The following is a 57,671-nucleotide window of genomic DNA, read 5'->3' as shown; positions in this document are numbered from 1 at the left end:
AATGAACCGGACAAGAAGGTGGAGCAGATCGCCGGCCTCGTGTCCCGGCACCAGGCCAACGTGGTGCTGCTCCAAGAGGTTTGCGGCATTGCCTCCGACAGCCACCTGGAGCTGTTGAAGGCGGCCCTCGGCCCCGACTGGTCCTTCGCCCGAGCCGACGGCGCACGCCCCGACGGCCGCGTCGACTGCCGTGGCTCGCTGTCGGGCAACCTCGGCCTCGGCATCGCGGTCAAGTCGCGGATCACCGGGACCACGGTCACGCAGACGCTGCCTTCCGACACCACGGGAAAGAGCAAGCAGACCCTGCCGACGCTGTGCGTACGCACGGCGAACTGGGCCGGCACCCGCATCTGCACCACCCACGTGCTCGCCGACCCCGCGGACCCACGCCGCCCTCAGCAGATCAGGAACATCAAGACCGCGGTGTCCGCAGGCGGCCTCGACGTGGTGCTCGGCGGCGACTTCAACCTGTTCCCCGGCTCGACGGACCTGCGGCCGCTGTCCGGCGCGTACGAGGAGTGCGACTCCAGCGGCGCGAAGCCCAACGAGGCCACCCACCACGCCTGGAGCAACGGGAAGCACGTCTACCGCAAGCGCGACCACATCTTCGCCACCAAGGCCGGCACGGGCAGGCGTTTCACCGCCTGTGACGCCGACCAGTCGCTCATGGACCGCACCGCGAACGAGCCGGACAGCGGCCCGCCGAACGGGTACTCCGACCATGCGCCGCTGATCGGCTACCTGCCAGGCGCGTGACACGGGAGCACGACGCAAGCGGCGCTGGCCCTCATTTCAGCAGAGTGAGCGCCTTGGCCAGGGCGGGATCACGGCCTGCGGCCAGATCGGCGGGGGTCATCGGGGCCTGGTGGCCGGCGGGGACGCCGATGGTGTTGATCAATTCCCGATTGGGGCCGAAGTGGTGGAGTGACGGCAGCTGCAGCGCGCTGCCGTCGTTCAGCGGGTACATGATTCCCGCGCCGGCCACCCAGCCCGCAGTCCGGGTGCCAACCAGCGGGGCGATGTCATGCCACTTGGCGGCGGCGCTGAAGTCGTCGCAGGCAGAGACACAGGCGCGGTCGACCAGCACGACGAGGGGGAGACCGAGCAGGGGAACGCTGTCGTCGGTGCGCGTGGGGACGCACTCGTCGTGGACGTCGCAGTGGTAGTTGATGATCCTGTCGTGGGCGAATGCGCCGAGCAGCCGGGCGACCTCCTCGGGCGATCCGCCGGTGTTCCCTCGCAGGTCCAGGACCAGTCCGCGGAGTTCTTCGTCCTCACGCAGCTGTTGCACCGCCGCCAGCGTGTCGTCGGCCGAGCCCTGGTAGAACCCGGGGAGTTCGACGTAGCCGATGTCGCCGTCCAACCGCTTGGCCGACGCCTCCAGCGAAGGCGGATCGAAAGGCCCAGGCTCGATCGACACCGTACGCTCGCGTCCGCTCGTCGGCTCCTTCAGCTTGAGCCGTACCGGCTCGCCGTCGGTAGCGTTCAGCCGGTTGATGACGCCCGTGGAAAGCAGCCCGCCGAGGAAGGGCGGCGCGCCGTCGACAGAGACGATCACGTCGCCGGGACGCACGCCCTCCTTGGCAGCCGGGCTGTTCTCGACCACGTCGGTCACGAACAGCGGCTCGGTGGCGGCCGGGTCGAGGTTCTCCCTGCGCGCTCCCGACACCGTGATGCCGAGTCCGCCTGCCTTCTCGCCCGGCTCAGGGCGCACCCACTTCGTGTGGTTGCTGTCGAGGCTCGTGACCATGCCGTTCATCACCGCCGCGGCGAGCCCCTGCTGTGTGTCAGCGTCCGCCTCTATCTGCTCGTAGACGTCGATGAACGCCTGCCAGTCGCGGTCGCGGTCGCCGCTCATGGGTGGCGTGGTGGCGTCCGATTGGTCCATGCCGCGCCGGTGGAGCTCCTGGGTGAAAGCGGCGAAGGCGGCGGCCACCAGGTCCCGGTGGTCCATTGCCGGGCCCGCGTAGAAGCGGGTGAGGATGCAGTCGTAGGCCTGCTTCAGCGTCTCAGGCGTAGTGGGCTTGAGCTCCTGCGACGGGCGCCCGGGGGTACAGGCCTCCGCCCGGACGGCGGCTGCCTGGGCCGGTTGGCTCGCGGGAGGCCCGACGCCGGCACGGCCCAGCCCGAGAGCAGCAGAGCGCTCGCCACCCCGGCCGACGCCACGGCGCCGCGCCGCGTCCCGGATATCCCCCGGATGCGTTGTGTGATCTTCATGGCCGGTATCATCACGGCAGGCGTGTTTCCGGGACGTTTCCGTTTCTGGCGCACACCTGACTGGGGCACCGCTATCGTGCGCGCCCCGCAAGGAGGCTCTCCCATGGTCGTTTGGCTTCGGCGACCCGGACCCACGGGCTTTCGGTGACGCGATCGCCCATCGCCGACTTCACCGTCCGGCGAATGTGAGCCAGGCCGCCCGCCGCGCACAGTTCGTACACCGTTGGTACGCACTCGCAGATGTGGCGCGGGCTCGTGCCAAGGGGCGGTCCGCACAGGCCTACGTGCTGGGCCTGCTGGTGGCGAACGCGCGCCGTTCCCGCAACGTCGACCTCATCGCGCAGTTCGAGGGGCGTGACGACGGCATGCGCAGCGATGCGGGGCAGACCGCGGAGTTCGTACGCCAGGCACGAAGCGAGCGGTAAGGGCAGAGCGGCATGGCCGGACCCGCGGCAGGTCAATGACGGGAGCCAGAGCGCGTCATAGCGGGGTGGTCCACCACTCGGACGCGATCGAGAGGCCGGCCAGGCGAAGCGCGTCGCGTTTCGCCTCGTCCGCGTGGCCGCACACCACCACGACCTGGGCCGCGCCTTGCCGGCGGGCCTCCTCCGTGACGGCGCGTAGCAGATCGACGCCGATCGTGGTCCAGTCACGGTCGTCCACGACCGCGTAGTCGTCGAGTGTGCACGTCGGCCCGCCGGGGTCGTACACCGGGGGCGAGGGCACGAGGGAACCGATCGCGAACCCGGCGAAACGGTCTTCTCGTTCGGCCACCCGGCAGATGGCGCTCGGCTCGCTCACCAGTGTGGCGAGGAAGGCGGCGTGGCGGGCCTCGGCGTCGGCCGTCCGGCGCCAGAAGACCGGCTGGTGAACTTCGTACCTTTCACGGCGCCGGGACATCAGCGCGGCTATCGCCGCCACGTCCCCGGACGAGGCGGCCCGGATGGCGGGCATGATCCGTACACTAGGCCGACCGCCCGACGTCGTCTATGGGGGGTGCGGACACGCGCCCCCTGCCGCGAAAGCAGGGCGGCATCAGAGCCTCCCGACCGCGAAGGCGAGGCGGCCTCGGAGCCCCGGCTGTCGCCACCGACTGCGAGAGCGGCCTTGGCCCGGCGCTGCGCGCCGCGCGGAATCCGGAGCGCCAGGTCACCGGCGGGCCGATCCCCATACGGCTGACGTTCTCCCGCGCAGGGGCCGCCGTTCAGCTCTCTCGGAAAAGATCGTTCCGCTGGCCACGACGGCCGCGCCGAACGACTCATGGAGAACATACTTGATGTTGAGTTCCCCCCGAGCACGCGCAAAAGTCCGCCTCGCCCTCGCCTTGACCGCCCTGGCCGCCGGCTCCGCCGCGGCGATCGTCCCCGCCACCGCCGCCGTGGCGAGCCCCTCGTCGGACGCCTGGAACGAGACCGCCTACCGCGGCCAGGTCGAGGTCGTCCGCACCACGGACGGCCCGGCCGACCCCTCAGTCCTGACCGGTACCGTCTTCGTCGACCGCGACCGTGACAGCGTCAACGACAGGAACGAGCGCGGCCTGCGCGGCGTCGTCGTGTCCAACGGGCGTGACGTGGTGACCACCGACTCCCGCGGGCGCTACCGGCTTCCCGTCTACGACAACATGACGGTGTTCATCACCCAGCCGTCCGGCTACCAGGTGCCGGTGGACGCGTCCAACATCGCGCAGTTCCACTACAACCACCTCCCCGAGGGCTCACCCGAGCTGCGCTACGGCGGCATCGAGCCCACCGGGCCCCTCCCGGACGCGGTGAACTTCCCCCTGGTGCAGAGCAACCCCGCCAAGTCTCAGGAGCAGCACTGCGTGATCGCGGGCGACCTGCAGCCCTACAACAAGACGGAGGTCGGGTACGCCCGCGAAGGCGCGATCAACGACCTCGCGCAACGCCACGACTACCAGGGCTGCGGCACCCTCTTCATCGGTGACGTCGTCGGTGACGACCTGTCGCTCTACCCCGACGTGAAGGAGCTCACGGGCCTGACCAACGGGCCGGCCCGGTTCCTGCCCGGCAACCACGATCTCGACTACGACGCCGAGACCGCCGAGCACTCGTTCGACACCTTCCGCGCCCAGCTCGCACCCGCGTACTACTCCTACGACGTCGGCGACGTGCACGTCCTGGCGCTGAACACGGTGCGCTACCCGTGCACCCCCGACGTCGACAACGCGGACGGCCGCCGGCCGCAGTGCGACGACCCGGCGGAGAAGCCGGCGTACAACGGCAGGCTCGGCGACGACCAGCTCGCGTGGCTGGAGCGGGACCTGGCCAAGGTCGGCCGCGACAAGCTCATCGTGGTCGCCAGCCACATCTCCCTGCTGAACTGGGCCGACGAGGGCAGCCCGATCCACAACGTCGACCAGGTCCGCGAGGTGCACGACCTGCTGAACGGCCGCAAGGCCGTCGCCGTCTCCGGGCACAGCCACTCGATCGAGAACATGAAGACCGGCGACCTCGCCCAGGGCTGGCGCGACCTCTTCGGCGTCGAAGGGCTGCCGTTCCCGCACATCACGGCGGGCGCGATCTCCGGCGACTGGTACTCGGGCGAGCTGACCGAGGACGGCTACCCCGTCGCGGTCGGACGCGACGGCGGCATGCCCGGCCTGCTCACCCTCGACGTCAAGGGCAACTCGTTCAAAGAGCGGTACACGGTGACCGGCAAGGATGACGAGGTGCAGACGCAGCTCGGCATCAACAGCCCGGCCTACCGCGAGTGGTACGCCGCTCGGCAGGCCTGGAACGAGGACCAGCAGGGCGAGGCGCCGGAACCGGGCGACCCGAACGTCGTGGACCGCGAAGATCTGACCGGGCGCACCTGGCTCACCACCAACTTCTGGATGGGCTCCACCGGCTCCACGGTCAAGGTCAAGATCGACGGCGACCCGGAGCGCGAGGCCACCCGCACCCAGGAGCTCCGGGGTGAGGACCAGCTGGTCGGGCCCGAGTGGTCCGACCCGCACGCCGCCGCACAGCAGTTGCTCAGCGACGCCAGCCTCGCGGACCGGTCGATGCACCTCTGGCGGTTCGAGCTGCCCGCCGACCTCGCCGCGGGCGAGCACAGCGCCGAGGTCACCGCGACCGACTCCTACGGCCGCAGGTTCACCGACGAGCTGCGCTTCCAGGTCGTCGAACAGCGGTAACGAATTTCCCACCGTTTTGGCCGTTGAGGCCTTTGGGGCCGCCACCGCATCGGGTGGCGGCCCCAGCGCGTCCTGACGCCCCGATCGATCATGGTTCGGTCCTTCTCAGGTACGACTGACTGATATCGAAGTACTTCGAATCTTCGATGACGACCTATGCTCTGGTCCATGGCGGAACCTGCACGCATGACCGATTCCGACCTCACTGAGGCGTTGCGTGCGCTGGCGAACCCGACGCGGTTGCGGCTGCTGTCGTGGTTACGCGAGCCCGAGCGCCACTTCTCGCTGGAGGGGGCGATGGCCGACCCGGTGGAGGTCGGGGTGTGCGTGAGCCACATCCAGGCCAAGGTGGGGCTCGCGCAGTCGACGGTGTCGGCGTACATGGCCGAGCTGCAGCGGGCGGGTTTGGTACGCGCCACACGTGTGGGCAAGTGGACCCACTACAGACGCGATGAGCAGCGCATCGCCCAGCTCGTCGCCACGCTCGGGCAGACGTTGTAGAGCGCCGAGGCGATGTCCTCCCTGCGCGAGATGGCCGATGTGCGTGCCATATCGTAAATCTGCGAGATGGACGCGGTGGAGACGGTCAATCCCGCGCCGAAGGGCGCGTTGCGCCGCATCCCGGCCGCGTACGGGCCCAAGATGCTCGAACTGGCTCGCGACCGGGCCGCCGGCGCGCAGACCTACCACGTCAACGTGGCGCACACCGCGCAGGCGCGGGACATCCTCGGTCTCGACGCGTTCCTGGCCGTCGAACATCCGGTGCTGTTCGAGTCCGATCCCGGCAAGGCCCGGGCCATCGCGCGGGCCGGGAGGCGTTCGAGAGACGCTTCCCCCTGGCCGGGAGGCGCTGCCGTGTCATCGCGCCTTTCACACCCATGGCGGCGAACGCCGGTCTTGACCGACCTTGTTGTGGCGTACATATTTATTCAAAGCCAACTATCCATTCGCTGCTGAGAGGTGGATGTGAAGGCAACCATCACGGTGCTCGTCGCGGCGGCTGCGCTCGCCTTATGCCCGGCGACGGCCCACGCGACGGCAGGTGCGGGAGCGCGGTTCGCGGTGCCCGGGACCGGTAGCGGGACCTGCGTCGACGCGCCCCTGACGATCACTTTCCCTGACCCGCCGACCCTGGGCGAGACCGGCGCGATCGAGGTGCGCCGCGCGGACGGCGGCCTCGCCGACCGCGTCGAGGCCGCCACCGCCAGGACCGACAGGAAGAACATCGGCGCGGCCGTCTCCGACACGGGACTGCCGCACGACTTCTCGTACGAATCGATCATGATCGACGGCGACACCGCCACCGTCTACCCGCATCACCGGCTCGAGTACGGCCAGGACTACTACGTCACCGTCGACCCCGGCGTCTTCACCGGGTTCGACGGCGTCCAGGACCCGAAGACCTGGCGGTTCACGACGAAGAAGGCCGCCAAGAGACAGCCGCGCCACCTGACGGTGTCCGCCGCGGGCACCGGCGACTTCTGCACCGTGCAGGGTGCCGTCGACGCCGTCCCGACCGGCAACGAGACGCCGGTGACGATCGACGTGCGGCCCGGCGTCTACACCGAGATGGTGTACGTACGCGAGGACCGCCCGCACATCACCGTCCGAGGCGCCGGCGCGCGGCGGACCGTGATCCAGTACCCCAACAACGACCTGCGCAACGGCGACAAGGCGCTGAGCGACGGCGGCCCGGCGGACGTGTGCCCGCGACGCGTGCTGGCGGAATCCGACCTGCACAACTGCTGGCGGGCGATGTTCGGCGTCGACGCGGCCGACTTCCGGATGAGCGACATCACGCTGCACAACACGACGGCGGACGGCGGCTCGCAGGCCGAGGCGTTCCGGGGCAACAACGAGCGCATCGCGCTGGAGCGGGTGCGCCTGCGCAGCTTCCAGGACACCCTGCGTCTGCAGGGCAAGGGATTCGTGACCGACAGCCACATCAGCGGCGACACCGACTTCGTCTGGGGCACGGGCACGGTGTTCATCCAGGACTCGGTGCTGGAGTCCACGGACGCCGGCTACATCGCGCAGAGCCGCAACGACGCGACCCGGCCCGGGACGGTGTTCGTGCGGACGAAGCTGACGCGGGCGCCCGGGGTGCCCGACGGCTCGGTCGCGCTGAGCAGGAGCGCGGTGTGGCGGTTCACGCACAGTCAGGCGGTGTTCATCGACACGGCGATGGACTCCCACATCGATCCGGCCGGCTTCCAGATCGACCCGGACGACTGCGCGCAGGCCCAGTCGACGTCCTTCTGGGAGTACCGCAGCACCGACCTGACCGGCGAGCCGATCGACGTCTCGCAGCGGCTGGCCTGCTCGCGCCGGCTCACCGCCGCCGAGGCGGCGCAGTGGAGCGAACCCTCGTTCGTCCTGGGCGGCTGGGATCCCGAACCCGGTCGCGACTGAGATCACGGAGGTCGAAGGCATGAACGAGACGGACGGCAGGAACGATGGCGTGGGCGGCGGAATGGGCAGGCGCCGGGTTCTGGGCGGCGTCCTGGCCGGGCTCGGCGTGACCGTCGCCGGAGTCGGTGGAGGTTCGGCGGCTTGGGCCGCGACCGGGGCGGCTTCGGGCAAGGGGGCGGCGCGGCCGGTGGCGCCGGTGAATCAGGAGGCCGCCGCCAGGTTCGGTCCCGAGTACAAGACGTTGCCCGCCGCCGTGGCGGGTGTCGACATCGAACCGCTGATCGGCATCGCCTCGGAAGCGGACATCGCGGCCAGGCGCACGGCCATGGCGGACTACATCTGGAAGGGCGCGGGCCCGCCGAAGTCGCTGCCCACGGTGGAAACGGGCGTCACCGCGCCCGACTTCGCCTCGCTGACCGGCGTGCGCAGGGTCGACCTGCTGACGGTCCCGCTGCGCTACCGGGTCACGGCCAAGGTGTACGACCTCCAGCCCGCCAAACGCTGGAACCGGCGGCTGGCGCTCTACCACAACGGCCACGGCGAGCCGTTCGACACCATGCTCCGCACCGTCCAGGCCCTGCTCGACCAGGGGTACCGGGTGATGGCGTACGCGATGCCGTTCCACCACTGGAACGGACAGGGCATTGAGGACCCGGCGAACCCGGGGACGATGCTGCCCGGTCCCTCGCACCGGGAGCTGCCGCCGTGGGAGAGCGCGGAGTTCTCGACGCTGACGTTCTTCCTCGAACCTCTCACGGTCACCCTGAACTACGCGCAGGCGACGTACCGGCCGATCTCGGTGGAGATGATCGGGCTGTCGGGCGGCGGCTGGACGACCACCGTGTACGCGGCGCTCGATCCGCGCGTCACCCGCAGCTATCCGGTGGCCGGGTCGCTGCCGTTCTTCCTGCGCCCGGCCTCGCCGAAGCCGAGCCCGACGATCGGCGACTTCGAGCAGACGAAGGCGTCGTTCCCCGGCTTCTACGCGGCGGAGTCGGACGACTTCCTCGACATGTACGTGCTGGCCTCCATCGGCCGGGGGCGCGGGCAGCTGCAGATACTCAACCGGTTCGACGACTGCTGCTTCAACGGGGTCGGGCACCGCGTGTACCAGGCCCCGGTGCGCGACCGCGTCATGCTGCTGGCCGGCGGGCGGCCCGAGCGGGGCCGGTGGGACCTCCTGGAGGACGCCACGCACGACGACCACACCATCTCGCCGCACGCGCTGACCGTGATCCTCTGGGATCTTGACACGACAAATGTCACAACATAATATCGGAATATAGATGCCTCTTTGAATAAATATTCACCGGAGTGGCGCATGGCGAGCAGAACGTTTTCCAACCGGCGCAGGGTGATCGTCGACACCGACGCCAAAAACGAGGCCGACGACCAATTCGCCATCGTGCACGCGTTGCTCTCCCCCAGTCTCGACATTCGGGGTCTGGTCGCCGCGCATTTCGGCGACCGGCGCACCCGTACGAGCATGGAGGAGAGCCGGGCGGAAATCGACCTGCTGCTGCGGCTGATGAAACTGGAGGGCGAGGTCCGGGTCGAGGACGGGGCGCCGTACGCGCTGCCCGACGTGGCCACGCCCGTCGCGGCCCCCGGCGTGGAGCTGATCGTCTCCGAGGCGATGCGCGACGTGCCCGAGCCGCTCTACGTGGCCTTCCTCGGCCCGCTGACCGACATGGCCTCGGCGCTGCTCATCGAACCCCGCATCGCCGAGCGTGACGTGACCGTCGTCTGGATCGGCGGCGGCGGGTACGACGGCCGCGGCGGGCCTGCCGGGCGGCCGGAGTTCAACCTGTCCAACGACATCGTGGCGGCCAACATCGTGTTCTCCTCGGCGCTGCCGGTCTGGCAGATCCCGGCGCCGACGTACCGGATGACGGCCGTCGGTTACGCCGAGCTGGACGAGAAGGTCGCGCCGTGCGGCGAGATCGGCGACTACCTCGTGCGCCAGCTCGTCGAGTGGAACGAGCGTCAGCACGGCGCCTCGATCGAGTTCCGCGTGCTGGGCGACTCCCCCGCGATCGGGCTGCTGCTGCACTCGGCCTGCGGGACGTGGGTGGAGCGGCCGGCGCCGAACTTCCGCTACGACGGCTCCTACGACTTCTCCACCCAGAACCGGCCGATCCGCACGTACGACTCGATCGATGCCCGGTTCATCCACGAGGACTTTTTCGCGAAACTGCGGGCCTTCGCCGGACGTTAGGCGAGGCCACGGAACGAGAGCCTTCAATGGCGGGAAGGGACGACGCGACATGAGCGCACTCACGTTCGGCGCCGGGATCTGGGCGTTCGGGCAGATCGTCGACAGGTACGCGAGCGACGGCTACGGCCCGGCGCGCACGATGCGGGAGATGCTCGACCTGGCCGCGGCCGTGGACGGGCTGGAGTGCCTCGACATCAACGTGCCGTTCGCCGAGGGCGTCTCCAAGGCGTCCGAGCTGGCCGACGAGCTGGCCGGGCGCGGCCTGCGGGCCAGGGCGATCACGCCGCACCTGTACACGCGGGAGTTCGGCAAGGGGGCGTTCACCAACCCCGACCCGGCCGTGCGCGAGCGCGCGGCGGAGCGGGTGCACGAGGCGGTCGCGGTCGCGCGGGAGCTCGGGGCCGGATACGTGAAGTTCTGGCCCGGCCAGGACGGCTTCGACATGCCGGGCCAGGCCGACTACGCGCAGCTGTGGGACCTGACCGTGACCGCGATCCGCGACCTGGCCGGGGCGCATCCCGACGTGCGGTTCGCGATCGAGTACAAGGCCAAGGAGCCGCGCGTCCGCATCACGCTCTCCGACGCGGCCCGCACGCTGCTGGCCATCGAGGAGGCCGGGCGGCCGAACGTCGGCATCGTCATGGACTTCGGTCACTCCCTGCTCGCCGGGGAGACGCCCGCCGAGGCGGTGCAGCTCGTGCACCGGCGCGGGCGGCTGGTGTCGGTCGAGCTGAACGACAACTGGCGCGGCTGGGACGACGACCTGCCGGTGGCGTCGGTGCACCTGTTCGAGACGATCGAGTACCTGCTGGCCGTACGGCGGATCGGCTGGAACGCCCCGATCCTGCTCGACCAGTTCCCGTTCAGGGAGGACCCGGTGCGCGCGCTGTCCCAGAGCATCGCGACCATCCGGATGCTGGAGGAGGTGTGCGACCGGATCGACCTGGGCGAGCTGCGGGCCGTACAGGAGCGGCAGGACGCCCTTGGTGCACAGCGGCTGCTGTGGTCGGCGATCGGGACGGCACGTGCGACGTAGCAATGGGACGGTCACGCGAGACCTCCTCCTGCCCGACCACGACGCCATCGGGGAATGGCGCCGGCTGCGGGCCCGGCTGGCCTACGCCGACCGGCCCGCGTCCGCCGCCGCGCTCGCGACCCTCGCCCGCACGATCAGGCGCACCGTGATCAGCACGATCAGCGGGGCGGGCCTCGGCCACACCGGCGGCGACCTGTCGGTCACCGACATCCTCAGCACCCTGTACGGCGCCGTGCTCCGCATCGACCCGGCCCAGCCGGACTGGCCCGACCGCGACCGGTTCATCCTGAGCAAGGGCCACTGCTCGGTCGCCCTCTACACCGCGCTCACCACCTGCGGCTTCTTCCCCGCGGAGGCGCTCCGCACGTTCGCGGCCCCGATGTCGCCGCTCAACGGCCATCCGAGCCGCAGGGCGGTGCCCGGCGTCGAGACCAGCACGGGGCCGCTCGGCCACGGGCTGCCGGTCGGCGTGGGCGTCGCGGTCGGCCTGCTCCTGCGGGGCTCGCCGGCCAAGACGGTGGTGGTGCTCGGCGACGGCGAACTCCAGGAGGGCAGCAACTGGGAGGCGGCGATGACGGCCGCGCACCGCCGGCTCACGTCGCTGACGGCGATCGTCGACTGCAACGGGCTGCAGCAGGGGGCGCGGACCTGCGAGACCGCCAACCTGGAGCCGCTGGCCGACAAGTGGCGGGCGTTCGGGTGGGAGGCCGTCGAGGTCGACGGGCACGACCACCTGGCGCTGCTGGACGCGGTCACCGCGCCGCGCGGCGCGCTCCGGCCGCGGTGCGTGATCGCCAGGACCGTGAAGGGGCGAGGGGTGTCGTTCATGGAGGATCGGGTGGAATGGCATCACAAGGTGCCCGACGCCGAGCAGGCCCGTACGGCGCTCGAGGAACTGCGTTGATCCTCGACGAGACGCAGACGCACGACTGCCGGGACGCCTTCGCCGCGGAGCTGGTCGCCCTGGCCCGCGCCGACAGCAGGATCGTGGCCGTGTGCAACGACTCGGTGGGGTCGAGCAAGCTGGTCGCCTTCGCCAGGGAGTTCCCCGAACGGCTGGTCAACGTGGGGATCGCCGAGCAGGACATGGTCGGGATCGGCGCGGGGCTGGCGAACGCGGGGCTGGTGCCGTTCGTGTGCGGGGCGGCGACGTTCCTGACCGCGCGGGCGCTGGAGCAGATCAAGGCCGACGTGGCGTACAGTCTGGCGAACGTCAAGCTGTGCGGGATGAGCCCCGGCCTGTCGTACGGCGCGCTCGGGCCCACCCACCACTCGACCGAGGACCTGTCGTGGCTGCGGGCCATCGCGGACCTGCCCGTCGTCGTGCCCGCCGACCCCGCGCAGACGCGCGCGGCCATCCGGTGGGCGGCCGGGACGACCGGACCGGTGTTCCTGCGGATCGGGCGCTTCCCCGTGCCCGACGTGTCGCCGCCCGGCGGCCCCGCCTTCGTCTACGGGCGCGCGACCCGGCTGCGCGAGGGCAAGGACGCCACGGTCGTGGCGACGGGAACGCTGGTCAGCCGCGCGCTGCGGGCGGCCGAGCTGCTGGCGGAGCGCGGCGTGGACGTACGCGTGCTGAACGTCTCCACCATCGCCCCCCTGGACCGTGAGGAGATCATGGCGGCGGCCCGGCAGACCAGGGCGGTCGTCACGGCCGAGGAGGCGGTGCCCACCGGCGGGCTGGGGGCGGCGGTGGCCGAGGTCGTGCTGGAGACCAGGCCGGTGCCGATGCGGCTGCTCGGGCCGCGCTCGTTCGCGCCGACCGGGGGGACGGAGTTCCTGCTGGAGCACTTCGGCCTCACGGCCGAGGGGATCGTCAGGGCGACCTTGGAGGTGCTGGGCCTTGACCACAACTGAGCCGCTGGTGCTCGGCGTCGACCAGGGCACCAGCGCGACCAAGGCCGTCGTCGTGAACGCCGCGGGCGAGCTGGTGGCGCGCGCCTCCGCGCCGCTCTCCCAGCGCCATCCCGGGCCCGGCCTGGTGGAGCAGGACGGCGAGGAGCTGTGGCGCGGCGTGCGCCAGGCGGTCGCCGAGTGCCTGGCCGGGGTGCCAGGCGGACGGGTGGCCGCCGTGGGGCTGAGCGTGCAGCGCGAGTCCGTGCTGCTGTGGGAGCGCTCGACGGGCGAGCCGCTGGGGCCGCTGGTGAGCTGGCAGGACCGGCGGGGCGCGGACGTGTGCGCGCGGCTGGCCGCCGACGGCGCCGGTCCCCTGGTACGCCGGATCAGCGGGCTGCCCCTGGACCCGATGTTCTCGGCCTCGAAGGCTGCCCTGCTGCTCCGGGAGCACGGGACCCGCGGCTCGCGGTTGTGTCTGGGCACGGTGGACTCGTGGCTGCTCCACCGGCTGGGCGCGGGCCACGTCATCGAGGTCGGGAGCGCGTCCCGTACGCAACTGCTCGACGTGCGGCGCCGCCGCTGGAGTCCCGAGCTGCTCGAGCTGTTCGGGATACCGGCGGAGACGCTGCCCGAGGTGGTGCGCTCCAGCGGCGCGCACGCCGACGCCGCCGCCCTGCACCCGTCCCTGGCCGGGGTCCCGGTGGGTGCGGTGCTCGGCGACTCCCACGCCGCGCTGTTCGCACACGCCGCCTGGCAGCCGGGCCGGGTCAAGGTCACGTACGGCACAGGCTCGTCGGTCATGGGCCTGGCCGATCCGGAGGTGCCGCTCGACGAGGGCCTGTGCCTGACCATCGCCTGGCACGACGACGCGCCCGCGTACGCGCTGGAGGGCAACATCCTGTCCACTGGCGCGACGATCACCTGGCTGGCCCGGGTGCTCGGGACGAACCCGGAGGAAGTGGCCAGGCTCGCGGCCGGTGGCCGCCGGGGTAGGCTGCACATCGTGCCAGCGTTCGGTGGCCTCGGCGCGCCGTGGTGGGACGACCGGGCAGCAGCGATCATGACGGGCTTCGGCCTCGACAGCAGCAGGGAGGACCTCGCCCGTGCGGCGGTGGACTCCATCGGGCTGCAGGTCGGCGACGTCGTGTCGGCCATGGAGCGGGCGTCGGGCCCCGTCGGGGAGTTGCTCGCCGACGGCGGGCCCACCGGCAACACCGACCTCATGCAGTGGCAGGCCGACGTGACCGGCCGGGCGGTGCGGGTGGCGCGGCGGCCGGAGCTGTCCGCGCTGGGGGCCGCTCATCTCGCGGGCACGGCATCCGGTGTATGGTCCCGCCGGGAGCTGTCCGGGCTGCCACGCCACGGCCGGCGCTACACACCCGGCCTATCGTCGTGCGAGCGTCGCCGTGCGCTAGCAGAATGGCACTCGGCAGTGGCCCGGGCTCGCCACCGGACCAGCAGGAGCGGCGGAGCCGAAGCGGAGGCCAGCGATCGTGGGAGCTGACAGTCAGTTCGAGAAGGGCCGTTCTGGCGGCGAGGCCGTGCGGTTCAGCGGTCGCCGGCTCAGCCAGGAGTCCGAGCGCATGCGCCTCCTGGTGCGGGTCGCCCGCCTCTACCACGAGCACGGCGTACGCCAGCCGCAGATCGCCGCCCAGTTGCGCATCTCGCAGCCCCGGGTGTCGCGGCTGCTCAAGGAGGCGGCGGAGATCGGCATCGTGCGCACCGTGGTCGTGGTGCCCAGCGGCGTGCACGCGTTGCTGGAGGAGGACCTGGAGCGCAAATACGGCGTGGAGCAGATCATCGTGGTCGACGCCGCCGGCGACAACCACGACGTCGTGGCCGCGCTTGGGTCGGCGGGGGCGACGTACCTCGACGCGACGCTGATCGGCGGCGAGCACCTCGGCATCTCGTCGTGGAGCGCCAGCCTGCTGGCGACCGTCGAGGCCATGCAGCGCCGTCCTGTGCGGGTGGCTGACGAGGTGGTGCAGCTCATCGGCGGCGTGGGCAAGGGGTCCGCGCAGGTGCAGGCCACCCGGTTGGCCGCCCACCTGGCCGACCTCACCGGCGCCGAGCCCGTCTTCCTGCCCGCGCCCGGTCTCGTCGGCACGCTCCAGGCGCGCCAGGCGCTGTCGGACGATCACGTGGTACGCCAGGTCGTGGACGCGTGGTCCCGGCTGACGACCGTGCTGGTGGGGATCGGCAGCCTCGACCCGTCCCCGCTGCTGCGTGACAGCGGCAACGCGATCTCGGAGGAGGACCTGGAGACCCTGCGCGGGCTGGGCGCGGTGGGCGACGTGTGCCTGCGCTTCTTCGACGCCGAGGGCCGCCTCGTGGACTCGCCGCTGGAGGAGCGCATCCTCGGCATCCCCGCCGCCGACCTGCTACGAGTCCCCCGCCGCATCGCCATCGCCGGCGGCCGCCGCAAGACCGCCGCCATCCGCGCCGCCCTGCGCGGCGGCTGGGTCAACACCCTCATCACGGACGTCGGCGTGGCGGAGCAACTCCTGCGCGACTGACGTCCGCGACCTCGGACGACAGGGGCACGTCCCCGGCCTGCTCACGGTGATCGGCGAGCGGGCCGGGCGGCGTGCCCCTTTGTGCTGCGCGCATTGACGGGTGTGTCCATCCCCGTGAGAAAGCGCTCTTGACAGTCACAAGCGTGTCGTTCACGATGTGATGAATCCGCTCCATTCATGCGTGAATAAAAATTCTCAACCACCCCCCAGCGTGGTCCGGAGTCGTGCCGAGCTATGGCACAGCCCTGTCTATTCAGGGCGGAAAGAGAGCGTTTCATGACCGAGGCCCCGGGCTTCGATCGCCACCAATCAGAATTCAGCCGCCGCACTTTCGTGCGTTCCGCGGCATTAGCCACTCCCGCCGTGGCATGGGGCGGGATCTCCGTCGATTCGGCGCACGCGGCGCAGCGGCGGCAGGCCGCCGGCCTGGACAAGCTCGTCCCCGCCTTCCCCGGTGCCGAGGGCGCGGGTATGTACACCACCGGCGGCCGGGGCGGCGAGGTGTACGAGGTCACGACCCTCGACGACTCCGGACCCGGCTCGCTGCGCGAGGCCGTCGCCAAGTCGGACGGCACGATCGTCTTCAGGGTCTCCGGCAACATCAAGATCAAGGGCGGGCTCGACATCACCGGGTCCAACCTCACGATCGCCGGCCAGACCGCACCTGGGCACGGCATCACCGTCACCGGCAACGAGACGCAGATCAAGGGCGACAACATCATCCTTCGTCACCTGCGCTTCCGCGGCGGCGACGAGCTCGGCACCGCGATCGACACGTTCGGCGCCAGGGACGTGCGCGACCTCGTCATCGACCACTGCTCGTTCAGCTGGGGCGTGGACGAGTGCTTCTCCGTCTACGGCAACACCAACGTGACCGTCCAGTGGTGCATCATCTCCGAGGGCCTGGTGAACTCGGTGCACCCCAAGGGCCGGCACGGCATGGGCGGCCTGTGGGGCGGTGACACCATCACCTACCACCACAACCTGCTCATCCACGAGAACGGCCGCAACCCTCGCTTCAGCTTCACCGAGGGCATGGACATGCTGGTCGACCACCGCAACAACGTGATCTACAACCCCGGGATCACGTCCTGCTACGGCGGCGAGTGGTCCAACGGCGTCAACATCGTCGGCAACTACTACAAGCCCGGCGTCAACACGCAGCCCGAGATCGCCAGGCAGATCATGGCCCCGGGCCGCTTCGGCCAGTGGTACCTCAGCGGCAACGTGATCGAGGGCCACGACGACATCACGGCCGACAACACGCTCGGCATCACCTACCCGGTCGGTGGCATCACGCTGATGGCCAAGCCGACGGAGTTCGAGAACGGCATCACCGAGCAGACCGCGGCCGAGGCGTTCACGTCGGTCCTCGAACAGGCCGGAGCCATCCTGCCGCGGCGGGACGCCATCGACGCCCGGCTGGTCACCGAGGCCCGCAACGGCACCGGGCGGCACATCAACTCGCAGAAGGACGTGGGCGGCTGGCTGCCCGTGCCGACCGAGGTGCCCGCGCCCGCCGACAGCGACCACGACGGCATGCCCGACGAGTGGGAGACCGCGCAGGGGCTGAACCCTGAGAGCGCCGACGACGCCAAGACGGTCGGCACCGACGGGTACACCAACCTGGAGCGCTACCTGAACGGCATCCAGCGGGCCGGGGCCCGCAACCCCCAGGTGGCGATCCTCTCCCCCACGATCGACCAGCTCTTCGCGGCGAACAAGGACAAGCAGTCCATCACCATCCAGGCCGACGCCAAGCCCCTCGACGGCGCGTCCATCGCCAAGGTCGAGTTCTTCCACGGTGACGAGAAGATCGGGGAGGCCACCGCGGCGCCGTACCAGGCGACCTGGGCGGACGCGACCGACGGCACCTACTACCTGACGGTCCGCGCGACCGACAGCACGGGGTCGGCGACCACCTCGTCGCTGGTGCCGATCCACGTCACCCGCACCAGAACCCACAAGCCGTGGACGGCCGCGGACATCGGCGAGGTGCCCATCCCGGGCAGCACGGGGCTGAAGGACGGCGTGCTCACGCTGAAGGGGTCGGGCAAGATCGCCGGCTGGAAGGACTCCTTCCACTTCGCCTACCAGGCCGTCGGGTTCAGCAAGAAGGGCGAGGTCCTGGAGATCACCGGCCGGCTGGACAGCATCAGCAAGGCGCACGTCGAAGCCGTGGCCGGCCTCATGGTGCGCCAGGACCTCACGCCGAACTCGCCGTTCATGCTGGCCGGCATCGGTTACTCCGCCAGCGGTGACGACGGCGCCGGCATGCGGGCCAAGGCCGTCCGGGTCGCCTCGAACGGCAAGCAGCCCAGCGTCGGCATCTGGCCGGCCGCCGGTGACGATCCGCTGGACCCGGAGAAGCCGTACTGGCTGCGCCTGGTCGTCAGGAGCCTGGCCGGCGGGGACACCGAGTTCGAGGCGTTCCTCTCCAGCAACTCCCTTAACTGGGACCGCATCGGCTACGAGCGCATCGTCATGCGGAACAGCCGGTTCTACGTCGGCCTGGCCGTCGACGGCAACCAGGAGCAGACCGGCGTGCACATCTACACCACGGCGACCTTCAGCCTGGTCAAGGTCAATCGTTAGACCCGAACGGAGTCCCCATGACACAGCACCCCCTGACGAGGAGGAACCTGCTCCGCGGCGGCGGGGGACTGCTCCTGCTGGCCACGGCCGGCGGCTGCAGCTTCTTCGACACCAGCCCCGACACGGGCGCCGGCGCCGCGCAGGCCGCCGGCTCGTCGGCCAAGGAAGCGCCGGCGCTGGCCGAGCTGGTCAAGGCCGGCAAGCTGCCGCCGCTGGAGCAGCGCCTGCCGAAGAACCCCCTCGTCGTCACCCCGCTGCGGGAGCCGGGCAGGTACGGCGGCACGTGGAACTCGGCCATGGTGGGCGAGGACGACATCGACTGGCTGATCTACACGCTCGGGTACGAGCCCCTCGTCCGCCTCAAGCCCGGCACCAACGGGCAGAAAGGCCCCGACGACATCACTCCCAACGTGGCCGAGTTCGAGGTCAAGGACGACGGCCGGGAATATGTCTTCCGGCTGCGCGAGGGCCTGAAGTGGTCCGACGGGCAGCCCTGCACGGCCGACGACCTGATGTTCGCCTTCGAGGACGTGACCACCTACCGCGACCTGCACTCCACCGGCATCTACGACCTCTTCCTGGAGAACGGCACCACGGAGCTGGTCAAGGTGGAGAAGGTGGACGAGCGGACCGTGCGCTACGTCTACAAGGAGCCGAAGGCGGGCCTGCTGTTCCAGATCGCGACCGCCACGTTCGAGCGTCCGGGGGCGAGCGGGTTGCTGCTGCCCAAGCACTACCTCAAGCAGTTCCACAAGAAGTACAACCCGGACGTCGACAAGCTCGCCAAGGACCAGCAGCTCGAGGACTGGACCCAGCTGTTCATGCTCAAGAACGACGTCCCGCACAACGCCGACATGCCCACGCTGCACCCGTGGAAGATCACCACCGCGATCGGCAGCGGCACGGCGGTGGTGGCCGAGCGGAACCCGTACTACTGGAAGGTCGACCAGCAGGGGCGCCAGCTTCCCTACATCGACCGGTTCAGGTCGGAGCTCGTCAGCGACGTCGAGGTGGAGCTGCTGAAGATCATGAACGGCGAGATCGACATGCAGCTCCGCAAATTCAACTCGCCGGAGAACAAGCCGCTGGTCGCGCAGAACGCCGCCAAGGGCAAGTACCGGCTGTACGACGTGCCGAGCCGGCTGAGCAACACGATGATCATCCAGTTCAACCAGACGATCGCCGACGACGGGCTGCGCGAGCTGTTCAGGAACAAGGACCTCCGGATCGGGCTGTCGTACGCGATCAACCGCAAGGAGATCATCGACGGCGTGTACGCGGGCCAGGGCGAGCCCTGGCAGGCCGCGCCCTCCAAGGCCAACGCCCTCTATGACGCGGAGTTCGCCAAGCAGTACGCCGAGTACGACGTCGCCAAGGCCAATGAGCACCTGGACAAGGCCGGGCTCACCGAGAAGGACGGCGACGGCCAGCGCCTGGGCCCCGACGGCAAGCCGCTGAGCATCACGATCATGGCCAGCACGGAATTCCCGCACCACGTCGAGGCGCTGGAGTTCGTCAAGAAGGGCTGGGAGGCGGTCGGGGTCGGGCTGCGGGTCGATCCGATCGCACCCACGCTGTTCACCGAGCGCTCGATGGGCAACAACCCGCAGGCGTCCACGTTCACGTGCAGCGACTTCGACGTGATCACCGGCACCGGCGGCTCCCACTACTACGTGCCGAGCAACTCCGGCAGCGCCCGCTACGCCATCCGCTGGGCCCAGTGGTACGGCAGCAAGGGCAAGAGCGGCGACGAGCCGCCGGAGCAGGTGCGCGAGCAGTTGGAGGCGTTCACCAGGATGCGCAACGAGCCCGACTTCGCCAAGGCACTGGAGCACGCCGAGGAGGTCGTGCGCATCGCCAAGGAGCAGTTCTACGCGATCGGGATCAGCTCGTTCCCGAACGAGTACGGCATCGTCTCCAACAGTTTCAAGAACGTGCCGGACTCCATGGCCGCCGCCATAGTGAACCCCGGGCCGACCATGCCCGAGCAGTACTCCCTCTGAGGGCCTGACGTGCTGGGTTACTTCGGCCGCCGCCTCCTCTACGTGGTGGTGACGCTCTGGGCGATCTCGATCGTCACGTTCGTCATCATCAACCTGCCGCCGGGCGACTACGTCTCGACGCTGGTGGCGAACGCGCAGTCAGGCGGCGAGGGCATCACTCCGGCGGAGATCGCCAACCTCAGGCAGCGGTACGGCCTCGACGACCCGGTCCTCGTCCAGTACTGGCGGTGGATCTCGGCGATCCTCCTGCACGGCGACTTCGGGCAGTCGTTCGCCTGGAACCAGGCGGTCTCCACGCTCATCGGCGAGCGGGTCGCGCTGTCCGCGGTGCTGTCGATCAGCTCGCTGCTCATGGTCTGGGCGATCGCCTTCCCGATCGGCATCTACAGCGCGGTCAAGCAGTACTCGTGGGGCGACTACACGGCCTCGTTCTTCGGGTTCATCGGCATGGCGGTCCCGGAGTTCATGCTGGCGCTGGTCCTCATGTACGTCGGCTTCCGCTACTTCGGCGCGAGCGTGGGCGGCCTGTTCTCCCCGGAGTTCCAGGACGCCGCCTGGAACCTCGGCAAGGTCCTGGACCTGCTCGGCCACCTGTGGGTGCCGATCGTGGTGATCGGGGTCGCCGGCACGGCGGGCATGATCCGGATCACCCGGGCCAACCTGCTCGACGAGCTCTACCGGCCGTACGTGCACACGGCCAGGGCCAAAGGCCTGCCGGAGTGGAAGCTGCTGCTGAAGTATCCCGTGCGGATGTCGCTGAGCCCCTTCTTCAGCACCATCGGATGGCTGCTGCCTGGGCTGATCGGCGGGGAGACCATCGTGTCGGTCGTCATGAGCCTGCCGACCGGCGGCCCGCTGCTGCTGAGCGGGGTCATGAACCAGGACATGTACCTGGTGGGCAGCTTCGTCATGATCCTCAGCACGCTGACCGTGATCGGGACCGTGCTGAGCGATCTGGCGCTGGCGTGGTGGGACCCGCGAATTCGCAAACAGTACAAGAGGGAGTAGCGCCGCATGTTCCTCAGGCGTACGACCACCCACGAAGTGGGGACGCTGCCGCAGTGGCGGCTCATGTGGCGGCAGTTCCGCCGGCACCGGCTCGCGCTGGCCGGCGCGGCCATCCTGGTGCCGGTGTACCTGGTGGCGATCTTCGCCGAGTTCTTCGCGCCGATGTCGAGCACGACCGCGAACACGTCGCTCACGTACGCGCCGCCCCAGGTGCCGCGCTACTCCACCGACCTCGGCCTGTACGTGTACGGCTACACCACCGAGCGGGACCCCGAGACGTACGAGCAGCGCTACACCGTGGACACGAGCACGCGGATCGACGTCGGCCTGTTCACGCACGGCGACGAGCACAAGGTGCTGGGCGTGATCCCGTCGGACCTCCACCTGATCGGCCCGGTGACCAAGGGTGAGCCGTTCTTCCTGCTCGGTTCCGACCAGAACGGGCGGGACCTGCTGTCCAGGCTCATCCACGGGGCACGGGTGTCGTTGTCGATCGGGCTGATCGGCGTCGCGGCCAGCTTCTTACTCGGCATGCTTATAGGCGGCATATCCGGATATTTCGCGGGTGGCGTCGACAACGTCGTCCAGCGGGTCATCGAGTTCCTCATGGCGATACCGACGCTGCCGCTGTGGATGGCGCTCTCGGCCACGCTCCCGACCGACTGGGGGCCGCTGACCCGGTACTTCGCCATCACCGTGCTCCTTTCCCTGATCGGGTGGACCGGGCTCGCGAGAGACGTGCGCGGGCGGTTCCTGTCGCTGCGCGAGGAGGACTTCGTCACGGCCGCGCGGCTGGACGGCGTGGGCCGGCTGTCGATCATCTTCCGGCACATGATCCCGTCCTTCGCCAGCCACATCATCGCCTCGCTCTCGCTGGCCATCCCGGGCATGATCCTCGGCGAGACCAGCCTGAGCTTCCTCGGCCTGGGGCTGCAGGCGCCCGCCGTGAGCTGGGGCGTGCTGCTGGAGGGCGCCCAGAACGTCCGCGTGATCGCGAACGCGCCGTGGATGCTCGCGCCCGGCGTCGCCGTGGTCATCGTCGTGGTCGCCATGAACTTCTTCGGTGACGGGCTGCGCGACGCGGCGGATCCGTACCGGACAGGGAGCCGGGCCCGGCGCAAGCGGCTGTTCAGACGTCATCAGACACAGGTGGGAAGGTGAGCCGCCGTGGCCGCGGACGTGCTGCTTGAGATCGAGGACCTGCGTACCCACTTCCTGCTCGACGACGGCGTGGTGCCCGCGGTCGACGGCGTGGACCTGCGGGTGCACCGGGGCGAGACGCTCGCCATCGTCGGCGAGTCCGGCTGCGGCAAGAGCGTCATGGCCCGCTCGATCCTGCGCCTGGTCGACCCGCCCGGCCAGATCATGGGCGGGCGGATCACGCTGCACCGCGACGACGGCCCGGTCGAGCTGGTCGGCGCCGATCCCAGGCTGCTGCGCCGGATCAGGTGGCAGGACATCGCGATGGTGTTCCAGGAGCCGATGGCCTCGCTGAGCCTCGTGCACACCATCGGCAGCCAGATCGTCGAAGCGGTCCGGCTGCACGAGAACGTCGGCAAGGCCGTCGCCCGCCGGCGCGCCATAGACATGCTGGACCGGGTCGGCATCCCCATGCCGCAGCGTCGGGTGGACTCCTACCCGTTCGAACTGAGCGGCGGGATGCGGCAGCGGGCGATGATCGCGATGGCCCTGTCGTGCCGGCCCGCGCTGCTGATCGCCGACGAGCCGACGACCGCGCTCGACGTGACCACCCAGGCGCAGATCCTCGAACTGCTGGCCGACCTGCAGGACGAGTTCGGCATGGCGATCATGATGATCACGCACGACCTCGGGGTGGCCGCGCAGGTGGCCGACCGCATGGCGGTCATGTACCTGGGCCGGGTGGTCGAGTACGGGCCGGCCGAGCAGGTGCTCGGCGCCCCCCGGCATCCGTACACGCGGGCTCTGCTGCGCTCGATGCCCCGGCTGGGGCGGGCCTCGCGGACCCGGCTGACGGCGATCAGCGGCATGGTGCCGCCGCCGTACGCGCGGCCGGACGGGTGCACGTTCCATCCGCGCTGCGACAGCGTGCTGGCCGGCAGGTGCGAGACGGTGACGCCGCACCGGCTCCCCCTGGGCGATCGCGAGGTCGCCTGCCTCCTCTACGAGCAGGAAGAGAACTCATGAGCACGGACCCACTGCTCAAGATCGAGGGGTTGACGAAGCACTTCGCGGTGCGCAGCGGCCTGCTGGGCCGACAGGTGGGCGCGGTGAAGGCCGTGGACGACGTCGACCTGACCATCGAGGCGGGCACCACGCTGGGCCTGGTCGGCGAGTCCGGCTGCGGCAAGACCACGCTCGGGCGGTGCATCGTGCGGGCGCACGACCCGACCGGCGGCCGGATGCTCTACCGGCAGCCGGACGGCTCGGTGGTCGACGTGGCGACGCTGAAGGAGAAGGAGCTCAAGCCGTACCGGGCGCAGGTCCGGATGATCTTCCAGGACCCTCACTCGTCGCTCAACCCGCGCAAGACGCTGCGCGAGATCATCGGGGAGCCGATGCGGGCGCACGGGTACGGCACCAAGGACGAGATCGCCGACCGCGTGGGGGAGCTGCTCGACCGCGTGGGCCTGCGCCCCGAGTACGCCGACCGCTACCCCCACGCCTTCAGCGGCGGCGAGCGGCAGCGGGTCGGCATCGCACGGGCGCTGGCCCTGTCGCCCCGGCTGGTCGTGGCGGACGAGGCGGTGAGCGCTCTTGACGTCTCGGTCCGCGCCCAGATCCTCAACCTGCTGATGGACCTGCGCGAGGAGTCCGGCCTCGGCTACCTGTTCGTCAGCCACGACCTGAGCATCGTCGAGCACGTCGCCGACGTGGTGGCGGTCATGTATCTCGGCCGGGTCGTCGAGCAGGGACCGACCGAGCGGCTCTACGGCCGTCCCCTGCACCCCTACACCGAGGCGCTGCTGTCTGCTGTGCCCGACCCGGACCCGGCGGCCAGGCGGCACCGGGAGCGGATCAAGCTGCTCGGCGACATCGCGGACCCGGCGCATCCGCCGCCCGGGTGCCCGTTCCATCCCCGCTGCGTGTACGCCGAGGACGTCTGCAGGACGGAGCCGCCACCGCTGCGCGAGGTGGGGGGCAGGAGCGTGGCCTGCCACTTCGCGCCGGAGCTCGAGCTGCGCGGCGTGCCCGACCAGGACCTCGACCCCGTAGGAGGGAACACGGCATGACCGACCCGCGATTCGACGGCGTCGTACGGCGGTCCGAGGTGGTGGAGGGTGCGCGGGAGGCGTGGCTGCCCGCGCCGCACGGCCCGGACAGCCACGCGGCCAACCTGCTGCGCACGCGCGACGGCGACCTGCTGTGCACGTGGTTCACCGGCCCGCGGGAAGGGCATCCGGGCACGAACGTGGCGCTGGCCCGGCTGGCGGCGGGCGCGGATCGGTGGGCGCCGTCCCAGCTCATCGCGACCGACCCCGAGCGCAGCGAGCAGAACCCGGTGCTGTTCGACGACGGCACACGCATCTGGTTGCTGCACACCTCCAGCGAGCCGTACGACCAGACGACCGCGCACGTCGTGGCCCGCACCTCCGGCGACCAGGGCCGTACGTGGAGCGAACCGTACGTGCTCTTCGGCGAGCCCGGGATCTTCGTCAGGCACCCGCCGCTCATCCTCGGCGACGGAACCTGGCTGCTGCCCGCCTACCACTGCGGCGCCGCCGGCGACCGGAGCGTCGTCGAGGTCACCACCGACGGCGGGCGCACGTGGGACGAGCACCAGGTTCCCGGCAGCGGTGACCTGGTGCAGATGACCGTCGCCGGACGGCCGGACGGGAAGCTGCTGGCGATGTTCCGTGACCGCCGGGCGGGCCGGATCCACACCTCCGTCTCGGCCGACGGCCGTACCTGGTCCGCGCCCGAGCGGACCGACCTGCCGAACAACGACTCCTCCGTCCAGCTCACGAGGCTCGGCGACGGCCGGCTCGCGCTCGTCTACAACGACGCGAGCCTGGAGCGCGACCAGTTCAGGTGGGTGACCAAGAAGGGGCAACGGCGCAGGAAGGCGCTGCGCACCCCGCTCGTCCTCGCGGAGTCGGAGGACGGCGGCCTGAGCTGGCCGCATCGGCGGGTGCTCCAGGAGGCCGACTCCGAGTACTGGCAGAACGAGATCGGCTACTCGTATCCGTGCGTCATCGACGGCGGCGATGGGCGGTTGCGCATCGCCTTCTCCTACCTGCGAAAAACCATCAAATATCTGGAGATCAGCACGCGATGAGATTCCGGCAGAGCCTTTTATACGGCGCCCTGGCAGTGGCGGTGGGCGTCCCGTCCTACCTTTCCGTGGACCAAGACCTTTCCGTTGACAAAGGCCCCTCTGTCAGCAAGGGCGAGGTGACGGTCGAGCCGACCGGCTCGTACGCCTGCCGCCAGGACGTCGCCGCCCCGAACCCGGACGTCCCCAAGGTGCACGCGGCCGCGCTGGCCCAGGCGCCGCAGGGCGACATGCTGACCGTGTACTACGGCGGGACCTCGGAGGGGTCGGCGGACCAGGCGCTCTACCTGTCTCGCCTGGCCGCGGGCAAGCGGACCTGGTCCACACCCGAGGTGGTGTTCGACGAGCCGGGCAAGGCCGACGGCAACCCGGTCCTGTGGTCGGACGGCAGGCGCCTCTACCTGTTCTTCGTGACGATCGAGGGGCACGGCTGGGAGCAGGCCCCGATCCGCCTGATCATCTCGGACGACGGCGGCCACACCTGGAGCGACCCCGCGTACATCCGCGAGGAGTGGGGCTGGATGGTGGGCACCAACCCGATCCGGATGTCCAACGGCGAGGTGCTGCTGCCCATCTACGACGAGGGCGGCTCCAGCTCCGGCTTCTACGTCTTCAGCCAGGACATGTCGTCGTGGAAGGCGTACCCGGAGGAGCACGGGAGCTGGATCAGGACGCCGGAGGGCTCGATCCAGCCGACCGTGGTGGAGGTGGAGCCCGGGCGGCTGCGCGCGTACCTGCGCACCGGGGACGGCGCGATCTACACGAGCGACTCCACCGACTTCGCGCGCACCTGGAGCACCCCGGTGGCCGAGCCCATCGGCAACCCGAACTCGCGGGTCGCGGCGCTCAAGCTGGCCGACGACAAGCTCGTGCTGGCCTACAACCCGTGGGTCGAGCACCGCTCCCCCATGCGGCTGTCGCTGTCCCCCGACAAGGGCCGCACCTGGGAGAACAGCGTCGACGTCGAGGCCCAGTCGGGGCCGCAGTTCACCTACCCGGTGCTGACGCAGAGCGGCGACGGCTTCATCCACATGGTCTATTCGTACAACCGCAACAACATCCGGCATGTCGTGTTCAACGAGGACTATCTCCGCGACGCCGTGGGCCTGCTGTCGAACTGGCCCCAGCACACGATCACCGAGTTCAGGAACGGCGTGCGGCGAAACGTCGTCCGCCAGTGCGGCTACACGCCCGGGAAATAGGGAGACCAGATGATGCAGAAGGCCCGTGGGTTCGCGCTGCTCGCGCTCGCTCTGACCGTCACCACCGGCGTCCCCGCCGCCGCCAACGCCTCCCCCCAGCCGTCGGCGGCCTGCAAGGACGTGCCGAACCAGTACGACGTGCCGTTCAGCGTCTGCGACGACGAAGTGTTCATCTTCGCTGTCAACTACAAGCCGTTCGAGTCGACCATCGAGGGTGAGGCGGATAACAATCAGGGGCCTGCGACCAGGGTCTTCGACGAGATCATCGGCAACAAGCTGCGCGCGGCGTTCCCCGACGTCAAGATCAAGTACGCGACGTGGGACTACCCCGTGCGCTACGAGGAGCTCAAGGCCGCCGGGGTCACTCCGGACGTCATCATCGAGGACCCGAAGAACCGCATCGACCGTGACCTCGAGCCGATGGGCTGGGTCGGCGACCTCACCCCGGACCTGCAGAAGGCCGGCATCGACCTGAGCAAGCTGAACCCGGCCACGGTCGAGCTGGTCAAGTCCCGCTCCGACGGCGGCATCTACGGCGTGCCGCTGTTCATCGATGAGCACGTGCTGCTCTACAACAAGAAGATCTTCGACAAGTTCAAGGTCAAGTACCCCAAGCCCGGCATGACGTACGACGAGGCGTACAAGAAGGCCAAGCAGCTGACCAAGGACGACGGCCTGGATCACTACAAGGGCTACATGCAGCACCCTGACCAGTACCTGGACTTCAACCAGGCCGGTCTCTACGCGTTCCAGCCGACGACGAGCGAGGAGCCCGCGCCCGAAGACGTCAAGGTCGACATCAGCGGTGACGCCTGGAAGAAGCACGTGGACAACCTGTACCGCTTCCTGACGATCCCGCGCAACGAGTTCACCACCGTCACCGACTTCTTCAAGGGCGACATGAGCCAGCCGGGTCACCTGGCCATGGCGGTCGACACGCTGTCGCGGCTGAACATGTACGCGGGCAGCGAGCTGTTCATCGAGGACGGCGACGAGGAGTCGTTCGCCGAGCAGGCCAAGAGCGTCGACATCGGCGTCAGCGCGATCCCGGTGCTCAAGACGGGCTCCAAGACGGTCTACCAGCCGAACACACGGGCCGCGTTCATCCCGCCGTCCTCTCCCGAGAAGGAGCAGGCACTGCAGATCGTGAAGTGGATGGTCTCCGAGGAGGGCCAGACCGAACTCTCCAGGCACGGTGTCAAGGCCGTCCTGCAGACCGACCAGGTCGTGCAGAACTTCGGCAAGGCCATCCCCGAGTTGGCCGACATCGACACCTCGGCCGTGTACTGGGGCGAGAACGCCACGATCTCGAACTACCAGAACACCGAGTACTGGGACCTGCCGCTGTGGTCGGTCTACCGCCAGCACATCCTGCGTGACGGCGGGACGCCCGCGCAGGCGCTGACCGTCTCCCAGCAGCAGGACATCCCCAACTACATCAAGAACCAGGCCGCAGCAGGAAAGGATTGGTAACACTGTCCCCCATCGTGGAACGCTGGGGCGTCCATGAGATCGAACTGGCCGGGCCGTCCGGCGGGAACCCCTTCGCTGAGGTTCACCTGTCGGCCCGGTTCCAGTTCCGCGATCGCATCGTCGAGGCCGAGGGCTTCTACGACGGCGACGGCGTCTACCGCGTCCGGTTCATGCCGGACGCGGTGGGTCCGTGGAGCTACACGACCATAAGCAATGTGACCGAGCTGGACGGGCACGCGGGCACCTTCGAGGTGTCGCCTGCCTCCGACGGCAACCACGGGCCCGTGCGGGCCGTGGGCATCGACTTCGCGTACGCGGACGGCACGCCGTACCTGCCGTTCGGCACGACCTGTTACCACTGGACGCACGACATGGACGAGGACCGCGAGCGCTCGACGCTGCGGACGCTGGCGGCCTCGCCGTTCAACAAGCTACGCATGTGCGTGCTGCCGACCGGGCAGATGAGGCCGCCGGAGGTGCCGTTCGCCGGCGAGGATCCGGACGGTCTGGACAGGACCCGGTTCAACCCGGTGTTCTTCCGCCACCTGGAGGGCCGGGTCCGCGACCTGCGCGACCTCGGAGTCGAGGCCGACGTGATCCTCTTCCACCCGTACGACGGCGGCCTGCGCGGCGTCGAGGACATGGGCCGCGAGACCGACCACGCCTACCTCAGGTACGTCATCGCCCGCCTGGCTGCCTTCTCGAACGTGTGGTGGTCGGCCGCCAACGAGTACGACTTCAACCGGGCCAAGACCGTGGCCGACTGGGACGACATCCTGCGGACCATCCAGCGGCTGGACCCGTACGAGCATCTGAGGTCCATCCACAACGGGACGCGCATGTACGAGGTCGCGACCCTCTACGACAACACCAAGCCGTGGGTGACGCACCACAGCGTCCAGCACTGGGACGCCACCCTGACCGGCACCTGGCTCGCGGCCTGCCCCAAGCCGGTGGTGATCGACGAGATCAGCTACGAGGGGAACGTCGGCAAACGCTGGGGCAACATCACCGGCGCCGAACTGGTCGACCGGTTCTGGGAGGGCATGACCCGCGGCGGGTACGTGGGCCACGGCGAATCCCTGACCGGCCACCAGGAACGGGCGTGGATCGGCAACGGCGGCGGCCTGTACGGGGAGAGCCCGGCCAGGATCGGCTTCCTACGCACGATCATGGAACAGCGCCGCGACGGCACGATCCTGCGTTACCTGGGGCGGCGCCAACCGGCCCGGGTCACGGTCGACCTGCCGCCCGGCGACGCGTACGAGGTCGAGCTGATCGACACCTGGAACATGACGATCACCCCGGTGGACGGGGTGCACAGGGACCGGGTGCGGGTGGAGCTGCCGCGGCGGCCGTACCTGGCGCTGCGGATGACGAGAGTGTGATGCGGTTGACTTCCTCCCCACGCCTGAACGCTCAAGGAGCTTCGATGATCGGGCCGATGGGCACCACGGCGCTCGGCTGGCACCTGCACGGCGAGAAGCGGCGCGCGCAGACGCTCGCCACGCTGGAGTCTTCGCCGTTCGACCGGGTCAGGATGGCGGCGTTCGCCACCCGGTGCTCACTCGACGCGCTGGAGGAGCGGGTCGCGGAGCTGGCCGCGATCGGGGTGGACGCGGAGCTGGTCCTGCTCCATCCCGGCGACGGCGTCTCCGACGTGGAGGCCGCGGTCCGCTACCTGCGCGAGGTGGTGCCGCGGCTGGCGGCGCACCAGAGCGTGTGGTGGTCGCTGGCCGCCGACCCCACCCGCTTTCCCGAGATTTCCGAACACGACTGGGTATGTCTGGCCGCGCTCGTGGCCGAGGAGGACCCAGGTCACCACCCGCTGTCGATCTCCGTGGACGCGGACTCGCCGCTGCTGTGGCGGGCCGGGTTCACGCACGGGAGCGTGACCGCGCGCAGCCCCAGGGACGCGTGGGTCCGGACCCGGGACCATCACCGGCCGGTCCTCATGGACATGTGCGGCCACGAGGGCGACGCGGACGACCCGTGGCGGAGCCTGACCGCCGAGGAGGTCGTCACCCAGGCATGGGATGGTGCGGTACGCCGCCGGTACGTGACGCACGGGGAGTCGTACGTGGACGAGGCCGGGCTGACCTGGTCCACGGACGGCGGCACGCTGACCGGCGCCGCCGTGCCCAGGCTCGGCCTGCTCCGCGAGGTCCTCGCCGAGACCCCGCAGGAGGCGCGCCACCGCGACAGGGACGCGCCGATGCTGGAGGTGCCCGGCGAGTTCTACCTGGAGTTCTGCGGTGACCACCGGTTCCCTGAGCGCTCGTACGACGTGCCCGGCGGCCGGTACGAGGTCGAGGTGATCGACACGTGGGAGATGACGGTCACCGCGCTCGGCGTGCGCGAGATCGGCGTGCCGCGGGCGGACCGGCCGGAGGGAGGGACGCTGACGGTGCCGCTGCCGGGAACGTGCGGCCAGGCCATCCGACTCCGGCGCCGCCCATGACGGGTGGCAACCCACCGGACCCGGCCGGGGCCGGGGACGTCGCACCCGATCCGCGGCCTGGCGGGGCGGGGGCCGGGATCGTGGCGGTCATCGCGGAGGCGCGGGGGAAGCTGGTCGAGGTCGTGGGCGGCGCGGACGGGCCGGAGGTGTGGCTGCGCCGCCGCGACGCGGACGGGCCGTACCTGCGGGCGCCGCTGCGCGACTTGCTGACCGCCGCCGCGGGCAGGCCGTGGCGGATCGAGCGGGCCGTCGCCGGCTCGGTCCGGGTGCGGCAGATGGGCGGGGCCGTGGAGGTGACGGCCAGGACCGGCCCGCTGAGCGCCACGCTGGAGCTGGCCTTCTCCCCCGACGGCCTGCTCACCGTCACCACCGTCTGGCACAACGAGACCAGCCGGACGATCACCGACGTGGCCGCCGGGCTCCTGCTCAACCTGCCCACCGCGGACGCCCACGTCACCATGCCCGGCGTCCTCTACAACGGCAACCCGTCGTCCGACCCGCGCCGCCGGGTCCCCCGCATCGGCCCCGAACCTGGCGACGGTTTCGTGTGCGAGGAGCACCGCCTGCCCATCCCCGCCGTGAACATCGCCTGGGACGACAGGTACGTCAGCCTGCTGGCCCACCCCACGCCCCGTCGCGCACCGGACGGCTCGGTCGCGTACGGCTCCCTCGGCGTCGTACGCGCACCGGACGGCACGGTCGCGTACGGCTCCCCGGGCGTCCTGCGCGGAGGGCCTCGAAGCGGTGACGCCGCACCGCCGTCAGGAGGACTCACGATCGCGGCCATGACCGGCGTCATCATGTTCGACGGCGAACCGGACGTCTGCTACGTCAGCAAGGCCGAGGTCGCGGACCGACCGGTGGGCTACGTGGACCTGGCCCCGGGAGAGACGATCACCGCGCACCACACGCTGGACTGGGGCCACGTCGAGCCGCGCGGCTTCGGCTTCAGGACGCTGGTCCGCGCGGCCGGGCGGCTCTACCACGAGCCTGGCGCCCGCCCGCTGGCCCGCGAGGACATCGTGCGGCTCAAGACGAACGCGATGGACGCGCGATGGGCCGGCGACGGCCACCTCGCCTACGCGGGCAACCGCCACGGCCGCCCCCGTACGTACCTCTACGGCTGGACCGGGCAGTGCCTCAAGCTCGCCCGCTGCGACGCCGAGCTGGGCCTGACGGGCGGCGAACCCGAGCGGGTCGAGCGCGCGCGCCGCGCCGCGGACTTCTACGTCGAGGGCAGCCGGACCGCGACGAGGGGCCTGCGGCGCGGCCGGTACCTGCTCGACGACGACAGGTGGGAGATGTTCAGGAAGGACGACGCCTGCTTCGTCTCCAGCCGGGCCCACGGCGAGACGGTCGCCGACCTGGCCGAGCTCGCGCTCCGGTTCGGGGACGCGGGCCTGGAGGTGCCGCCGGCGTGGGAGGAGGCGGTGGAGGACGCCGCCGCGTTCTTCTGGCGAACGAGGCTGCCTGAGGGCATCGTCCCGCTGGGCTGGACGCCGGAGGGGGCTCCGTTCTCGCCGATGGTGAGCGCGGCGGGGATCGCCTGCGTCCTGGCGATGCTGGGGGCGTACCGGCTGGGTGGGGAACGGGTGTGGCTGCGACGGGCCGAGGAGGTGATGGGCCACTACCACCGGCTGCACGCGGCGACGTTCGAGCGGCCGTTCGCGCACGCCACGCTGGACGCCTCCGGGGAGGACAAAGAGGCGGGGATGTACTACTTCATGGCGGTCTGGGAGTTGTACCGGCTCACCGGGCGGGAGCAGTACGCGCGGTGGGCGGAGGTGGCGGCGGACTGGCTCCTGACGTTCGTCTATGTGTGGTCGCCGGAGTACGACCAGGGGAGCACGTTCGCGCGGCGCGGGTTCGCCGCGTGCGGCTGGCCCGCCGTGAGCGTGCAGAACCACCACCTCGACGTGTTCTTCCCGACCTCCGAGCTGATGGAGTTCGGCCTGGCGACCGGCCGGCCGCACTACGCGGAGCGGGCCGGCCGGATCCTGCTCGCCATGGGCCAGGGGATCTGCCGTGAGCCCGGCGACTGGGGGTTCGACGTGCCCGGGGAGCAGGGCGAGGGGTTCTTCCAGACCAACTGGCAGCGCACGGGCGAGGCGAACACGTGGAACCCCTCCTGGGTGATCGCCCTGCCCCTCCACCACGCACTGCGCATGAGGAAGGTTTCATGAACGAGGCAGCGGCCTGGCGGTACGCGGACGAGATCCGGGATCGGGTGCGTCCGCCGAAGTTCCCCGACCGGTGGTTCGACGTCACCGGCTTCGGGCCGCCTGAGAGCACGACGGAGAAGTGGACGGAGGCGTTCCGGGCGGCGATCGAGGCGTGCCACGAGGCGGGCGGCGGCCACGTACGGGTGCCGCCGGGCACGTACCTCACCGGGGCCGTCCACCTGCTCAGCAACGTCGACCTGCACGTGGAGGCCGGCGCGACGATCCTGTTCAGCACCGACCCCGCCGACTACCTCCCCGCCGTCTTCACCCGCTTCTCCGCCATCGAGTGCTACAACTACTCCCCCTTCATCTACGCCCACGGCCAGCGGAACATCGCGATCACCGGCGCGGGGACGCTGGACGGCGGCGCGGGTCCCGAGCACTGGTGGTGGTGGGTGGGCACGCCGGCGTTCGGCTGGGAGCCGGGCATGCCGCACGAGGCGGAGGACTGGGCCTCGTTGCAGCGGATGGCCGCGGCGGACGTGCCGGTCGAGCAGCGGGTGTTCGGCGCCGGTCACCACCTGCGGCCGAACATGATCCAGCCGTACCTGTGCCGCGACGTGCTCATCGAGGGTGTCCGGATCGTCCGCTCCCCCATGTGGGAGATCCACCCGGTGCGTTGCGAGAACGTCCTGGTCAGGAACGTGTCCATCCACTCGCGCGGGCCCAACAACGACGGCTGCGACCCGGAGTCGTGCCGCTCGGTGGTGATCTCGGGCTGCGTGTTCGACGTCGGCGACGACTGCATCGCCATCAAAGCCGGTCGCGGGCCGGACGGGCGGCGGGTGGGGGTGCCGTGCGAGGACGTGCTGATCGAGGACTGCGACATGCGCTACCGGTACGGCTCGGTCGCCATCGGCACGGACACGACCGGCGGGATCCGCAACATCTTCGTCCGCCGCTGCCGCTGGGGCGGCCCCGGCCTGTACTTCGGGCTCTACATCAAGACGAACTCGGTACGCGGCGGCTTCGTGGAGAACGTCTTCGTCCGGGACGTGGAGATCAGCGAGCTGACCAAGGAGGCCGTCTCGATCGACCTCTACCACGGCGACGGCCACAACGGCGACGACCCGCCGGTCATCAGCAACGTCAACGTGGCGGGGGTACGCAGTGACCGGACGCGCAGCGCGTACCTGCTGCGGGGCTATCCCGAGCAGCCCCTACGGGCGATCACGGTCAGGGACAGCACGTTCGCGCACGTCGAGCGCGCGAACGTAGCGAGCGACGTCGTCGGCCTCTCGGTCACCGGCGTCGCGGTCGCCGGGAGGCCGGTCGAGCTCACCGGCGACGTGTGACGGCCGGCACCCTGTGCATGCGGTGACAGTGTTATCACCGTGACGTCAGGGGCCGCTCTAACCTTCGTGTGATTACTTAACGCATGCAGAAGTAACTCACAGTAATCACACGTAGTGAAAGGTCTCCATGCACGGCATCCTGACTAAGATCGTCACGGCTCTCGCCGCCATCGCGACGCTCGGCTCCGCCGCCCCTGCGCCCGCCCAGGCGGCAGCCCCGGCCTACTTCGAGGTCACCGACATCACCAGGTCACGGTTCGTCGTCCAACTCACCGACCCCGCCAAGATCCAGCATGCCCGCGACCTGCTCAGCGGCGCCACCACGGACAGGCCACACGTCGTCGGACGCATCACCCCGCGCCCCGCTCCCTACAACGTCACCTGGAGCTACCACCTGCGATCTGAGACGATCGACTTCTTCGACATGGCGATCGAGGTCTGCGACGCGACCATCCCCTACGTCGAGGATCACCTGGACGAGGCCGACGGGGCGTTCCTGCCCGGCTACGTCTGGTGCCCCTGGACTTCCAGGCTCGTGCGAGAACTTCCAGCGTCATAGGCCCCTGACGTCGCCTGCCCCCGCGGCCCCCGGGGGATCATTCCTCGTGCATCGGCGCCCAGACGGTCATCGCGCCGGGGCCGCGGTTGGCCCAGGCGTAGTACGGGACGAAGGTGAGGTCGGCCGGGCCCGCGTGCTCGGGTTCCCTGGGGGCGGCGGAGCGGTAGGGGAAGCCGCCGTCGTCCTCTCCGTGCACGTGGACCCGGCCGCGCGCGAGGACCGGCACCACCTCGGCGGGCAGGCCGGTGATAGGTGCCCCGTCGCGGAGGTCCGCGCCCGCGACGCACAGGTCGTCGATCACGGCCCCGGGGTGGTCGGCCTGCTCCAGGCAGTAGACCAGCGGGCCGCGCTCGACCGCCACCTGACCGCGGGCGACGTCCAGCCGGGGTACGGCGGCGGTCAGGCGGGGGCGGATCCCGAGGTCCAGGACCACCCGGTCCCCGGGCCGCCACGTCCGCCGGATGCGGTGATAGCCCGGCTCCACGGGCCGGTCGCCCACCCCCGCGGCGCCCGCCCCGGACGACCCCGCCGCGCCTACCCCGGACGACAGCGCCGCGCCGGCCAAGGACACTTCGGCGGTGTCCGCCCAGGCGGGAATGCGGGCCGAGAGGGTCCACGCGCGGTCGGGGGTCTCCCGCACCACGATCTCGATGCGGCCGCTCCACGGGTAGTCGGTCTCCACCTCAAGCAGCACGGAGCCCGCCCTGATCGTGCCGGGCGCGTACAGGTGGAGTTGGACGCCGTCGGTGTCCTGGGTGGCGAGGTAGTGGTCGAGGGAGGAGAGCAGGCGCATCACGTTGGGCGGGCAGCAGGCGGTGCCGTACCAGTCCTGGCGGCCTCGGGCGGGTGAGCGCAGGTCGTCGGGGTCGGCGCCGGCGCGTACGCGCAGCGCGTTGACGTAGAAGAAGCGGTCGCCGCCGAGGGAGACGCCGGGCAGGACGGCGTTGTGGAGGGTGCGTTCCATGAGGTCCGCGTATTCTGCGGCGCCGGTGGCCAGGAGCATCCGCCAGGACCACTGGACGCTGCCGATGGCCGCGCACGTCTCGCAGTACGCGGTGTCGGGGGCCAGTTCGAGGTGGCCGCCGAACGCCTCGCCGTACCAGTTCGAGCCGAGACCGCCGGTGAGGTACGTCTTGGTGGCAACCATGTCGCGCCACTGCCGTTCAAGGGCGGCCAGCAGCTCCGGGTCCGGCGTCTCGGCCGCGACGTCGGTCGCGCCCGCGGCCAGGTACATGGCGCGCACCGCGTGCCCCTCCACCGTGGTGGCCTCGCGCACCGGCACCGCGTCCTGGCGGTAGCCGGGCCCGTGGTGGCCCTTGAGCTGGATGAGCGACCGGCCGCGGGTGGCGACCATGCGGGCGGCCAGGTCCAGGTAGGAGCGGACGCCGGTCTCCCGGTACAGCTCCGCCAGGCCCAGCTCGACCTCGGGGTGCCCGTCGAGCGCGTCCGGCGGCAGATCCTTGACCAGGTGGTCGGCGAACCGGGCCGCGACCCGCAGCAGCGTGTCGTCCCCGGTGGCGCGGCGGCCGGCGACGGCGGCCTGCATGAGATGGCCCGCGCAGTAGAGCTCGTGGCTGGAGGCCAGGTCGGAGTAGCGCGCCCGGCCGGTGAGCTGCGTGTGCGTGTGCAGGTAGCCGTCGTCGCACTGCGCGGCCGCGACCAGCTCCGACGCCTCCTCGTACGACCTGGCGAGGTCGTCCCCGCCGGCCCGGCCACGCTCCCAGGCCAGCGCCTCCAGCCACTTGTAGACGTCGGAGTCGGCGAAGACCTTGCCCCTGTGCTCATGCCCCCCGCCGGCGCCGCGGCCGGCCAGCCGGAGGTTGTCGAACGCGCCGGAGCCGCCCACGCGCTCACCGCCCAGCGGGATCGTGACCTCGCGGTTGACGCGCTGCCGCGCGCCCCAGAAGCCGCCCCGCACGCGCCCCTGAGTCACGGGGCGCAGGGCCACCGCGGCGTCCGGGCGCGGCTCCACCACCGAGAAGTACCGCTCGTCACTCATGGCTGCCATCCTCCCTCACGCTCACATATCCAACAAGAGACGAATATATATGTCTACGTCTTGACGGAACGGGCAATCGCGACAGATGGTGATCTATGCGCACCTGAATATTTATGTTCTCCCGAAGGGATGCCCATGCCCGAGATCCCCGACACGGTGTTGCTCGAAGAACGGGCCGAGCTGGCGATGAACGCGGTGGCCGGACTGCCTGACCACGACATGGACGGCATTCCGTACTTCAGCGCCGACCTTCTGGCCCGCCCGGCGGCGCTGCGGCACGGCGACTGGGACTACGGCTCCAGTCACGGCCGCCTGCTCGACGCCTGCCTGCTCGCCAGGCATATGACCGGCAACGATACCTGGCGGGAGGTCGAGGAGGGGTTCAGGCGACGGCTGGCCGGCTTCTTCGGGCCGGACGGGCTGAGCTACCGGCGGGCACGCCCGGAGGCCGGCTGGGCCCCCAACGCGAACCTCATCGACCAGCGCGCCGTCATCCTGTCGCTCACCACCTCGTACCTGTCGGACGGCGACCCCGAGGCCAAGCGCCTGGCCGACCGGCACGTCGCGGCGCTCAAGCGGATCGCGATCAAGGAGCGGGACGTCTGGTTCTACCCCGCCTCCGAGCACACCCCCGGCGGCTGGCCGTCACCGAACGCCATCGCGCTGCGCCTGGCACCCGACCCGGCCTCGTTCAGCGGCCGGTTGATCATGCCGCTGCTGCGCTACCACCAGGCCACGGGGAACGAGGACGCGCTGGAGCTGTGCGGCTGGTTCGCCCGGCTGATCAGGCACAAGAGCGGGGTGTTCAACGAGGACGGCAGCTTCAACCCGGCGCGCGCGTACCGCAGCGGCCACTTCCACACCCGTCTCGGCACCCTGGAAGGGCTCGCCAGGTACGCCCGTCACACCGGCGACCACGAGCTGACCGCGTACGTCCGCCGCTGCTACGACTGGGCGCTCACCCAGGCCACCGCGTTCGGCTGGACCCCCGGCGACCTGGCCGACCAGCGGTACGAGCACGAGTGCTGCTCCCTCGTCGACCTGATCGGCACCGGCACCACGCTGGCCCGCTCCGGGCACACCGGCTACTGGGAGGTGGTCGAGCGGTTCCTGCGCAACCACCTCGTCGAGTCGCAACTACTCGACCTGAGCTGGGTCGAGTCCGCGCCCGACACCTCGGGCGACGAGCCCGGCTGGGTCACCCACGTAGGGGTCGGCGAGCGGGTACGCGGTGCCTTCGCCGGCTACGGCGCGCCCAACGACTTCGTCTGCGACGTGGAGCTGGGCCGCGGGCACACCGCAGACGTGCAGGCGTGCTGCGTCGGCTCGGGCGTACGCGGCCTGTTCTGGGGCTGGAACTCGATCGTCACCGCCGACCGGGACACCGCCCGCGTCAACCTGCTCCTCACCCGCGCCACCCGCCGGGTGACCGTGCTCAGCCACCTGCCCCACGAGGGCCGCGTCGACCTGGACGTCCACGAGGACCTGCGCGAACTGCGCGTACGCGTGCCGAGCTGGGCCGGGTACGCCAAGGTCCGCGTACATCGCGAAGAAGGCGGATTCGACGGGACCCAGACGGGGGCGTGGGCGCCGGACGGCTACCTGGCCATCCCCGCGCCGCGACGCGGCGAGCGGGTCACGGTCACGTTCCCCGTGCCGGAGACGGCGAGCACCGAGGTCGCGGCCGGCCGGGAGTACCGCGTGCGGTGGCGCGGCGACGACGTCATCGGCATCAGCCCGGAGGGAACCGCCCGGCCGATGTACAGCGGCCGCAAGGTCCATCCGAGCGCGCCCACGCGCGACTACGCACTCACGCGGCCCGCGACGGAATGGACCTGGTCATGACCGGCTGGACCCTGGCGGCGGCGCCCGCCTCGACCACGCTGCGCCCGTACGACCTGCGCTGCGAGCACCGCGGCACCCCGCTCGGGATCGCGACACGCATGCCCAGGCTGAGCTGGCGGCTGGCCTCGGACACGCGCGGCGACGCGCAGGCCGCGTACCGGATCCTGGTGCGCTCGGGCGATGCCCTGGCCTGGGACAGCGGCTGGGTCGACGGTCAGGACACCAGCGCGGACTACGGGGGCGCGCCGCTGACCTCGTTCACCCGCTACACCTGGCAGGTGCAGGTACGGCCAGGTGAAGCGGCGGAGTCGTGGTTCGACACCGGAGTGATGCACCCGGACGAGTGGCGGGCGGCGTGGATCGGCCACGACCCCGAGACCGAGCCGCCGTTCGAGCCGCCCACCGACGACCGCGAGCCGCGCGGCGACCGTACCAAGTATCTGCCCGCGCCCCGGTACTTCCGACGCGTCCTCGACCTGTCCCGCCCGGTGACGGCCGTGCGCGTCGCCTGCACCGCGCGCGGCCTGTACGAGCTGCGCGTTAACGGCCACCGCGCCGGCGACGGCGAGCTGACCCCGGGGTGGACCGACTACCGGCGGCGCGTCCCTTACCAGGTGTACGACGTCACCGGGCTGATCGGTGACGGCCCGGTCTGCGTCGGGGCGGTGCTGGCCGACGGCTGGTGGTCCGGCAGCCTGGGCTGGGACGGCCGGCAGCAGGCCCAGCGATACGGGCGCCACCCCCAGCTGCTGGTCCAGATCGTGGCCGAGCACGAGGACGGCTCGCGCACGGTGATCGGCACCGACGAGCGGTGGCGGGAGAGCACGGGCCCGCTGCGCTACGCCGACCTGCTGATGGGCGAATGGTACGACGCCCGCCTCGAACAGCCCGGCTGGGACCTGCCCGGCTTCGACGACACGTCCTGGGCGGCCGCGCGCGTCGTGGACACCGATCACGGCGTGCTCGTCCCGTCCGCCGCCGAGCCCGTACGGGTGACGCAGGATCTGGTGCCGGTGGACGTACGGGCTGATCACGGGCGTACCATCGTCGACCTGGGCCAGAACTTCGCCGGCCGGGTCCGGTTGACCGTCCGCGGCGCCCCCGCGGGCGCCCGCGTCACGATCCGGCACGGCGAGGCGCTCGACGAGGACGGCGGCCTCTACACCGCCAACCTCCGCTCCGCCGAGGCCACCGACCACTACGTCGCCGCCGGGCGCGCGGTGGAGACGTTCGAGCCGCGCTTCACCGTCCACGGCTTCCGCTACGCCGAGATCACCGGGCACGCGGACATCGAGGTGACCGGGCGGGTGCTGCACTCCGACACGCCGGTGGCGGGCGAGTTCTCCTGCTCCGACGACATGGTGCGGCGGCTGGTGAGCAACGTCCGCTGGAGCCAGCGCGGCAACTTCGTCTCCGTGCCCACCGACTGCCCGCAGCGTGACGAGCGGCTCGGGTGGACGGCTGACGCGCAGGTGTTCCTGCCCACGGCCTGCTACAACGCGGATGTGGCGGCGTTCTTCACCGGCTGGCTGGCCGACCTGCGCTGCGCGCAGACCGCCGAGGGCGCGGTGCCGGACGTGGTGCCGCACGTCATGACCGAGCGGCACGGCACGCCCGGCTGGGGCGACGCCTGCACGATCGTGCCGTGGCACCTCTACCGCGTGTACGGCGACGAGCGGGTGCTGCGCGACAGCCTGCCCAGCATGCGCCGCTGGGTGGACCACGTCGAACGCCACAACCCCTCCCTCATCTGGCGCGACCGGGTCGGCAGCCACTACGGCGACTGGCTGCAGGCGGGCGTGCGTACCTCCCGCGACGTGCTCGCCACCGCCTTCTTCGCCCTGAGCGCCGAGCTGACCGCCAGGTCCGCGGCCGTGCTGGGCGACCTCGAGACCCACGCACGGTACGCGGCACTGCGGGAGCGGATCGGCGAGGCGTTCGCCGTCGCGTTCGTGGCCCCGGACGGCCGGGTCAGCGGCGACACGCAGACGGGATACCTGCTGGCCCTCGCGCACGGCCTGGTGCCCACCGAACTCGTCCCTGCCGCTGTCGGTCACCTGGTGTCCGACCTGGAACGCCGGGGCCGCCGCCTGACCACCGGCTTCGCCGGGGTGGGGCTGCTCGGGCCGGTGCTGTCGGCGTACGGGCATGAGGAGCTGGCGTACTCGCTGCTGCACGACGACCGCTACCCCTCCTGGGGATACTCGATCAAGCGAGGGGCGACCACCATCTGGGAGCGCTGGGACGGCTGGACGGAGGAGTCCGGCTTCGGCCCCGTCGCGATGAACTCCTTCAACCACTACGCCCTGGGCTCCGTCGGGGCGTGGCTCTACAGCGGCGTCGCCGGCCTCGGCCAGGAGGACGACTCGGCCGGCTTCCGCCGCCCGCTCGTCCGCCCGCTGCCCGGCGGGGCGCTGACCTGGGCGGAGGCGGCGTACGACACACCGCTCGGACGGCTCAGCAGCCGCTGGGAGCTGAACGACGGCACGCTCACCCTCTCGGTACGCATCCCACCCGGCGCCCAGGCCACCATCCACGTCCCCGCCACCGACCCCTCCTCGGTCCACGAGTCCGGCACACCCCTGCCCCCACCGGGGGCTCCGGTTTCCCCGGGGGCTGTGGCACCCGTCGCCGTGACCGGGAGTGCGCTGGTGTGCCGGGTGGAATCAGGCTTCTACGAGTTCACCTCAACGTGGAACCACTGACCAATACCCCTCAGCCGACCGGCGTGGACCCGGCCACGGACGGCGGCCCGGCGACCGGCTGCGGCCTTGCTACGCACGGCGGCCCGGGCGACGGGCGGGCGCATGGTGAGGGGCGGGCGTCTGGTGACCACCTGGGCGGCCGCCGCCGAGCGCCTCAGCGGCGGGCTGCGCGACCTGACCGTGCGCAACATCCTGCGTACCACCGTGGGCGGAACCGTTCGTCGCACCCGCTCCCGCGTCGGCCGTCGCGGTGCTCGGGGACTCGATCGCCACCGGTGTGGGCTCAGAAACCGGACACGGATGGCCGGACCTCCTCGCCGACCGCACGGTGCGGCGGTCACCCGCGCTCGCCGTCGTCAACGAGGGCGTCTCCGGCGGGCGCGTACTGGCCTCGGGCACCGGACGCCACGCCGAGGCCCGCCTGACCGCCGAGGTCCTGACCAAACCGGGCGTCGACGCGGTGATCCTGCCGGCCGGCATCAACGACATCGGCGCGGGCGCGCGACCGGACGACCTCATCGCCGCCTACCGCCGCATCGTCGAAAAGGCGCACGCCGCCGGCGTACGCGTGATCGGCGGCACACTCCTGCCGTTCGCGGGCGCCGAGTACCACACCGAGACGGGCGAACGCACTCGCCAGACGGTCAACGCATTCATCCGGGGCGCCGGGTCCGCATGGGGCGGTGACACGTCCGAGCGCGACGGATGTGGGTTCGATGGGGTGGTCGACTTCGACGCCGCCCTCCGCGACCCCGCCGCGCCCGATCGCCTGCTCCCCCGCTACGACTGCGGCGACCACCTGCACCCGAGCACGGCGGGCCACCAGGCGATGGCCGCCGCGGTCGAGTTACCCCTGCTACGAGCCGGACACCCCCGCGGGTCACAGGTCTTCGGAAAGACGGCGGTATGCCCGCACGGCCTCCAGTTCCTGAGGGGAGATGGTGTCGTGGTGCTCCAAGAACCAGTCGCGGATCAGCCGCATGGGCTGGGTGCAGTTGACGTAGCGACGGGCGCCGTTCACGGTGATCGGCACCGTAAGCGTGTCACCGTCGTGAGAGGAAAGGACGGTCAGGCCAACGATGAACCGGCGCCGTGACTCGAGCACGGCGGCGGCGGAGGTGATGAGCATCAGTCGCTCACGGTCGATGCCCTTCGGACTGTAGAGGTAGATCCCACCTGATGTGAGTGGGATCACGCGGCGCCCCGCCCCCGGAACTCGTCGTCAGCCGCGGCGGCTTCCCGCTCGTCGGCGAGTGCCTCGGCGAACGCCTCGTTGACGTCGGCCGTCGGCGCTCCGGTGGCGATCGCGTAGTAGATGACGGCCTTCTCGACGAAAGCCGACTTGCTCAGCCGTTCGCGCTCGTGGCCGGCCTCGATGAAGCCGTGTGCGGTCTCGCTCAGGCTGTAGGAACCGTTCTTTGTCGCGCCCATACTGGTGATGGTAACTGTCATGGTTGTGACATTACTAGTGCGGCTATTAGTACCATGGGTAAATCTACTGGTTTCCGAGGTCCGGGTCCTGGTCGGTCACGAGAGGTCGGACAGGTCGAGGACGAAGCGGTAGCGGACGTCGTTGCGGTGGAGACGGTCGAGGGCTTCGTTCACGCGCGCCGAGGGGAGCAGCTCGATGTCGGCGGTGACGCCGTGCTTGGCGCAGAAGTCCAGCATGGCGGCGGTCGCCGGCCGGCCGCCGCTGCCCGCGGAGCTGAGTTTCTTCCGGCCTATGAGCAAGTCCATCGACTCCACGGTGACCGATCCGATGTGCCCGACCAGGCTGAGTGTCCCGTCCATGGCGACGAGGCCCAGGTACGGGCCGAGGTCGTGAGGAGCGGAGATGGTGTCGATGACGACGTCGAACCGGTCCCGGGCCGCGGCCATCTGTCCCGGATCCGTGGAGACGATGAGGTCGTGGGCGCCGAGGCGGCGGGCGTCGTCCGATTTGTCCGCCGAGCGGCTGATGACCGTGACGTCGGCGCCGAGCGCAACGGCGAGCTTGACCGCGAGATGGCCCAGGCCGCCCAGTCCCGCCACCGCGACGCGGGTGCCCGGCCCGACGCCGAGCGCGTGCAGCGGCTCCCAGACAGTGATCCCGGCACAGAGCAGAGGGGCCGTGGCGGCGGGGTCGAGGCCGGCGGGGAGAAGGTAGGCGAACTGGTCGCGGACGACGTACTCGCGGGAGTAGCCACCCAAGGTGGTCGATCCGTCGCGGCGGTCGGTGCCGCCGTAGGTCAGGGTCGGGAACTCGTGGCAGAAGTTCTCCTGGCCGGCCCAGCACATGGCGCACACGCCACATGAGTCGACGATGTTGCCGACCGCGACCTGGTCGCCGACGGTGAATCGGGTGACCTCGGGCCCGACCTCGGTCACCACCCCGGTGAACTCATGGCCCGGCACGATGGGTGCGTTTCCCTCACCGGGATGGGCTCGGACGGAGCGCAGATCGGTGTGGCAGACGCCGCAGTAGTCCACGCGTACCGCTATGTCGTCAGGACGCAGGTCGCGCCGTTCGAGGGAAACCCGCCGCAACGGGGCCGCGGGGCCGTCCGCCTGCCATCCCATCGCTGTCCTCATGCCGACTCCTTTAAACAGACTGTTCGGTCTATTGCAGGCTAGCCATGCGCCGACCAATAAGCAAACCGACCGTTCTGTTTGATATGCTGGCCGACATGACCGATCAGTCCCTGACCGCCCGTGGCGCCGCGACCCGCGGTCGCATCGTCGACGTGGCGACCAGGGAGTTCGCCGAGCACGGGATCGCCGGGGCGCGCATCGAGCGCATCGTGGCCGCGGCACGCACCAACAAGGCGCAGCTCTACGCCTACTTCGGCAGCAAGGAAGGGCTGTTCGACGCCATCTTCCTCGCTTCGATGGAGCGGATCATGAACGTCGTCCCGATCGACGCCACCGACCTCGCGGACTGGGCCGTGCGTCTCTACGACGAATACCTCCGCCGCCCCGACCTCATCCGGCTGGCCACCTGGGCGCGCCTCGAGCGACGCCCCGCCGGCCACCTCGTCGATGAGGCCGGCCGTCTCGACGACCACAAGTTGCGCGCCATCGCCGAGGCGCAGGCCGCGGGCATCGTGCGACCGGGTGACCCGTTCGACGTGATGGCCCTGGTCATCGCGATGTCCATGGCATGGTCACCGGTCAGCAACGTCTACGCCGCGACGGCTGATGAGCCCGCCGAGCTGCACGAACGGCGTCGCACCCTGCTCCGCGAGAGCGTCAGGCGTGCCGTGATGACGGGCTGAGCGGCCTCAGGTGTGCCGTGTCGACCGGCGGAGCCGTCGCCACCGGGGTGCTGCCGAGCAACGCGGGTGATGGCCGCGTGGGGCACATCACCCGCGACGACAGCGCCGCCGTCGTCGCGGCCGTGCTGGCCGAGGGCGGCTGCGAGGGCGAACTCCTCGAGGTCACGGGTCCGGAGGCGGTGTCGGACGCGGACGTCGCCGACGCCCTCGCCCAGGTCACCGGCCGCCCGATCCGCTGCGAACAGGTCTCCGACGCCGACCTGGCCGCGGCGCTGTCCGGAAGAGGGCTCCCCGAGATGTACGTCCGTGGCTGGACTGGGCTGGGGACGTACAAGCGCGCCGGGTGGTTCGACGTGACCACGCACGCGGTCGAACGCCTCACCGGCCGCGAACCCACGTCGATCGCCGACTACTTCGCGGCCCATCCCGAGACCCTCTGAAACGCCGTCCCGAGTCCCTCTGAAACGAACGCGGACGTCAGCGTGCCGCCGGTTCCGGGCGGTGGATGCCGCGGGGCCGGTAGCCGAGGGCGTCGGAGATCCCCAGGTAGTCGGCGAGCAGCCAGATGATGGCCAGCCACATCTCGGTGCCCTGCAGGCCGGGGGTGCGGGTCGCGCCGGCGCCGGTGGTGAGGGCGAAGCTGAGGCCCGCGCCGTTCTGCCAGCCGCCCAGCGCGCGGACGAGGTGCTGCCGGGCCCACGCCTCGCCCTCCTCCCGGCGGTGGCGCGTCTGCCGGCCCGTCAGCCACAGCGGGTGGATGACGTCCAGCACGTTGCAGGCGTTGCCGGTGTCCGGGCCGAAGTAGCGGGGGTCGCGGGCCTGGACGAGCACCGTGTCGACGGCCTGCTCGGGGTACGGCAGCGGCAGCCCGAACTGCGCGTACGTGCCTCTCGTCAGCCGGTAGAAGCCGTTGACCACCATCAGCCAACCGGCGTCGGAGTCCGGGTCGCCCCACATGCCGTGGGTCTGGCGGCAACGCGTGAGGAGCCAGCCGTACAGGGTCTCGATCTCGCCGCGCAGGCCGAAGTCGGCGAGGTTGCGGTAGAGGCCGGTGCCGACGGCGTCCACCCACGAGCCGGCCGTCCACGCCTGCCGGTCCCAGTCGAGGGCGTCGAGGGCGGCGACCAGCCTTCCCGAGTCGAGGCCGGCCACGGCGTGGACCGGGTGGCGGAACCGGGTGCCGAGCAGGTCCAGGGCGTAGCCGACACAGAGCACGTGGTAGGCCGTGACGCCCTCGAACTCCGGCGTCCCGCCCGGACGCTCCGGCGATCCAGGGGCGCCGATCTCTGGGACGAGGCCGGTCACGGGGTCCTGGCGGTCGCGCAGGAACGCGACGATCCCCTCCTTCGCCGGGATCGGGGGCGGGCCGGCGAGCAGCAGGTCGGCGATCTCCACCGCGTCGCACCACGCGCGTACGGTGGGCGCGGCGCCGGGGCGGTCGACGTACCGCTCACCGGTCCAGCAGCGGCGCAGCACCGCCTCGGCCTGCTCCCTGGCCCTGTCGGCGAAATCCGACACCAGCCCCGCCAGATCCCTCCCGCCGGCACCGGTAACGGCGACACCAGACGCGGTAGCGGCGGTCGCGGTGGTGGATGGGGTGGTGGAGCGGCGGTCGCGGATGGGGCGGGCCGGGTTGCCGGCCACCATGGCCCAGGCGGGCACGTCCTTCGTGACGACCGCGCCCGCGCCGATGATGGCGTGGTCGCCGATCGTCACGCCGTCGAGCACGACCACGTGGGAACCGATCCACACGTCGTCGCCGACGCGGATGCCCTTCGACGTGATCGGCTGGCGGAAGACCGGGCGGTCGGGCGCGGAGCCGTGGTTGAAGCCCAGCAGCGAGGTGTGCGCGCCCACCCGCACGGCCGAGCCGAGCACCACCCGTCCCCGCGCCACGGCGTACGGGTTCAGCGTGCAGTCCTCCCCCATGACCAGGTCATCGGTGACGTAGGCGTGGGCCGCGATGTAGCTGTAGTCGCCCATGCGCAGGCTGTCGGCGTGGACCGCGGCCAGCGGCGAGACGAACACCTTCTCCGCCACCTGAAGATCCATCCGGTCACGCAACCCGGCCACGTGCCCGGTCTGGGCGCGGCGGTCCTCCTCGGTCGCGTGGTCCCAGAACAGCCACGGGCAGAAGTCGAACTTGGACATGTGATCGATATCCTCTCGGCTCAGTCCACCACGCTCAGCGTCATCGACCAGGAGTAGCGCCGGATCGGCAGCCGGTACCGTGCGGGCAGCGCGGGACCGCAGGAGGCGCTGCCGATGCCCTGCTGGCCGTGGTCCAGGTTCAGCCAGACCCGTCCCGAGTCGGTCAGGTCGTGCGGGCGGCGGGCGGCGGCCAGCGCCTCGCTCGTCCATCTGCGGGCGGTGAAGTCGACGAGCGGCTCGCCGTCCACGCGCAGGGTCGCCAGCCCGGTGCCCGACAGTTCGAGCCAGCGGGTCCCGACGTGGTTGCCGTTCTCCTGGGGCACCACGTACGGGGTCTGGAGGTCGTCGATCGGGCGGGCGAAGCGGCCGACGCGGGTGCCTGACCTGCTGTCGGTGTAGGACTCGCCTGGGCCGCGACCGAACCACGTGACGTCGGTGTAGCCGCCGGGCAGGGCGAACCTCGTGCCCATCCGGGGCGGGGTGATGCTGAGGTGTCCGTAGGCGGTGTCGTGCCAGTCGCCGACGGGCTCGGCCTCGATGGTCAGGTGCAGCGCGCCGTCGTGCCAGTGCCAGGTGTAGGTGGTGCGGAAGCCGAGCGTACGGGTGGCCGGGCCGCTGCGGCCGCGTACGACCAGGGTGTGGTCGTCCGGTCGTTCGACGGCGCCGGTACGGTGCAGGAACCGGTCGAGCCCGACGGCCTCCCAGTCGGCGGCCAGCGTGTTCCTCGGGCCCTGGCCGCGGTCGTTCTCGGTCGGCGCCCGCCACACGTCCAGCACCGGCCCGGCCAGCTCGGCGTCCCCCAGGCTGATCAGCCGTCCGGTCCCGGCATGAAACACCGCCCCACCCACCCGCACCGCGTCCAAGGGGGTCGCCTCGGTCCGCGATCCACCCCCTCCGGGCAGAGCACCCTCCGGCCGACCAGCCACAGAGCCGGGCGGAGCGCCTTGGGGGTGGCCGGGCGAAGACGACCCACCTTCAGGCCAGCCGGGCGGAGCGCCTTGGGGGTGGCCGGGCGAAGGCGACGCACCTTCGGGGACGCCGACCGCAGAGCCGGGCGGAGGCCAGGTGTCTTCAGGGTGGCTGAGGGGAGGGCGGCGGCGGTGGGTGCCTGGGCCGAGTTCGGCCTGGCCGACGGCGATCACGTGGCCGGAGGGTGCCCACCGGGTGGGGGTGGCGAGTACCGCTTCCACGGTGATCCAGGTCTCGCCGTCCGGACCGGGGGTCACCTCGGGCAGTGGGACCTGCACCGTCTGCCGGGCCGCGCAGGGCGGCACGGTCAGCGACCCCCCGCTCACCGGCGTTCCGTCCACCTCGGCGAACCAGCGGAAGTCCAGGTGGGCGAGGTCGATCAGGTCGTGCTTGTTGGTGATGACGACCGAGCCGCCGTCCACGGAGATCCCGACCGGCTGGATGGCGGCGGCCAGCTCGGCCAGGCCCGGTGACGGCGTGCGGTCCGGGAACAGCAGTCCGTCCAGGCAGAACCGCTCGCCGTTGGGCTGGGCGTCGATGTCGCCGCCGTGCCGGAAGTACGGCCGCCCGAGCGAGTCGAGACCGCTCAGCCCGTGGTCGATCCACTCCCACACGAACGCCCCGCAGAACCGCTCGTACGACTCCAGAATCGCCTGGTAGTCGGCCAGCGAGCCGGGCCCGTTGCCCATGGCGTGGGCGTACTCGCACAGCAGGAACGGCAGCCCGCGCCGGCGCACGTCGTCGGCCGAGTCCGGGGCCACCCCGGAAGGCGGGTCCTCCTTGCGCTGTCCGATGCGCTCGAGGTCGTCCAGCGACGGGTACATCAGGCTGTGGAAGTCGGAGTGGCGGTAACTCGGGTCGCGCTCGTAGTGCAGCGGACGGCTGGGGTCGCGGCGCCGGATCCAGTCCTCGATGTCGCCGAACGCCGCCCCGCTCCCGCTCTCGTTGCCGAGGGACCAGATGACCACGCTGGGATGGTTCTTGTCGCGCTCGACCATCCGGCGGGCGCGGTCGAGCAGGGCGTCGCGCCACATCGGCTCGTCCGGCGGGTTGCCCTCCCAGCCGGAGTAGATGAAGCCGTGCGTCTCGATGTCGCACTCGTCGACGACCCACAGGCCGTACTCGTCGCACAGTCGCAGGAACTCCGGGTGCGGCGGGTAGTGTGCGGTGCGCACGGCGTTGACGTTGTGCCGCTTCATCAGCTCGATGTCGCGGATCATGGTGTCGCGGTCGAGGGCGCGGCCCCTGTCCGGGTCGTGCTCGTGCCTGTTGACGCCGCGGAACAGCACCGGCACGCCGTTGACCAGCAGCCGCCCGCCGGCGATCTCGACGGTCCTGAAGCCGATCGCGAGCTCGATCGTCTCGCCGGCCGCGGACAGGGTGCCGCGGTAGAGGCGGGGGCGTTCTGCGCTCCACGGCTCGACGGCCTCGATCGTGACCTGCTCACCGGTGGGTACGGCGAGCCCGAGCTCGGGGATCTCGACCAGGCCGGGGGCGTCCGCGGTGACGCGGAGGACGCCCGCGCCGTCACGGTAGGAGGCGTGGACGGTGAGGTCGTCGACGCCGCCCACGGGCCTGGCCAGCAGCTCCACGTCGCGGAAGATGCCCGGCAGCCACCACATGTCCTGGTCCTCCAGGTAGCTGCCGGACGACCAGCGCTGCACGCGTACGGCGAGCAGGTTGCCGCGCGGCCTGGCCAGTCCCGTGACGTCGAACTCGAACGGCAGCCTGCTCCCCTTGGAATGGCCGAGCAGCGTGCCGTTCAGCCACACGGTGGCGCAGGAGTCGACCCCCTGGAAGCGCAGCACGCTCCGGCCGTCCGGCCAGTCGGCGGGCAGGTCGAAGCGGAGCCGGTAGTCGCCGGTGGGGTTGTCGTCGGGCAGGTGGGGCGGGTCGATGGGGAACGGGTAGGCGGTGTTGGTGTAGAGCGGGCGGTCGTGCCCCTCCAGCACCCAGTGCGCCGGCACCCTGATCGTGTCCCAGCCGGTGTCGTCGAGATCGGGGTCGGGCAACGCGCGGCCGGAGCCCGCGGCCGTGCCGGAGAGCAGGAAGCGCCACCGGCCGTTGAGCGGCAACCGCGGCGCGTCGGAGAGGAAGTCGGCGCGCGGCTCCCGCCGCCCTGAGCCGGGGCATGGGTCCTCGTGGAAGTCCAATGTCCCTCCAATGACGACAAACGTTTTAACAGTACATGGGGAGTTCCACGCACACCAGACACCCACTCGGACAAGCCCAGGAAACAGAACGGCAACAAGGCATTGACATGTCGGCATGAATAAATATATTATCCGGTAAAACGATTTAATGCGCTGGGAGAACGTGCATCCCCCATGACGCCACCACCCCCCACGACCAGACCCGGCATCCGCTTCGGCACGGCCTACTACTGGGAATACCTCCGCGCCCCCGACCTGCTCCGCGACCTCGACCTGATGGCCGCGGCGAAGATCGACACCATTCGCGTCGGCGAATCCGTGTGGTCCACCTGGGAGCCGCGCGACGGCGAGTTCGCCCTAGACTGGCTGACCCCGGTCCTGGACGCGGCCCACGAGCGCGGCATCGGCGTGCTGCTGGGCACCCCGACGTACGCCGTCCCGCCGTGGCTGCAACGCAAGCATCCCGAGCTGGCGATCGTGCGGGCCGGCGGCGGCCGGGTGCAGTGGGGCGCGCGCCAGGAGGCCGACTTCACCTCCCCGGTCTTCCTGCGGTACGCCGAACGCGTCATCCGGGCGGTCGTCGGCCATCACGGCGGCCACCCCGCCGTGCTCGGGATCCAGCTCGACAACGAGCCTGGCCTGCACCTCATCCACAACGAGCCGGTGTTCGAGCGCTTCGTGGCCTGGCTCGCCGAACGGTATGGCGACGTCGGGCGGCTGAACGAGGAGTGGGGGCTGACATACTGGTCGCACCGCCTCGGCGACTGGGCCGAGCTGTGGCGGCCCGACGGCAACACCACCCCGTCGTACGACCTGGCGTGGCGGCGCTTCCAGGCGGACCTGACCACGGAGTTCATCGCCTGGCAGGCGGACCTCGTGCGCGAGCTGGTGCCGGCGGACCGCGTGCTCACCACGTGCCTGGCCTACCAGCGGCCGGCCCTCGACGACGTACGGCTGTCCGAGCACCTGACCGTCACCAGCGGGAACGCGTACTACCTGCCCCAGGACGGCCTGGTGCTCAGCACCGGGGACGAGCCGCCCGAGATCGGCTGGTTCAGCACGACTCCCGCCGGGCTGTTCCAGGCGGCCGACCGCATGTACGCCTCCAAGCAGCGGCGTTACTGGGTGACCGAGACGAACGCCACCTCGATCGCCGGCTCCCAGCTCAATGTCACGCCCTACGACGGCCAGCTCCGCCAGGCGGCGTGGGCGATGGTCGCGCGGGGGGCGGAGCTGATCTCGTACTGGCACTGGAACACGTTGCACGACGGGGCGGAGACGTACTGGGGCGGCATCCTCGGCCACGGCCTGACGCCGGGCCGCGTGTACGGCGAGATCGCCGCGCTGGGCGAGGAGCTCGACCGGGCCCGCGAGGACGTCGAGGGGCTGACGCCGGACGCCGACGTGGGGTTCGTCCACTCGCATGAGAGCAAGTGGGCGCTCACCTTCCAGCCGCCGCTCACCCTCGACGGGCGCGACCCCGACCGCGACTCGTACGAGCGGATCGTGGCGACGTTCTACCGGGGGGCGGTCGACGCGGGGCTGCAGGCGGGATTCGTGACGCCGGGCCGGTTCGGCGAGCGGCGCTTCCCCATCATGGTGGCGCCCGCGCTCTACTGCCTGTCCCCGGAGACGGCCGGGGCGCTGACCGGCTACGTGCGCGGCGGCGGGCACCTGGTGCTGACCTTCCGAACCGGTTACGCGGACGAGGAGGCCAGGGCGCGGGCCGAGGTGGCTCCCGGGCCGCTGCGCGACCTGGCCGGGGTGCGTTACCTGGAGTACTCGACGCTGCTCGAACCGGTCGCCGTGCACGGGCTCGTGCCGGACGGGGTGGCCCGCCACTGGGCGGACGCGCTGGAACTGGAAGGGGCTGAGCCGCTGGCCCACTACGACCACCACCACTTCGGCCGCTGGCCCGCCGTCACCGAGCACCGCGTCGGGACGGGCACGGTGACGTACGTCGGCACGCTGCCGGGCCGCGCGCTGGCGGCGGCCCTGTTCCGGCGCATCGCGCCTGACTCCCGCGCCCTCGTGACCGCCGGCGCGCCGCAGGTCACCGTCCACTCGGCGGTCAACGCGCGCGGTGAGCGGCTGTGGTTCGCGCACAACTGGTCGGACCGCGCGCACGCGGTGACGCTCTCCCGCCCGGCCGTCGAGGTCACCGCTCGCCGGGAGCCGCTGGCGCCGGGCCCGCTGGCGCTGGGCCCCTTCGACGTACGGGTGGTCAAATGAGCGGATTCATGCCGAGCTGGGAGTCGTTGCGGCGGCACCGCGTCCCCGCCTGGTTCGGGGGGGCGAAGTTCGGCGTCTGGTCGCACTGGGGGCCGCAGTCCGTGGCCCGCTCCGGCGACTGGTACGCCCGCCACCTCTATGGCACGCAACCCTGGTCCGAGCCATGGGAACAACGCCGCGCCGCCCGCCAGCAGGCACACCACCGCGCCCACTTCGGCCGGGGCGGCGCGAAGGACCTGTTCCCGCGCTGGCGCGCCGAGCGCTTCGACCCGGACGAGCTGATCGACCTGTACGTCTCCAGCGGCGCCCGCTACTTCGTCGCCCTGGCCACCCACTGCGACAACTTCGACCTGTGGGACTCCAGGCAGCACGACTGGACCGCCGCCAGCGTCGGCCCCAGGCGCGACGTCGTCGGCGCGTGGGAGCGGGCGGCCAGGGCGGCCGGGCTGCCGTTCGGCCTCAGCTTCCACAACAACTGGACCTGGCGCTGGCTCGACGTGGCACACGGGCACGACCCCGAGACCGGCACGCCCCACGACGGGGCGTCGACCAGGGCCGACGGCGCCGGCACCTGGTGGGAGGGGCTCGACCCGGCCGGCCTCTACCCGCCCGCGCACCCCCCGGGCGCGAAGCCGCCGCCGTACGTCGCGGAGCGTTTCTACGCCCGCGTCCGCGAGGCCCTGGACCGCTACCGCCCCGACCTGGTCTACCTCGACGACGGCCGCCTGCCGTTCGGCGCGGGCAGCGTGGTCGAGTCGGAGCCGGCCAGCGACGCCGGTCTTGAGCTGCTCGCCCACTACTACAACACCTGCGGGAGCGGCGGCCTCGTCACCGTCAAAGACGTGCCAGACGAGGACCGCACCGCCGTCGTCCTGGACTGCGAGCGCCGCCAGCTCGACGCCGCGGAGAGCCATCCGTGGCAGTTCGACACCAGCGACGGCGAATGGTTCGACTGCGCCTCCGACGACCCGATGTTCCACCAGCGCAAGAGCCCGCAGCAGGTCATCCACACGCTGATCGACGTGGTCAGCAAGAACGGCTGCCTGCTGCTGAACATCCCCCAGCACGCGGACGGCACGATCGACGCGCGCGCCCGCGCCCTGCTGAGCGGCGTGGGCGACTGGCTGCGGGTCTGCGGCGAGGGCGTGTACGCCACCACACCCTGGCTCCGCGCCGGCGAGGGCACGACGGGGCTGGGCGACGTCAAGGGGTACGAGGGCTACAACGAGGCCGACCGCGCCTACCGGCCGGGCGACATCCGCTTCACCCGGCGCGGCGACGCCTTGTACGCCACCCTGCTCGCCTGGCCCGCCGACGGGACCGCCGCGATCACGAGCCTCGGAACCGCCGCCGGCCTGCTGGAACGCCCCCCGCGAGCGGTCGAGCTGCTCGGCCACGGCCCCGTCGGCTGGCGGCGTACCCCCGAGGCCCTCCACGCCGACCTGCCGCCCGACCCGCCCACCGAGGCCGCGTACATGCTCAAAATCACCTGAGGAGCCCCTTGTCATGGTGACGAACCCGCGAACGTGCGACCTGACCGACCCCCTCGGCATCGAGATCACCCGGCCGCCGCTGAGCTGGCGGCTCACCGGCACCGCCACGCAGACCGCCTACCACGTGCGGGCCGGCTCCTCGGAGGGCGCGGCCGACCTGTGGGACACCGGTGAGGTCGAGTCCGCCGATCAGCGCGTGACGTACGGCGGCCGGCCGCTGACCAGCCGGGCCATCGTCCACTGGCGGGTACGCGTCCGCGACGCCGCCGGCGACTGGTCCGACTGGAGCCGCGACGCGCGGTTCGAGCTGGGCCTGCTGGACGCCGCCGACTGGACGGCCGCCTGGATCACCCACCCGGACTGGCACGACCCGGGTGACCCACGCGCCGGCGAGGGCCACCCGCTACCGCTGCTCGCCGCCGAGTTCACCCTGCCTGAGCCGGTCGCCGCCCCGGTCCGGGCCCGGCTGTACGTCGCCGGCGTGGGCGTGTACGTGGCGTCGGTGAACGGCCGGCCGGTGACGGACGCCGTGCTGGAGCCGGCGTACACGGACTTCGCGCGGCGGGTCGCGTACGCGGCGCACGACGTGACGGCCCTGCTGCGAAGCGGCGCGAACGCGATCGGGATCGCGCTGGGGCCCGGGATCGCGCACGTGTACCCGCACCAGGACCGCTACATGAAGTTCTTCGGCTCCAAGAGCTCACCGAAGGCGATCGCGCAGCTCGAAGTGACCTACGCCGACGGGTCGGCGCGCACGTTCGGGACCGGCGCGGACTGGCTGGCCACCGACGGGCCGACCACGCGCTCGCACTGGTTCGGCGGCGAGGACCACGACGCCCGCCTGACCGTCCCCGGCTGGGACGTCCCCGGCACCGACCGCTCCGGCTGGCGGCCGGTGGCCCTTTCAGGCGACGTGCCGGCCGCGCTGCGATCGCGGGCCTGCCCGCCCATCAGGGTCACGGAGCGGCTGCCCGCCGTCGAGAAGCTGGTCGCCAAGGACGGCACGGCGGTGTTCGACGTCGGCGCGGTCGTCGCCGGCTGGGCCGAGTTGCGGCTCGACCTGCCGGCCGGCCACCACCTGCGGCTGCTGCCCGGCGACCAGCTCGACGCGTACGGCCGCGTGGTGCAGTCGAAGCCGACCACCGGCGCCCCGATCTTCAACACGTACGTCACCGCGGACGGCCCGCAGACCTGGCACCCGAGCTTCCGCTACGACGGCTTCCGCTACGTCGAGGTTCAGGGCCTGCCCGAGCACGTCGGCGCCGACGCGGTGACGGGACTGGTGCTACGGGCCGGCAACGCACCCGTCGGCACGTTCGAGACCTCGAACTCCCTGGTCAACGACATCCACACGATCATCGACAGGGCCGTGCGCGGCAACATGTACAGCGTCCTGACCGACTGCCCGCACCGGGAGAAGCTGGGCTGGCTGGAACAGGTCCACCTGCTCTTCGACGTGGTCGCCTACAACTACGACGTCGCCGCCTACTACCGCGAGCTGCTGGTCACGATGGCCGAGGCGCAGACCGGGGACGGCCTGGTGCCCGACATCGCGCCCGAGTACGTCGTGTTCGAGCACGCCTTCAGGGACGACCCGAACTGGGGCGGCGCGATCGTACGCGTCCCCTGGCAGCTCTACCGCTGGTACGGCGACACCTCGGCGATGGAGACCCACTACGACGCGATGGGCCGCTACGTCGGCTACCTCACCGGCCGGGCCGAAGACGGCATCCTCGGTCATGGACTGGGCGACTGGATCGGGCTGGACCCGGCGACGCCCGTACCGCTGGTGTCGACGTGGGGCTACTGGCGGGCGGCGCGCACGATGGCCCGCGTCGCCGGGGTGCTCGGCCGCGAGGACGACGCCAAGCGCTACCGCGCCCTGACCGAGCAGATCACCACCGCCTTCGCAACGGCGTTCCCCCAGGGCGGAACCCAGGCGTCGGACATCCTGGCGCTGGACATGGGCGTCGTCCCCGCGGACCTCGTCCCCGGCGTGCTCGACCGGGTGTGCGAGGCCGTGCGCGGCGGCGGGATCACGGTCGGCGAGATCGCGTTGCCCGCGCTTTTCCGGGTGCTCGGGCGGGCGGGGCGGCACGACGCGCTGTGGGAGTTCGCCACCGCCACGAGCCACCCGAGCTACGGCTACCAGGTGCGGCACGGCGCGACCGCGCTCACCGAGGCGTGGGACGGGCCGACGCGCGGGCTGTCGCAGAACCACTTCATGCTGGGCGCGATCGACGCCTGGTTCTACCGCGGCCTCGGCGGCATCGGCCAGGCGCCCGGCTCGAACGGTTTCCGCCGGCTGCTGATCGAACCCGCCGTGCCCGGCGACCTGGAGTCGGCGCGGGCGAGCACCGCGACGCCGTACGGGCAGGTCACCGTGTCGTGGACGCGGTCGGACGGGGAGTTCACGCTGGAGGTGGAGGTGCCGCCCGGCTCGTCGGCCGAGGTGCGGCTGCCGGCTCTGGGCCTCGATCGGCACACCGTCCCCTCCGGAGCCGCCGCACTCGGTGAACGCGCTCACGAGGTGCCCGCCGGGCGGTGGACGTTCAGGTCGAGCCGATGACCGCGTACGATCCGGCGCGCGTCAGGACGCCGTACAAGGCCGGGCGGCTGCTGGTCGGGCCGTCGGGCGAGCCCGGCAGGTTCGACGGCCTGTTCGTGGACTGCCCGTTCGTGTGCTCCGACGGCGGCGAGTACCTGATGACGTACGTCGGGTTCGACGGGATCGGCTACCAGACCGCGCTCAGCCGCTCGCGCGACCTGGTCGAGTGGAGCCCCGGTGAGGTGGTGCTGCCGCGCGACCCGGATCACCCGTACCGTCGCTACAACGCCGCGCTCACGTCGGTGGTCCGCGACAACCGGCTGCGTTCCGACGGCCAGGTGACCTGGCTGGACGGCCGGGCGGTCGCCACCTACCACGCCTACCCCGAGTCGGGCATGGAGATGGGCGCGGCGATCATCGGGTTCTGCGCCAGCGACGACCTGCGGACCTGGAAGGACACCGGCTCGCCACTGCGCCCGCGGGACGGCGGCGCGTGGGAGCGCGGCGGACTCTACAAGTCGTGGCTGATGCGCCACGACGGCCTCTACTACTGCTTCTACAACGCCAAGAACCGCACCTACGCCGGCTGGCGCGAGCAGATCGGCTACGCCGTCTCCCCCGACCTCGAACGATGGGAGCGCCCCGAGCCCGGACCCGTGGTGCCGCACGGCGGGACCGGCGAGTTCGACGAGCGCTTCGCCTCCGACCCGTGCGTGCTGCGGGACGGCGACTGGTGGGTGATGTTCTACTTCGGCCTCTCCTTCGACGGGCACGCGCGAGAGAGCTACGCGGTCTCCCGCGACCTGCGTACGTGGCGCAAGAGCGGCGAGATCCTCATCGACGTGGGCCCGCCGGGATCGGCCGACGACACGTACGCGCACAAGCCGGCGATCGTCTCCCTGGACGGCCGCCTGCACCACTTCTACACGGCGGTACGGCGCTGCGAGCCGTACCACGTGGGCGCGCACACCATGGTCGAGCGGCGCGGCATCTCCATGGCACACGGCTAGAGGAAACACGATGAGGATCAGCAGGCGACAGGCGCTAAGAGCCATCGGCGGGGCCGCGGGGCTGGCCGCGCTGTCCGGGTGCACCGTCGTGGCCGGCGAGCCGCCGGAGAACACGCAGGGGCTCAGCAAGAAGGCCGCCCCTGGACGGCGTACGACCATCACGTTCTACAGCCTCTTCGGCGGCGTGGACGGGCAGGGCTGGGTGGACCTGGCGACCCGGTTCGAGGCGGTGCAGGACGAGATCGGCGTCGAGGTCGTCTACGCGCCCCCGACCGGCCAGGGCGAGCAGCAGAAGCTGCTGGTGTCCATCGCCGCCGGTGACCCGCCCGACCTCGCGATGGTCATCCCGTTCCAGGTGCCGCAGTGGGCCGAGCTGGGCATCATGACCGACCTGACGGACTTCGCCCGCGGCGCCGGGCTGACCGAGCGGGACTTCCTGCCCGCCGTGTGGCAGGGCATGCGGTGGAAGGACCGGATCTGGCAGCTCCAGTGGGACGTCGACCCCAACTTCCCCTTCTACTGGAACAAGCGGCTGTTCACCGAGTGCGGCCTCGACCCCGAGCGGCCGCCGCGCACGATCAGCGAGGTCGACGCGTTCTCCAAGGAGATCACTCGCGTCGGCGGCTCGGGCGCCTCCCGGGTCGGCACCGTGCCCTGGCAGGTGGCCGGCTTCGCCAACGCCGCCTTCACCTGGGGTTTCGCCTTCGGCGGCACGTTCGTGGACGCGGCGACCGGCCAGGTGACGCCCGACGACGAGCACGTGGTCGCCGCCGTCGACTGGATGGCCCGCTACGCCAGGTCCATCGGCGGCGCCGACCGGCTCAACGTCGCCCCGCCCACCCTGCAG

44 protein-coding genes (1 of these 44 running past the window's edge) are annotated in these 57,671 nt (G+C 71.0%); 37 read left to right on the top strand and 7 right to left on the bottom strand.

Going from position 1 to position 57,671, the window contains the following annotated elements; translation table 11 throughout:
- Positions 1-756, top strand: partial view of an endonuclease/exonuclease/phosphatase family protein gene (locus ITP53_RS02500; RefSeq protein WP_195893622.1) — the 3' portion only. Its footprint begins 168 nt before the window's first position; the window shows 756 of its 924 coding nt (coding positions 169-924); its start codon lies beyond the left edge, outside the window; its stop codon occupies positions 754-756.
- 31 nt (positions 757-787) lie between these two features.
- Here ITP53_RS02500 and ITP53_RS02495 read toward each other — a convergent pair whose 3' ends face one another.
- Positions 788-1,954, bottom strand: a complete 1,167-nt coding sequence (locus ITP53_RS02495; protein WP_195893621.1) for a S41 family peptidase — start codon at positions 1,952-1,954, stop codon at positions 788-790.
- A gap of 505 nt (positions 1,955-2,459) precedes the next feature.
- Here ITP53_RS02495 and ITP53_RS02490 point away from each other — a divergent pair.
- Positions 2,460-2,642: a hypothetical protein gene (locus ITP53_RS02490; protein ID WP_195893620.1), complete on the top strand. Its 183-nt coding sequence runs from the start codon at positions 2,460-2,462 to the stop codon at positions 2,640-2,642.
- Between the two features lie 55 nt (positions 2,643-2,697).
- Here the strand turns inward: ITP53_RS02490 and ITP53_RS02485 are convergent, their stop codons facing one another.
- Positions 2,698-3,171 carry a GNAT family N-acetyltransferase gene (locus ITP53_RS02485; protein WP_195893619.1) on the bottom strand — a complete coding sequence of 158 codons (474 nt, stop codon included), beginning with the start codon at positions 3,169-3,171 and terminating at the stop codon, positions 2,698-2,700.
- A gap of 322 nt (positions 3,172-3,493) precedes the next feature.
- On the opposite strand from ITP53_RS02485, the gene ITP53_RS02480 reads away from it, so the two are divergent.
- From ITP53_RS02480 to ITP53_RS02360, 25 genes are all read left to right on the top strand, one after another.
- Complete coding sequence (locus ITP53_RS02480; protein ID WP_195893618.1) at positions 3,494-5,374, top strand: calcineurin-like phosphoesterase C-terminal domain-containing protein; 1,881 nt, start codon at positions 3,494-3,496, stop codon at positions 5,372-5,374.
- Positions 5,375-5,542: 168 nt separating this feature from the next.
- Positions 5,543-5,875 (top strand): ArsR/SmtB family transcription factor, encoded by a 333-nt coding sequence (locus ITP53_RS02475; RefSeq protein ID WP_195893617.1) that lies wholly within the window; start codon positions 5,543-5,545, stop codon positions 5,873-5,875.
- Positions 5,876-5,941: 66 nt separating this feature from the next.
- Complete coding sequence (locus ITP53_RS55785) at positions 5,942-6,331, top strand: LLM class oxidoreductase (RefSeq protein ID WP_207755448.1); 390 nt, start codon at positions 5,942-5,944, stop codon at positions 6,329-6,331.
- A 9-nt stretch (positions 6,332-6,340) separates the two neighbouring features.
- Complete coding sequence (locus ITP53_RS02465) at positions 6,341-7,786, top strand: pectinesterase family protein (RefSeq protein WP_195893616.1); 1,446 nt, start codon at positions 6,341-6,343, stop codon at positions 7,784-7,786.
- A 19-nt stretch (positions 7,787-7,805) separates the two neighbouring features.
- A complete protein-coding gene (locus ITP53_RS02460; RefSeq protein WP_195893615.1) occupies positions 7,806-9,059 on the top strand; it encodes a hypothetical protein in 1,254 nt (417 codons plus the stop codon).
- A gap of 48 nt (positions 9,060-9,107) precedes the next feature.
- Positions 9,108-10,004 carry a nucleoside hydrolase gene (locus ITP53_RS02455; protein ID WP_195893614.1) on the top strand — a complete coding sequence of 299 codons (897 nt, stop codon included), beginning with the start codon at positions 9,108-9,110 and terminating at the stop codon, positions 10,002-10,004.
- A gap of 49 nt (positions 10,005-10,053) precedes the next feature.
- A complete protein-coding gene (locus tag ITP53_RS02450; protein ID WP_195893613.1) occupies positions 10,054-11,040 on the top strand; it encodes a sugar phosphate isomerase/epimerase family protein in 987 nt (328 codons plus the stop codon).
- Entirely contained in the window at positions 11,030-11,944 is a 915-nt protein-coding gene (locus ITP53_RS02445; RefSeq protein ID WP_207755447.1) for a transketolase, read from the top strand. Before ITP53_RS02450 ends, ITP53_RS02445 begins: the two co-directional genes overlap by 11 nt.
- Positions 11,941-12,897 carry a transketolase family protein gene (locus tag ITP53_RS02440; RefSeq protein WP_207755446.1) on the top strand — a complete coding sequence of 319 codons (957 nt, stop codon included), beginning with the start codon at positions 11,941-11,943 and terminating at the stop codon, positions 12,895-12,897. The genes ITP53_RS02445 and ITP53_RS02440 overlap by 4 nt, the downstream gene beginning before the upstream one ends.
- Positions 12,884-14,380, top strand: coding sequence for an FGGY family carbohydrate kinase (locus tag ITP53_RS02435; RefSeq protein WP_195893611.1), 1,497 nt, complete (start codon positions 12,884-12,886; stop codon positions 14,378-14,380). Before ITP53_RS02440 ends, ITP53_RS02435 begins: the two co-directional genes overlap by 14 nt.
- Complete coding sequence (locus ITP53_RS02430; protein ID WP_328813753.1) at positions 14,370-15,392, top strand: sugar-binding transcriptional regulator; 1,023 nt, start codon at positions 14,370-14,372, stop codon at positions 15,390-15,392. Before ITP53_RS02435 ends, ITP53_RS02430 begins: the two co-directional genes overlap by 11 nt.
- Before the next feature lie 363 nt (positions 15,393-15,755).
- Positions 15,756-17,987, top strand: a complete 2,232-nt coding sequence (locus tag ITP53_RS60025; RefSeq protein ID WP_195893610.1) for an Ig-like domain-containing protein — start codon at positions 15,756-15,758, stop codon at positions 17,985-17,987.
- A gap of 17 nt (positions 17,988-18,004) precedes the next feature.
- Complete coding sequence (locus ITP53_RS02420) at positions 18,005-19,990, top strand: ABC transporter substrate-binding protein (protein WP_195893609.1); 1,986 nt, start codon at positions 18,005-18,007, stop codon at positions 19,988-19,990.
- A gap of 9 nt (positions 19,991-19,999) precedes the next feature.
- Positions 20,000-20,998 carry an ABC transporter permease gene (locus ITP53_RS02415; RefSeq protein ID WP_195893608.1) on the top strand — a complete coding sequence of 333 codons (999 nt, stop codon included), beginning with the start codon at positions 20,000-20,002 and terminating at the stop codon, positions 20,996-20,998.
- Positions 20,999-21,004: 6 nt separating this feature from the next.
- Positions 21,005-22,159, top strand: a complete 1,155-nt coding sequence (locus ITP53_RS02410; RefSeq protein WP_195893607.1) for an ABC transporter permease — start codon at positions 21,005-21,007, stop codon at positions 22,157-22,159.
- Between the two features lie 6 nt (positions 22,160-22,165).
- Entirely contained in the window at positions 22,166-23,164 is a 999-nt protein-coding gene (locus ITP53_RS02405) for an ABC transporter ATP-binding protein (RefSeq protein WP_195893606.1), read from the top strand.
- On the top strand, positions 23,161-24,210 hold the full coding sequence (locus ITP53_RS02400) for an ABC transporter ATP-binding protein (protein WP_195893605.1): 1,050 nt from the start codon (positions 23,161-23,163) through the stop codon (positions 24,208-24,210). The genes ITP53_RS02405 and ITP53_RS02400 overlap by 4 nt, the downstream gene beginning before the upstream one ends.
- A complete protein-coding gene (locus ITP53_RS02395) occupies positions 24,207-25,256 on the top strand; it encodes a sialidase family protein (protein WP_195893604.1) in 1,050 nt (349 codons plus the stop codon). Before ITP53_RS02400 ends, ITP53_RS02395 begins: the two co-directional genes overlap by 4 nt.
- 116 nt (positions 25,257-25,372) lie before the next feature.
- Positions 25,373-26,455 (top strand): sialidase family protein, encoded by a 1,083-nt coding sequence (locus tag ITP53_RS02390; protein WP_195893603.1) that lies wholly within the window; start codon positions 25,373-25,375, stop codon positions 26,453-26,455.
- Between the two features lie 9 nt (positions 26,456-26,464).
- A complete protein-coding gene (locus ITP53_RS02385; protein ID WP_195893602.1) occupies positions 26,465-27,928 on the top strand; it encodes an ABC transporter substrate-binding protein in 1,464 nt (487 codons plus the stop codon).
- Positions 27,929-27,942: 14 nt separating this feature from the next.
- On the top strand, positions 27,943-29,316 hold the full coding sequence (locus ITP53_RS02380; protein ID WP_207755445.1) for a DUF5060 domain-containing protein: 1,374 nt from the start codon (positions 27,943-27,945) through the stop codon (positions 29,314-29,316).
- Positions 29,317-29,360: 44 nt separating this feature from the next.
- Positions 29,361-30,389: a DUF5605 domain-containing protein gene (locus tag ITP53_RS02375; RefSeq protein WP_195893600.1), complete on the top strand. Its 1,029-nt coding sequence runs from the start codon at positions 29,361-29,363 to the stop codon at positions 30,387-30,389.
- Positions 30,386-32,572 (top strand): hypothetical protein, encoded by a 2,187-nt coding sequence (locus ITP53_RS02370; protein ID WP_207755444.1) that lies wholly within the window; start codon positions 30,386-30,388, stop codon positions 32,570-32,572. Before ITP53_RS02375 ends, ITP53_RS02370 begins: the two co-directional genes overlap by 4 nt.
- Positions 32,569-33,906 (top strand): glycoside hydrolase family 28 protein, encoded by a 1,338-nt coding sequence (locus ITP53_RS02365; protein WP_195893599.1) that lies wholly within the window; start codon positions 32,569-32,571, stop codon positions 33,904-33,906. The genes ITP53_RS02370 and ITP53_RS02365 overlap by 4 nt, the downstream gene beginning before the upstream one ends.
- A gap of 127 nt (positions 33,907-34,033) precedes the next feature.
- Positions 34,034-34,465, top strand: coding sequence for a BP74-related protein (locus tag ITP53_RS02360; RefSeq protein WP_195893598.1), 432 nt, complete (start codon positions 34,034-34,036; stop codon positions 34,463-34,465).
- A gap of 37 nt (positions 34,466-34,502) precedes the next feature.
- Here ITP53_RS02360 and ITP53_RS02355 read toward each other — a convergent pair whose 3' ends face one another.
- Entirely contained in the window at positions 34,503-36,464 is a 1,962-nt protein-coding gene (locus ITP53_RS02355; protein ID WP_195893597.1) for a glycoside hydrolase family 127 protein, read from the bottom strand.
- 135 nt (positions 36,465-36,599) lie between these two features.
- Between ITP53_RS02355 and ITP53_RS02350 the strand changes: the two genes are divergently transcribed.
- The 3 genes from ITP53_RS02350 to ITP53_RS02340 all read left to right on the top strand — a co-directional run bounded on the left by ITP53_RS02350 (position 36,600) and on the right by ITP53_RS02340 (position 42,110).
- Positions 36,600-38,309 carry a beta-L-arabinofuranosidase domain-containing protein gene (locus tag ITP53_RS02350; RefSeq protein ID WP_207755443.1) on the top strand — a complete coding sequence of 570 codons (1,710 nt, stop codon included), beginning with the start codon at positions 36,600-36,602 and terminating at the stop codon, positions 38,307-38,309.
- Positions 38,306-41,014 (top strand): alpha-L-rhamnosidase, encoded by a 2,709-nt coding sequence (locus tag ITP53_RS02345; RefSeq protein WP_207755442.1) that lies wholly within the window; start codon positions 38,306-38,308, stop codon positions 41,012-41,014. The genes ITP53_RS02350 and ITP53_RS02345 overlap by 4 nt, the downstream gene beginning before the upstream one ends.
- Positions 41,015-41,264: 250 nt before the next feature.
- Positions 41,265-42,110, top strand: coding sequence for a GDSL-type esterase/lipase family protein (locus tag ITP53_RS02340; protein WP_328813745.1), 846 nt, complete (start codon positions 41,265-41,267; stop codon positions 42,108-42,110).
- A gap of 95 nt (positions 42,111-42,205) precedes the next feature.
- On the opposite strand, the gene ITP53_RS02335 is transcribed toward ITP53_RS02340, so the two are convergent.
- Positions 42,206-42,445: a hypothetical protein gene (locus ITP53_RS02335; protein ID WP_195893593.1), complete on the bottom strand. Its 240-nt coding sequence runs from the start codon at positions 42,443-42,445 to the stop codon at positions 42,206-42,208.
- A 96-nt stretch (positions 42,446-42,541) separates the two neighbouring features.
- A complete protein-coding gene (locus ITP53_RS02330) occupies positions 42,542-43,585 on the bottom strand; it encodes an NAD(P)-dependent alcohol dehydrogenase (RefSeq protein WP_195893592.1) in 1,044 nt (347 codons plus the stop codon).
- A gap of 95 nt (positions 43,586-43,680) precedes the next feature.
- Between ITP53_RS02330 and ITP53_RS02325 the strand changes: the two genes are divergently transcribed.
- A complete protein-coding gene (locus tag ITP53_RS02325) occupies positions 43,681-44,268 on the top strand; it encodes a TetR family transcriptional regulator (RefSeq protein ID WP_195893591.1) in 588 nt (195 codons plus the stop codon).
- 17 nt (positions 44,269-44,285) lie between these two features.
- Complete coding sequence (locus ITP53_RS02320; RefSeq protein ID WP_195893590.1) at positions 44,286-44,708, top strand: Rossmann-fold NAD(P)-binding domain-containing protein; 423 nt, start codon at positions 44,286-44,288, stop codon at positions 44,706-44,708.
- A gap of 37 nt (positions 44,709-44,745) precedes the next feature.
- On the opposite strand, the gene ITP53_RS60020 is transcribed toward ITP53_RS02320, so the two are convergent.
- Entirely contained in the window at positions 44,746-46,419 is a 1,674-nt protein-coding gene (locus ITP53_RS60020; protein ID WP_195893589.1) for an acyltransferase, read from the bottom strand.
- A gap of 20 nt (positions 46,420-46,439) precedes the next feature.
- Positions 46,440-49,541 carry a glycoside hydrolase family 2 TIM barrel-domain containing protein gene (locus ITP53_RS55780; protein ID WP_207755441.1) on the bottom strand — a complete coding sequence of 1,034 codons (3,102 nt, stop codon included), beginning with the start codon at positions 49,539-49,541 and terminating at the stop codon, positions 46,440-46,442.
- A 174-nt stretch (positions 49,542-49,715) separates the two neighbouring features.
- Here ITP53_RS55780 and ITP53_RS02300 point away from each other — a divergent pair, with 174 nt between their 5' ends.
- From ITP53_RS02300 to ITP53_RS02280, 5 genes are all read left to right on the top strand, one after another.
- The gene (locus ITP53_RS02300) at positions 49,716-51,773 is read left to right on the top strand and encodes a beta-galactosidase (RefSeq protein WP_195893588.1); all 2,058 of its coding nucleotides are present in this window, start codon (positions 49,716-49,718) and stop codon (positions 51,771-51,773) included.
- Positions 51,770-53,266, top strand: coding sequence for an alpha-L-fucosidase (locus tag ITP53_RS02295; protein WP_195893587.1), 1,497 nt, complete (start codon positions 51,770-51,772; stop codon positions 53,264-53,266). Before ITP53_RS02300 ends, ITP53_RS02295 begins: the two co-directional genes overlap by 4 nt.
- Positions 53,267-53,279: 13 nt before the next feature.
- Positions 53,280-55,835 carry a family 78 glycoside hydrolase catalytic domain gene (locus ITP53_RS02290; protein ID WP_195893586.1) on the top strand — a complete coding sequence of 852 codons (2,556 nt, stop codon included), beginning with the start codon at positions 53,280-53,282 and terminating at the stop codon, positions 55,833-55,835.
- Positions 55,811-56,824, top strand: coding sequence for a glycoside hydrolase family protein (locus ITP53_RS02285; RefSeq protein ID WP_195893585.1), 1,014 nt, complete (start codon positions 55,811-55,813; stop codon positions 56,822-56,824). Before ITP53_RS02290 ends, ITP53_RS02285 begins: the two co-directional genes overlap by 25 nt.
- Before the next feature lie 10 nt (positions 56,825-56,834).
- The coding region (locus ITP53_RS02280; protein WP_195893584.1) for an extracellular solute-binding protein at positions 56,835-57,671 on the top strand (837 nt) is incomplete at its 3' end.

It is taken from the genome of Nonomuraea cypriaca (assembly GCF_015645445.1).
Taxonomy (GTDB): Bacteria; Actinomycetota; Actinomycetes; order Streptosporangiales; family Streptosporangiaceae; genus Nonomuraea; species Nonomuraea cypriaca.
Note: the sequence above shows the minus strand (reverse complement) of the source record. Positions and strands in the feature narration are given on the sequence as shown.

Coding starts and splice junctions, on each gene's coding strand:
- ITP53_RS02495 (WP_195893621.1), bottom strand. CDS start 1,954: ATGGACCACCGGGACCTGGTGGCCGCCGCCTTCGCCGCTTTCACCCAG.
- ITP53_RS02485 (WP_195893619.1), bottom strand. CDS start 3,171: ATGCCCGCCATCCGGGCCGCCTCGTCCGGGGACGTGGCGGCGATAGCC.
- ITP53_RS02480 (WP_195893618.1), top strand. CDS start 3,494: ATGTTGAGTTCCCCCCGAGCACGCGCAAAAGTCCGCCTCGCCCTCGCC.
- ITP53_RS02475 (WP_195893617.1), top strand. CDS start 5,543: ATGGCGGAACCTGCACGCATGACCGATTCCGACCTCACTGAGGCGTTG.
- ITP53_RS55785 (WP_207755448.1), top strand. CDS start 5,942: ATGGACGCGGTGGAGACGGTCAATCCCGCGCCGAAGGGCGCGTTGCGC.
- ITP53_RS02460 (WP_195893615.1), top strand. CDS start 7,806: ATGAACGAGACGGACGGCAGGAACGATGGCGTGGGCGGCGGAATGGGC.
- ITP53_RS02455 (WP_195893614.1), top strand. CDS start 9,108: ATGGCGAGCAGAACGTTTTCCAACCGGCGCAGGGTGATCGTCGACACC.
- ITP53_RS02450 (WP_195893613.1), top strand. CDS start 10,054: ATGAGCGCACTCACGTTCGGCGCCGGGATCTGGGCGTTCGGGCAGATC.
- ITP53_RS02420 (WP_195893609.1), top strand. CDS start 18,005: ATGACACAGCACCCCCTGACGAGGAGGAACCTGCTCCGCGGCGGCGGG.
- ITP53_RS02410 (WP_195893607.1), top strand. CDS start 21,005: ATGTTCCTCAGGCGTACGACCACCCACGAAGTGGGGACGCTGCCGCAG.
- ITP53_RS02400 (WP_195893605.1), top strand. CDS start 23,161: ATGAGCACGGACCCACTGCTCAAGATCGAGGGGTTGACGAAGCACTTC.
- ITP53_RS02395 (WP_195893604.1), top strand. CDS start 24,207: ATGACCGACCCGCGATTCGACGGCGTCGTACGGCGGTCCGAGGTGGTG.
- ITP53_RS02385 (WP_195893602.1), top strand. CDS start 26,465: ATGATGCAGAAGGCCCGTGGGTTCGCGCTGCTCGCGCTCGCTCTGACC.
- ITP53_RS02375 (WP_195893600.1), top strand. CDS start 29,361: ATGATCGGGCCGATGGGCACCACGGCGCTCGGCTGGCACCTGCACGGC.
- ITP53_RS02370 (WP_207755444.1), top strand. CDS start 30,386: ATGACGGGTGGCAACCCACCGGACCCGGCCGGGGCCGGGGACGTCGCA.
- ITP53_RS02365 (WP_195893599.1), top strand. CDS start 32,569: ATGAACGAGGCAGCGGCCTGGCGGTACGCGGACGAGATCCGGGATCGG.
- ITP53_RS02360 (WP_195893598.1), top strand. CDS start 34,034: ATGCACGGCATCCTGACTAAGATCGTCACGGCTCTCGCCGCCATCGCG.
- ITP53_RS02355 (WP_195893597.1), bottom strand. CDS start 36,464: ATGAGTGACGAGCGGTACTTCTCGGTGGTGGAGCCGCGCCCGGACGCC.
- ITP53_RS02350 (WP_207755443.1), top strand. CDS start 36,600: ATGCCCGAGATCCCCGACACGGTGTTGCTCGAAGAACGGGCCGAGCTG.
- ITP53_RS02345 (WP_207755442.1), top strand. CDS start 38,306: ATGACCGGCTGGACCCTGGCGGCGGCGCCCGCCTCGACCACGCTGCGC.
- ITP53_RS02335 (WP_195893593.1), bottom strand. CDS start 42,445: ATGGGCGCGACAAAGAACGGTTCCTACAGCCTGAGCGAGACCGCACAC.
- ITP53_RS02330 (WP_195893592.1), bottom strand. CDS start 43,585: ATGAGGACAGCGATGGGATGGCAGGCGGACGGCCCCGCGGCCCCGTTG.
- ITP53_RS02325 (WP_195893591.1), top strand. CDS start 43,681: ATGACCGATCAGTCCCTGACCGCCCGTGGCGCCGCGACCCGCGGTCGC.
- ITP53_RS60020 (WP_195893589.1), bottom strand. CDS start 46,419: ATGTCCAAGTTCGACTTCTGCCCGTGGCTGTTCTGGGACCACGCGACC.
- ITP53_RS02300 (WP_195893588.1), top strand. CDS start 49,716: ATGACGCCACCACCCCCCACGACCAGACCCGGCATCCGCTTCGGCACG.
- ITP53_RS02295 (WP_195893587.1), top strand. CDS start 51,770: ATGAGCGGATTCATGCCGAGCTGGGAGTCGTTGCGGCGGCACCGCGTC.
- ITP53_RS02290 (WP_195893586.1), top strand. CDS start 53,280: ATGGTGACGAACCCGCGAACGTGCGACCTGACCGACCCCCTCGGCATC.